We start from the raw sequence: 57,671 nt of genomic DNA on the forward strand, positions 1-57,671 counted from the left end.
GTCGGCAGCCAGTGGCGGTAGATGGCTATTCCCTCGATCATCTCGAATGAGGCCGTCGCGTTTGGTCCCTTGGGACAGATGATCGTCACCTCATAGCCATGACGCGATAGTGTGGTGGCTTCCGACCACACTCGGCGATCGAACGGCACTGGAAGATTTTCGACGATCATGAGTACTCGGCGTGGAGCCGAACCCTTGATCCCGGGTTGGGTCGCCCGCTCCAAACCAGCCAATCCCACCGAAACCGAATCCGAACGGGTCAATTGAAAATGTTCGCTGTTCACGCCGGCCGACTTGGTTGACATGGTTGCATCTACTCGGTCGGAATGGCCGGCGCCGCGATCGTCACGAAAGAGTGTTAACATCGATGATCCATTTGGTGCGTAGCGCCATGTTCTTCGCCCATCCCCTTGTGTCGACGACAAGGTCGAACAGTTCCGACTCGGCGACCGACCTTGCAATTAGTAGTTTGCGCAGTGCCGGCAGATTCGAAAACGCATAGCCGAGATTCTGACCCAGCAGTTTGGATGGCTCGACGTGGGGATCGTAGATCGACAGATGAATGTTCGATTGAAGGAATTTTCGGGCCAAGTCGATATTGGGACTTTCGCGAAGGTCGTCGCTGTTCTCTTTGAACGCGAGGCCCAGCATGAGCACCTGTCCACCTGCCGGGACTGCTTTCAAGCAATTCTCAAACAGAAAATTTTTATGCGCGTCATTCGACCTCAGCAGCGAATCCACGAGATGGGTATGTGCCCCGACGTCGCTCGCGATGTATTGGAGCGCGCGAACGTCTTTGGGCAGGCATGAACCGCCGAATGCGCCACCTGGCCTCAGATAATAGGGTGAGATGTTGAGCTTCGTGTCAGAGGTGAATATCTTGTGAACAGTTACGGCGCTGATACCGAGCCTGTCGCAAACGCGGCCAACCTCGTTGGCAAAAGCAATCTTGACGGCGTGAAATGTATTGTCGACGAACTTTGTCATCTCTGCCGCACGGTAGGTCGTGTAAAAGACCGGCGCGTCGATGCTGGCGTTCAACTCATCAAGCGCCGCGCACCTTTGCCCATCCTTGGTCCCAATCACGATCTTCGGTGGATTGAAGAAGTCCTGGATCGCCACCGATTCGCGCAGGAATTCTGGGTTGTAGACAAGCTCGACCAAACCGATCCTGTCTCTCAATGTGTCCTCGAAGATCGGAAGTACCAGTTCCTCGATGGTACCGGGCCGCATGGTGGAGCGAAATACGATGGTCAACGGCGTCGCTCGATGCGGACCGACCAACTCTGCGATATGATGGGAAACCTCGACGACAAAGCTCATATTGTGAGATCCGTCCGGCGCGCTCGGCGTTCCCACGCAGACTATGGCCATCGCGCAATCGTCGAGATTCCCGCCCGGATCCTTGGTCGCACTCAGCAAACCCTTCCTTGCTGCGCGCGCTATAAGCTCGTCGAGGCCGGGCTCCGTGATCGGCGATTTACCGGCATTGACGATCGCCACTTTTTCATCGCTGACATCGACGCCGATGACCTCGTGGCCCAGCTTGCTAAGGCACGCGGCTGCCGTCATGCCGACGTAACCAAGTCCGAAGACTGCAATTTTCATCGTGCTGAATCATCATCGCTTCCGATCCCGGTACGATAGCCTCGAGCCGTGACGGGCATGCACAAGCAAAAGGGTTGCCGGCGGGGCTGAGTGGCTACCTAATCGGGAGTACTCCCGGTCATGAACTTACTCATGAGCGCCGTTGACCATTCAACTGGGAGCCAGCCAAATGAGCGAGCTAGCCACAACCGCATTCGATTGCGGAAGTCGAGCGATCGGCATCGTTTTTGGTCAGGCGTGACTGCGGCCCCAACTTGGCATCCTACGCGCGGAGCCGAGTAGCTCATGGGCTGCCAAGGCGCTTACGTTGGCAGCCAGTACAAGTGGTGGAAAACTCTCTCATTGAAGCGCGCTCGGATTCGTGCGGTACGGCGAATTGGCCGCCGGAGGCTGGGCTTCTTCACTCGCCTCGCTCCACCGTTCTCGCGTTCTCGTTGTAACGCTCATGGATATCTGGCTGCTTTATCGGGACCGGCATCAACACCACGCGAGGTCAAGCAATCCCGCAGGCGTGGCCAGTATATCTCCTGATCATGTGCGACTGGCGGGAGGCAGCGCCAAGTCGCAAGTTCTTCCCCGTGCTGTACGATACCGCGAGCGATCAACGGCATCTTCCGGATCGGGCCCGGTCATGCTTCGTATGGCGGCACATTCGTCGCTCGCGCTCTGTGCCCCAGATGGTTCTATCTGATGTGGGGATGGATCACGTGGAAATAGCTTCGATACCGCACCGCCTAGCGTTCACCTGACTCGAAGCTCAAAGCCACTGCTGACGACCTGCTCTTCTGGTTCTGGAATAGAAGCGCGTGCGTGCTCTACGCACTGGGTGCGGAGGCGATCAGGTCAGGAACGTGTATCCGAGCATCGACAATCTCCGCGGCGAAGCTTCGCGAAAGTCTCCGTGAGACAACAAGGAATTCAACCAAAGGGTCCGAGACGTGGGCTTTTGGAACCAAAGCTGGCAAGTCGCTCCCCCGGGGTGATCGACCGCGGCGTCTGTTTCCATACTGCATTGCACGTAGCGCAAGCCCATGGTGGAATCGCATTCTCCTCTGGAGACGGCCTTCCGGAGCTCGGGCACGATCGCCTCATCGTGCTGCATCGGCGCGCATCACGCCGATCCTGAACGAACGAAGATTGAAGTTGCTCTCCTCGAGCGTCACTACCTAAGAACGATCTGTGAGGCGGTATTGCTCCGGTGTATGCCGTGCGCAGAAATCACATTTTGAAATTTTTTTCGCCACACTTCCTAATTAACCATCCGACCCAGCAGTCGGGGGGGCATCTTCCAAATCCCACTGCTTGAAATGTGGCTCGCGGTTCGAGACTGCGATGCTTTGACCTCAGCTCGCGGCGCAAAGTGTTGCGAGCGTGGTATGTCGCGCGCCTTCGCGACAGTGGAATTCCCTAACTATTGTAACTCGATGGAGACCTCTGAATGGCAATCTATGGAAGCACGATCACGAACTTCGCCACCCAGCCACAATCCGAAATCAATATCGGTGGGGTGGGCTACAATGTCCAAGATGCCGGAAAGAGCTACAGCCTCCAGCAGCTCGACAGCACGACCGCGCGCTTCGAGATTCAGGCCGGCGATCAGGCTTGGTACGATGGCGGCAGTGGTGTCGATCGTTCAATGCTCTCGGGCAGTTTGTTCATCCCGCCCGGCACCCCCACTAATATCCACTACCAGTGGATGATGGAGCCGGGCCCGACCAATGCGGCATCGTGGATGGTGACCGGCGAGGTACACAGCCTTGACACTGACCTTGCGAATTCGAGCTGGCATAGTTCGCCGCCGATTGCCATTCAGCTCACCAATAAGGACCAGCTGCAGATCGTTGCGCGCTATGCTCCGAGCGGCGTCAATCCCAGTGACAGCGCCGGCAATGACAAGGTGATGGTGTTGTGGACCAGCCCGACGCCGATCGTGCGGGGCCAGTACTACGACATCAACATGACGTACAACGCAAGCAACGATTCCAGCGGCTATCTCAAGGTTGCAATCGACGGCCAGCAGGTCGTGAACTATTCCGGTCCTTTGGGCTACGGAACCCGGACCTATTTCGAAGAGGGCATCTATCGCTCGACGACCAATCAGGATCAGGCCGACGTTTTCCGAAATTTGACCATCTCGACGGGGGCGGACGCCCTCGCAGCGGCGTCCGGCAGCATCCCCTCTTCCGGTACGAGCTCGGGCAGCACCACCACGCCGACCTCTCCGACCGCGCCGGTCTCCGGCGGCGGCACCAACACGCCCTCAGCGACCGAGCCGGCCCTGACCATCGCAGATAACTCGCTCTGGGTAGCGGGGAGAGGCGGTACCGTCGATCTCGGGACCACGGTGACGCCGACTGACTCCAACGATCGTGTGGCCTTGCACATCACGGGGTTGCCGAGATACGAGACCATCACCGACAACCTCGATGGTCAAACGTTCCGGGGAAGTGACATCAACTTGACGGCTTCGCAGGTCAACAGCGGACTGGTCCTGCAGTCGTTTTATCGCGGCGGCGGCCTTCCGGTCGCAACGCTCACGCTGAATGCCAGTGCGACGGATCCGACCACCGGCGCGGTTTCTACGGCCTCGCCACAAACCATCACCGTGACGGATCCTCGACCGGCCAGGAGCACGACCGCGGCCACGACCACGACGTTGCCGCAGACGATCGACCTCACGGATCATCTGCCTGCGGCCACTGCGAACACGGGGTTCTTGGCAAGCCGGGCCTTCGCGCTGCTCCAGCAGCATGTGGACCCGGCCGCCACTACCCTGGCAACGACCGGACGGGCGCCGATCTTCGCGGCGGATCATCCGGTTGCCCCCGGCGCGTCGGCGGCTTCTCAGGCGAGCCACAGCTTTGCGCTGCTGAACCAGTATCTGGCCGGTAACACCGGCCGGGTGGATCCCGGGCAGATCGTCGCGGCCGTGTCGCAAGCGACCGGTTGGGGTCAGGAATCGTTGCTGGCTAGACCACAGCATTAAGTGCCCGGCCGCACCCGGGCTCAACGCCTGGGTGCGGCACCGTCAACGCCTGCATGAGAAGGAACATCGAACGCGGTCGGTAGCCGCGAAGGGATGAGTAAAAATGGCGATCCAGAATGGAAATGCCCATGCCGCAGACCTCGGGCTTCGAGCCCTTGCTCTGTTCCTGCGCCTTCATGGCGTGAACGCCGAGCCCGACCAGCTCCGCGACCGTTGCGGAAGCAACGATATCGGCATCAGCGCGATGCTTCGCTGTGCCCACGAATTCGGTGTGAAAGTCCGTTCGCGCACCACGCGCTGGAAGCGACTTGCAGGCACCACACTGCCCGGAATCGCGTCGCTGCGGGATGGTGGATTCCTGCTTCTCGGCAAGGTCGAGGACGAGACGGCACTCGTGCTGCATCCGACCGCATCGCGTCCGAACACGATGACGCGCGCCGAGTTCGAAGAAATCTGGGACGGCCGCTTGATCCTGACAGGATCTCAAAGCCTCGCCGGTCGGGCGCATCATGCCTTTGCCGATCTGGTTGCGCGCGGGCAAGATTTGGTTGGCCGCGCCGGCGACATGCTGATGTCTGCGTTTTCCGCTGACCGCAGTTCAATACCGGCCAGGGCTCAAGTCCTCGCCAGTCGGGCGCTCCATGCGTTTGCCGCACTGGTTGCGCGCGGGCGTGCTCTGGCGGGGTACGCCGACGAGGCCCCTGCCCATTCCGCCGTTCGTCGCCATATGCCCGTCGAGGAGGCGGCTCTCGAGCCTGCGAGTGGCGACGAGTCAGGGCTCATTGCGGTGGCGATATTGCTGCGTTGCCATGGCATTGCGGCCGACCCGGAGCAAATTCGCCATCGCATGGGCACGTTACGAATCGGTGTGACCGAAATCCTGCGCTGCGCCAAGGAGTTCGGGCTCAAGGCCCGGGTACAGCGGTCGGGCTGGAGCAGGCTTGCGGTCACGCCGCTGCCGGCAATTGCCGTGCTGCGCGACGGCGGCTTCCTGATCCTGGGCAAGGTCGTCGACGACAAGCTTCTTGTTCAGCGCCCGTTGTCTCCCCGCCCCGAAGCCATGTCTCAGGCCGAGCTCGAGGCCGTCTGGGACGGTGACATCATCCTGATGACCCGGCGCGCGGCCCTGACGGATCTGTCCAGGCGATTTGATATCGGCTGGTTTCTCGGTGCGGTCCACAAGTATCGCCGCCTGCTCGGCGAAGTGCTGGCCGCGTCGTTCTTTCTCCAGGTCTTTGCCCTCATCTCTCCGCTGTTCTTTCAGGTCGTCATCGACAAGGTGCTCGTGCATCGAAGCCTCAGCACGCTCGACGTCCTGGTTGCGGGCCTCGTTGCGCTGACCGTGTTCGAGACCGTTCTCGGCACGCTGCGCGTCTATCTGTTCGCGCACACGACGAATCGCATTGACGTCGAGCTCGGCGCGCGGCTGTTTCGTCATCTGATGGCATTGCCGATCGCCTATTTCCAGGCGCGTCGCGTCGGCGATTCGGTCGCACGCGTTCGCGAGCTGGAGAACATCCGTCAGTTCCTGACGAGCTCGGCGCTCACGCTTGTCGTCGATCTCCTCTTCACGGTCGTCTTCCTTGCGGTGATGTTCTACTATTCGACGGCGTTGACGCTGATCGTTCTGGCATCGTTCCCGTTCTACATCGGCATTTCGGCCGGCGCCGCGCCGCTGTTCCGCCGGCGCCTGGACGAGAAGTTCAATCGCGGGTCGGAGAACCAGGCCTTCCTGGTCGAGAGCGTCACCGGCGTCGAGACGCTGAAAGCGATGGCGGTCGAGCCGCAGATGCAGCGTCGCTGGGAGGAACAGCTCGCCGGCTATGTGGGCGCGAGCTTCCGCGTGCTCAGCCTGAACAATACGGCGAGCCAGGCGGTCCAGATGATCAACAAGCTGGTCACAGCCGCAACGCTCTACTTCGGCGCCAAGTTCGTGATCGGCGGCGACCTGTCCGTCGGCGAGCTCGTCGCGTTCAACATGCTGGCGGGACGGGTGAGCACGCCGGTGCTTCGGCTCGCACAGATGTGGCAGGACTTCCATCAGGCCCGTCTGTCGATCGATCGTCTCGGCGACATCCTCAACACCATTCCCGAGCCAAGCTTCAGTCCGGCCCGCGCCGCGCTGCCGCCGATCCGGGGCAAGGTCACGTTCGAGCACGCGACCTTCCGCTACCGCGCCGACGGTCCCGAAGTGCTGCACAACGTGTCCTTCAACGTCGAACCCGGTCAGGTGATCGGCATCGTGGGCTCTTCGGGCTCGGGTAAGAGCACCATTACCAAGCTGATCCAGCGTCTCTATGTACCGGAGAGCGGTCGCGTGCTGGTCGACGGCGTTGACCTCGCGATGGTCGACCTGACCTGGCTTCGACGCCAGATCGGCGTGGTCTTGCAGGAGAACGTGCTGTTCAACCGCTCGATCCGCGAGAACATCGCGCTCGCCGACCCGACCATGCCCATGGAGCGCGTCATCGAGGCAGCATCGCTGGCCGGCGCTCACGACTTCATCCTGGAGCTGCCCGAGGGCTATGACACCGTCGTCGGCGAACGTGGCAGCAGTCTCTCCGGCGGGCAACGCCAGCGTGTCGCGATCGCCCGCGCGCTCATCACCGATCCGCGCATCCTTATCCTGGACGAGGCGACCAGCGCGCTGGACTACGAAAGCGAACGCGCGATCCAGCAGAACATGAAGCGCATTTCCGCTGGACGGACCGTGTTCGTGATCGCGCACCGACTTTCGACCGTGCGCAACGCGAACCGGATCATCACACTCGAGCATGGCCGCATCGTCGAGGACGGCAGCCATGACGAGCTGATCCGCTCGAACGGGCGTTACGCAAACCTCCACTATCTGCAGGCCGGCATCCATGACGTCCGTTAGTCGAAATATCGTTCCGTTTCCAAGGCGCGAGCCTCGCCGCCGCGAGCACGAAATCGCGTTCCTGCCGGCGGCGCTCGAGATCACCGAATCGCCGCCGTCGCCGGTCGGTCGCGCGATCGGAGCGAGCATCATCGCGGTGTTCTGCATCGCGCTGTTGTGGGCAACATTCGGCAGCGTCGACATCGTCGCTACCGCGACAGGCAAGATCGTGCCGGGCGGCCGCAAGAAGCTGATCCAGCCGTTCGAGACCGGCGTTGTCCGCGCCATCAACGTCCGTGACGGACAGAGCGTCAAGGCCGGCGACGTTCTGATCGAGCTCGACCCAACGATGACGGAAGCCGATCAGGAGCGCCAGAGAAGTGATCTCCTTGCGGCCGAACTCGACGTCGCGAGGCTGCGCGCGGCGCTCGCCGAGGATCCGCTTGCCGCTTTCCGGCCACCGCAGAGCGCAAGTGCCGCGGAGGTCGAGATGCATCGCCAGTTTCTGATCAGCCAGCGCACCGAGCAGAACGCCAAGCTCGCCGAGATTGAGCGCCAGCAGGGTCAGAAGGACGCTGAGCGGGCGACCACGTCGGCGAGCGTGGCGAAGCTGCAGGCGACCATCCCGGTGCTTCAGGAACGGGTCGACATCCGCAAGGGCCTCGTCGACAAGGCACTCGCATCCAAGGTCGTTTATCTCTCCGAGTATCAGGAGCTAGTCGGCCTTCAGCAGGATCTCGTTCTCCAGCAGAGCCGGCTCCGCGAGGCCGACGCAGCCATCGCTTTGCTGAAGGAGACGAAAGAGAGGACCGCCGCGGAGTATCGCCGCACCACCTATGACGCACTTGCGAAAGCCGAGCAGAAGGCGGCGAGCGCTGCGCAGGAAGTGGTCAAGGCGGAGCGTCGCACGAAGCTCCAGCATTTGACTGCGCCGGTCGACGGTGTCGTACAACAACTCGCCGTTCACACGGTCGGCGGCGTGGTGACGCCGGCGCAGGCGCTCGCCATCGTGGTTCCAAGCGAGAGTCAGCTCGAGATCGAGGCCATGCTCTCCAACCGCGACATCGGGTTCGTTCATCCGGGGCAGAAGGCGGAGATCAAGGTCGATACGTTCAACTTCACGCGCTACGGGCTCCTCCATGGGGACGTGCTCAGCGTGTCGACGGACGCCATCACGCGCGACAGGCCGCAGGATGGGTCGAGCGACCGCGCATTGGGCACGGCGCAAGGCACCAGCGAGCCGAAAGGCCAGCAGCTCGAATATGCGGCGCGCGTTTCACTCGACCGCACCCACATGCAAGTGGAGGACAAGCTCGTCAAGCTCGGCCCCGGCATGGCAGTGACGGTCGAGATCAAGACCGGCGCGCGCACGATCATCAGCTACCTTCTCTCGCCGCTGGCGAGGTATGAGCATGACGTGCTGCGCGAACGGTAGGAATTGCTTTGTTCGCTCTGCGCGCGAATCGTTGAGCGGAGCTACGAGGATAGCTCGGCGTCGTCGGCCTCAGAACTCGGGCGGCCACGAGTTCACAAAGGCTGCTCGAGTAACTCACCTGGATACTTGAGCGCGGCCCAAGGTTTCGATGATCGAGCACAAGCGCCTCCAAAGCCACACTGCTTAGGCGAATCGACCAGCTGCAAGCACGTTCCACCTGCAGTGGCCTCCTAATGGAGACGACAATCCCCCTTCCCTTCGGGCGCGATGCAGCTCGCGGCCGGGAGAGCCTGCCTTTCTTGAGCGATCATGTCAGGGATGGCACGGGTAGCGGATTTGATGCCCTCAACGCAAATGGCTGCGCGCCAGAGGCATCGAATTCGAAGTTCGCGATCCAGACCGCCGCTGGATTGTTCATCGGCCCTCGATAAAGCGCGAGCTGCTGGTAGAACGGCGCGATGGATGGCGACGCCCATTGTCCTGAGTAGTTCACGATCTGCGTGCCATCGAACCATGATTTAACGAATCCGTTTGGACTACTGTCCATGCGCCAAGTCGTTCTGACATAGTGCCACTGGCCCTGTTTGCACGCATGAGGACGGGTGAGAGTGACGATCGATCCGTTGAGGAAACCCCAGACATAATAGCGTCCGCTTCCCGTGAGGCCGTGCGTCGGCCCGCAGTTCACGCCAGAGCCCGCGTCATGGAAGTTGGGCAAGTCGTTGAAGTCCCTGCTGAAGACCGAACCGTTTTCGATCCAGAAGGCAAACGAGACGTCGCAGGTCGTTTGCCATGGGATATCATGCTGCATGCGCAACTGGACGCGATCGCTTTTGCCATCGAACGTCGTAACGTCGCCGCTATGGATTTCGAGCCGCCACAGGTTGAGATAGTTGGGATCGTTGACTTTGATCAAGCAATAGGGATAGGCGCCCGCGCGACATTGAACGAGCCCGGAGAGGCCAGAAGATGACGTTTCGGGCACGACGAGATCATTGCCGGTCGGGCCGGTCGAGACGTGCTTGTAAGGCGCAATATTGGTCGGGCCGGTAGTCAATCCGAGATATCCCGCCTTCGGCCTTACGTCGAGTGCGGTCAAAAACTTATAGAGCGCCTTGGAAAGTGCGAGCTGCTGCGCGGAGGTAAGCTTCGAGCCGTAGTGCACGAATGCAGTTTGCCGCGTTGTGAACGAGCCATCAGCCGTCTTGAAAATCTGCACAGTGCCGCTACCGGCACTGTGCGTCTGGGTACTCGTTCCAAGCGAGCTGCCGTCGAGAAAGGCTTCGAGCTGCGCTGAGATGTCGTTTTGTTGCAAGACCCAATGGCCGACTGTCGATCCCCACTGGCTTGAGAAGGAGGCCGAGGTCGAAGTGTTGAGGCTCGCCGTCAGGTCATTGATCGCGCTCAAGCTCGCCTGCAATCCCAAAGAGTGCTTGCTGCTTGAGCACTGGAACGGGCTGATGCTGTCCGATGTATCCTCGCTTAGACAGAAATAACCGAACTCCGCATTGCCATCCGTCGCGCTCCCCGAATTGACATTGAACGTCGTCGAGAAATACCCGGTTGAGCCATCACTCGCGGCATAGGCGTTGGAGTGGTAACTTAATTTTCCATGGGCCGTAAGCCGCCCCTCGCTCGTATCAACCCAGTTGAATGCACAGGCATTCGCGCTTGGGGCTGCGAAGCAATAGAACAGATCAAAGGTGCTCCAGATGCCTGCCATCTTGAGCGTCGAGATCAAGGTGTCGACGGCACTCAGCCAAGACGCCTCCGGGGTCGGCGAGATGGTCGAAGCGAGCGCATTGGTTTCATTGTTGATGGAAGGCATCGATAGCCCGGCAGCCGGCAGGGCGCCCGCCGTTGTCGTGACCAACAGTCCCGTAAGAAGATCGCGCCGTCGCATGTACCCCCTCAAAGACCACGCCTGTACGATGAGGAGGAAGCCTAGCACTTTCTCGCGCCGCCACAAAACGATCCACTGGCAAGTGGGCGCTGCGAGGCGGCCCCTTCAATCGCGGAGGAAAACAAGAACACCGAGGAGGTAAGCCACTTTCTCAATTGCGAGCCCGTTGGATGAGTCGTCCGATTACACGGCGAGGAAGCTGCTGTTTCTTCAGCCAGCGGTCCAGCCGTGATTATCTTATCCCTGTCAATCTTGCGCATTGTCCGAGCCAATTGGGAATTATGGTCGGAAGAGAATTGAACTACCGAAGGAGCCGCCACCTTCGAACTGGACTCCGAAGAACTCCAGTTCGTTCGAGACATCGAACGGCCATTGGCCCGTTGGCCATTCAATGCCTGCTTGGGCCGGGCGTCGTTAGATGCGACTTTTCTGACAGAGGATTTCGGCCGCCTGAAATGGATAAGGAGACGCCTTGAGCCGCCTGGACACTCAGATGGGAACAAATCGGCGGGATATACGCCTCGGTTCTCGCAGCGGTTTATACTATTTGGCTTGGTACGTGGCCGGCTGGCGCGCTCAGAAAGTCGGCAGCGCGGAAGCACAGCAGGCTTCGACTATTTTGCAGACGAAGTCTCGTCAATAAGCATTCCAATACGCCTTTCTGGAAAAGAAGGTCATGACAATGATCTTAAGATCGAGAATAAGTGACCAGTTGTCGATATAATACAAATCATGCTCCACCCGACGCTGCATCTTCTCGAGCGTATCGACATCACCACGATACCCGTTGACCTGAGCCCAACCGGTAATACCGGGCTTGACGTTGTGGCGGCGGGAAAATGACGAAATCAGCTCATTGAACAGCTCGTTTTGCGAGGTTGCGTGCGGACGGGGCCCGACGATCGACATGTTGCCGGCTAGGACATTGAATAATTGCGGAAGCTCGTCGACATTGGTCTGGCGCAGAAGACGTCCAAGACGGGTCACGCGTGGATCGTGTCTGGTGACTGGTTTGAAGTTGTCGCCATCCTCCATGACGGTCATGGATCGGAATTTCAGCACGCGAATGGGCTCGTTGTTGTAGCCGTGCCGCGTCTGCCGAAAAAAAACGGGCCCGCGAGAGTCGAGCTTAATTGCGATAGGAACTATGACGAAAAGGGGGCTAGTAAGCACAAGGCCAGCGCTTGCAACGACGATATCGATTCCCCGCTTGATTGCTCGGTTGAAAGGAGTGAGCGGGGACTGGAATATCCGCATCGTTACCATGTTGCCGAACTGAGTGATCCGTGACACGGCCATCAGGTCGATGGATCCAACAGGAACGACGTGAACGTCTATTGGCAGGTCTGACAGGGCGCTGGCAAGCGCGAGAGCAGAACCAACATCTGATTCCGAAATCAAGATGACAACGTCATCCGCTCGGAGGGGACGACACTCCGAGACCAGTTGGCGGACATCAGGCGGCGCTTGGACGGCGTCCGGAGGCGCCGGAGCTAACGAGTCGGTGCGAATCCGCGGAAAGTCGAACGAGCGGATGGTCCGAATTCCGGTATCCTTAGCTCGTGCAGAAAACTGCAAGCAGTGACCCGGGTCTCCTATAAGGATGACACGCCTGGCATCGATCAGACCAGACGCAATAGCAGGCTGGAGCACTGAAAACCATATTGCCCGTGTGCAGAGCACGGTGAGGAGGACAAACCCAGCCTGGACGATGACGGTCGCGCGCGAGTAATCGCCGGAGATTTTCAGAACGAATATCGTTGAGACGAAAAAGGAGAATACAAGGAGGACGCCGGTGGCGCCGCTCCATAAGAAGACATGGCGGGGCTGCGTTAGGATTCGGGAATATTGCCGAAGTCCTACGGAAACCAGCAAGCCCAATGTGGAAATCAGAAAGGATTCCAGAATGTACCTGGCGGAATCCGGCGACTGCAGCAAGACCACTTGATGATAAAGGACAGCTGCGAAATAGGCCGCACCGGCTACGAGCAGGAACTCGGTGCCTGCTGCCACTACCAATAGAGGAGTCAATCTGCTCCTTCCAACGACTCCCGAGACTGCCCTGGCGTCATCGAACGAATGTGCCGGAAGCTTGCTAGAGGCCGGCGAATTGGTGAAGGACGCATAAGTCATAGCAGTCGGCTACCCAATCACTCGTGACCTAGAATCAGTACTGTCAGGGTCCTTGGATGAGAATTGGCAATTACTGGATGGGACAGGCAAAAAGTGGGTAACTACGATGGTCGATTGAGCCGCGACAGCGCCGGACTAGATTCGGGCAGCAATCGAAGCGCCCCGTCTCAGTGGGTTCGATGGAATGAACGATGCAAAATCGATCGAACGGAGCGGAAGATCGCACCGAGCAGTTTGGCGTCAATCAGAGAACCCAACGTGGTTGGTGGATCGGCTGTCTGGATAGTATGCACTGACGTCTGCGATACTGACGTGCTTCTTTCCTCGAAAAAATTTGAAAGACTTTTAGTTCGATGACCACGTTCGCACAGGGAATTGTCGCCATGCCGAACTCAGGATTGCGCAATAGCTTCCAGGTCGACGTCTCTGGCAGCGACCTGGGTCGTTGCATCAAATGGGCCTTGATGGCTGTTGGCCTGACAATCTCAGTCAACCAAGCACGGGCCGAATACCTGGTGAATGTTGGAGATGTCCTCGAGGTTGCGGTGGCCGGCGTGCCGGAGCTGCGGCATCGTGCTGCCGTCCAAATGGACGGCAACGTTTCGTTGCCACTGGTCGGCACGCTCCCAGTTGCCGGCCTGCCCCTACCACAGGTCCGAGCCAAAATCGGGGCGGCACTAGCGAGCAAGGTATTTCGACCGAGGACGCCGGATGGCCGCGAGACGGTTGTCGTGATCGACGCAGACGAGGTCACGACGGTCATCGCGGAATACAGGCCGATATACGTAAATGGGGACGTATCGAAGCCGGGTGAGTATCCTTATCGTCCGTCTATCACCGCGCGCCAGCTCATCGCCGTGGCAGGCGGCTACGACATCATGCACATCAGAATGAACAACCCGTATCTCGAGTCGGCAGACCTGAGAAGCGAGTATGGTTCGCTTTGGACAGAGCTGGCCAAAGAACAAGCGCGTATGTGGCGCATCAAGACTGAACTTGGAGAGGGAGCCCAGATCAGTCCGGGCGTGCGGGCGGAGGCGCCATTGGCTCGATCGGCGATTTCGGAAATCGTGAATGCAGAAACGGAATATCTGAAGACCCGGCAGAGCGATTACCAGCAGGAAAAGACGTACCTTCAGCGCGGCATTCGACAGGGAGACGACGAAGTTCGCGTACTGTCGGAACAGCAGAAGAAGGATGAAGAGGGACTTCAGGCTGATCTCGACGACCTGCAGAAAACAACCGAACTCTTCGGCAAGGGTTCCTTGATCAGCCCTCGCGTTACGGACGCGCGTCGCGCGGTGCTACTGTCATCGACCCGGAAGCTGCAAACCTCTGCGCAGCTGCTGCAGGTAAAGAAGCAGCAGGACGAGTTCGTCAGGAGGCTGGCAAAGCTGGATGACCAGCGGAGGCTCGACCTGCTCCGCGAGCTCCAAGATACCAGCGTGAAGCTCAATCAGATTCGCGAGAAGCTGCAGAGCGTCGGCGAGAAGCTTCAGTACACTGCGATGGTTCGATCACAACTCGTGCGAGGAGCCGGCGACCACGCGGAGATTGCCATCATAAGGAAGGGTGATAAGGGGCGGGAAACGATCGTGGCAAGCGAAGATACTGAACTGCAGCCGGGCGACGCCATCGAGGTCAGCCTCCGATACCAGGATGGTCCTGCCGTGTCTCTCCGAAGGCCAAGCAGTTCAGATATTCGATCAGGGACTGGCACGGTCGATGCACCCGCAGGCGATTTGGCGCGCGTCGGACAGAGATAACAAGCGCCCCAAATCCCCCAACGGGAGATAGCACTTGAGTATCTCGTCGGAGGGCCGCGAATTGATTTGCGGCACTCGTCAACCTGAACGAAACACCGAGATGCCCATCGGAGGTAGTTCTCAAAGCCCAAAATCGCCACGCTTTGCCGCGCGACTTGCAAGTAGAATGGTGTCGACGGTGAGGGTCTTGAGAGGTAGCCGGCGCCGACGCAAGCGGCGCACGGAGGCTGGCGAAAGCGGAAGGTGTCCGAGATGATCTTGGTGACCGGAGGGGCCGGGTACATCGGGTCCCATGTCTGTATCGCATTGCTGGAAGCCGGGCTCGACGTCGTCGCGCTCGACAACCTTTCCAATAGCAACAGGGCCTCGCTCGAGCGCGTGCAATCGATTTGCGGCCGTTCGCTCGTCTTTCGGCACGCAGATATCCGGAATGAAGAGATTATCTACGACGTACTTCGTACCTGTGGAGTGACTGCGGTCATTCACCTTGCAGGGCTGAAGTCCGTCGGCGATTCCAACGTGCGGCCCATGAGCTATTACGAGAATAACGTTCTGGGAACGATGCGGCTCGTGTCGGCCATGAAGAGGGCAAATGTAAAGACACTCGTCTTCAGTTCCTCCGCGACCGTCTACGGGATACCCAAGTACTTGCCGCTCGACGAGAAGCATCCCGTGGGGCCGACCAATCCGTACGGCCGCACAAAGCTCGTTATCGAAGAGATGCTAAAGGATCTCTGCCGGTCCGACGACGATTGGCGGATTGGCAATCTACGATACTTCAATCCGGTTGGCGCGCACGAAAGCGGGCTCGTCGGAGAAGATCCGTTGGGCATTCCCAACAACCTGCTACCGTTTGTGGCGCAGGTGGCGATTGGACGGCGGGAGAAGCTGCAGATCTGGGGAAACGACTACGACACGCCTGATGGCACCGGAGTCCGCGACTTCATTCACGTGGTCGATCTCGCATCCGGGCATTTGAGTGCCATGCGGCACCTCAGACAGCCTGGTTTGCTCACGGTCAATCTTGGCACGGGGAACGGCAGCAGTGTTCTGGACGTCGTTCGTACATTCGAAGCAGCGAGCGGGCGACCGGTCCCCTATGAAATCAGGGAGCGCCGGGCCGGTGATGTCGCCGTCTGCTATGCCGACCCGACCTTTGCGATGAAGGCGTTGGGCTGGAAATCGACCCGATCGTTGCAGCAAATGTGCTCGGACCACTGGCGTTGGCAATTGCAGAACCCCGATGGCTACTTTGGCAGCGAGCTTCCGAAAACCAGGGAGCCGGTCCAGGCAATTTAGCCGTCACCGCTGAATGTGTGCCTGATTATCAGAACATACGTCGGTCAGGCTGAGTGTATATCAGCGGGGTCGGGTCGAGCCACAGCGGCAAGCATACCGCCCATCAGGGGTAGCTCGTAATGACCCCAAATCTCCACTCCCCAGAGCGAGGCTGCAGGTAAGATGCTCTCGCGCGTGGGGATTTCCGATGCCACACTATCGTGCATTCGTTCTGGACGAACACGGCCAATTGGGGGGCGTGGTCAACCTTCACTGCCCAGATGACGCGTCCGCAACCGAGCGGGCCGGGCGGTTGGCGGACGGCCACGAGGTTCAGCTCTGGCGACTCGTCGCCGAGCTCAAATTTACCGATCCGCGGCACCGCCCCAAGCGGCGGCGGGGCGCCCGCGCGCCAGTGCACTGAGCCCTGCTGATTGTCGCGCGCTCGCCTCGCGGTCAGTTCCGCCGGCGATGTACATTCGGTTCGACTGCGAAGCGCTCGCCGGCTCACTTCGAGGCCTTGGCTTCGAGAGCGACCAGATCCAGCCGCTCCGCAGGAGGGACCAGAACGCCCTGCCCTCTAAGCCGCGGATAATTCGCCTGGTCCACGAAGTCGGTCGAGTTGGCGTCATAAATAAGGCGGGGGCATGTGCTTCGCAAGAAGGCTTGGGAGAGGCAGATCAGCCTGCCCGTCAGGGACGTTCGCGTGTCAACGGGTCGGGATCTCTGCCAAACTGCGCCATCATCCGGTCGACCGCGACGGACAGCGCGAAGCCGATGCAGGCCGAGAACGCATCGACCACAAAATCCCCAAACCTCGCGTGCCGTCCCGGCACCCATAGTTGCATGATCTCAAGTAGGCCGATCAGGGCGACGGCGACCGCTGAAGTAGTCCAGCGCCGCTGCGGATAGGCCAGGCCGAAGGCAATCCCGACCAGAAGAAAGGCGAGCGCGTGATCGCCGTGATGTCCGAGAAGAGGGTGAGGCCGAACGTTCTGAGGTCCGAGCGTTACAAAAGTGACAGCGGCCGCGAACATCCACGCGACGAGCCGAAGAAGAGCGCTAGTAATCACCAGCGCGCCTCGATTGATTGTCCCAGCCGGGGCACTTCATTTCTGAGGCTTGATTTTTCATGAACATGCTCCCTCCACTCAGCGCAAACGGCAACGTCGATGTCGCATCCTTCAGCAATATTCTTCCCACGCCGCGCCGAGGCCGCCAACCTCGAATGATCCAGTCGGCTGCAGTGCTCCCAGCTCAAGCCAGATCCTGCCAGTTTCCAGGCTGAGCATACGGGACTGCAGCAGGTGTTCGTTTGCAGGTAGCGACGCTAGCTGCTCCGGAGCAATCCCGATGTCCGGCCGCGGAAATCCGTTTCGACCAAGTTCATGCCCCAGCTTTGCGGTGGAACACCAGGTCAAGGTTAGCACCTGCTCCTGACATAGGAGTGCAGGATTCCTGATGTGCGTGAACCAAAGGAGAGTACTCCTAAAGGATCGGACACCGAGCCAAATCCGGAAGTGGCATTCCTGCAACGATACGGGCTTGCGCGCTTGCTCTGGATCGGCGCATGGCCGACTAGATCCGAAACATCATTGAACGCTCGACATACAATTTCAAATAGAGATAGGTAAAGGCTGAAACGCACAGGGAGTAGCCATCCATGGCAGTTGTCATGCGCTGTTTCTTGGAGACACTAGCATCTGCCTTCCTCATCAGGATTGAGGGAACGCAATGGCGATCCAGGAGGCGCTACTCGCAGGCCCGGGCATGGACGGCCCCGGGCTCCAGCCCGACTAGGCCATCCTTCACGGCTTCAATGATCGGGCACAATCCATAGCCTAACTCCAAAGTGGTGGGGAGGGTCCTCCATGCGAGCTATATGATTCGCCTAAAGATGGAGGGCATAATGAGCCATCTGAAGACATCTGAAGGATGTCATATCGCCGCGCGACAGGTGATGGCAGATGGCTCGCACGGTCATGCTCAACGGGGAAGTTAAGATCTCCCTCCCCCCGGGACGATTTGCACCCCTGTGGATGGCAGCGGTCATGCTCGCTATGACATGGCCGTCGGAAATGGAGGCGTCGCCGGCTCAGCCGCGGCACCTCGCAGATCCGCAACAGGCGATGACTGCCCGCATTCTCGGCTCTGACCAGTTCGAGACGTTGCTGCTGCGCACAGACGGCAGTAACAAGTCGATAAAGATTGCGCAAGCGACGATAGCCGACGCAGGAGCTCTGCAACGGGCTCCAGAGCTTCAACGCGACTGGGCGGAGTCACTGACCTGCGAACTTGCCCTTGCAAGACGCGACATCGAGTTGCTGCAACGTCTCGAGCAGGAGCACGATCGGGCCGAGTGGCTGGTGCAGGATCTAGACGCCGCACGGCGCGAGATCGAAACCCAAAAGGCCCTGGCGTCGAAGGCCGTCGAGGAAGCCTCCCGACTGAAGGACGCTTCCCGGCTGAATGAAGCGGGCGAGAGTGGCGCGGCTGCGCTGCAGGAGGAGCGCAAGCGGTCGGCGCGGCTGGAGCAGGATCTCGCAGCCGCGCGGCGCGACGTCGAAACCCAGACTGCGCTGGCGGCGAAAGCAGGAGAGGAAACGTCCCGGCTGAAACAGGCGGGCGAAAACGGCCCCGCGGAGCTGCAGACATCGCTCCAGCAGGAGCGCGAGCGGTCGGCGCGGCTGGAGCAGGATCTCGCAGTCGCGCGACGCGACGTCGAAACCCAGACTGCGCTGGCGGCGAAAGCACGCGAGGAAACGTCCCGGCTGAAACAGGCGGGCGAAAGCGGCTCCGTCGAGCTGCAGAGATCGCTCCAGGAGGAGCGCGAGCGGTCGGCGCGGCTGGAGCAGGATCTCGCAGCCGCGCGGCGCGATCTCGAAACCCAGACTGCGCTGGCCACGAAAGCAGGCGAGGAAACGTCCCGGCTGAAACAGGCGGGCGAAAGCGGCGCCGCGGAGTTCCAGAAGACGGTGCAGCAGGAGCGCGAGCGGTCGGCGCGGCTGGAGCAGGATCTCGCAGCCGCGCGGCGCGATCTCGAAACCCAGACTGCTCTGGCCACGAAAGCAGGTGAGGAAACGTTGCGGCTGAAACAGGCGGGCGAAAGCGGCGCCGCGGAGTTCCAGAAGACGGTGCAGCAGGAGCGCGGACGGTCGGCGCGGCTGGAGCAGGATCTGGCAGCTGCGCGGCACGATGCCGAAACCCAGTCTGCGCTGGCGGCAAGGGCAAACGAGGAACTTTCGCAGCGAAGTCGGGCGGCGGAGGTCAGCGCCTTGAGGCAATCGATGCAGAAAGAGCGCCCCGGGGCTGAGACGCTTGACCAGGATCTCTCTCTGACAAGAACCGCAATTTATGCATACCAGGTACAAACGGCAGCGGTGGCGAAAGCCGACGAAAACGCCTCCCTACCGAAAGTGGCAGGAGAAAGCAGCGCAGCAGAATTGCAGACCCTCGTAAAACAGGAGCGGGATCGGATCAGCCAGCTCGAGCAGGCGCTTGCAGCTGCGCGACGAGACATTGATGCGCAGACGACGCTGGCGGCAAATGCCAGCGACGAAGTCGCCAAGCTGACGCAAGCAGCCAAGGCCGGCGCCGCGGAGCAGAGACGTTCGATGCAGAAGGAGCGCGAGAGAGCCGATGCGCTGGCGCAGGATCTCTCGATCGCTCGCAGCAAGGTCTACGCATACGAAGCTCAAGCGGCCAAAGCCAGCGAGGAAGCGGCACAGCTCAGACAGACGGCGGCGAGCAATACGGCCTCGCTGGAGCAATCGCAGCGGCAGGAGCGCGAGCGGGCTGAACAGCTGGCCCGGGACTTTGCGAAAGCAAACCGCGAGCTCGACGCGCAGACCGAACGGGCGTCCAAGGCGAGCGAGGACGTGGCACGGATCAAGCAGGCAGGAGAACGCGAATCGGCCGAGCTGCGGAGCCTGTTGCAGCGTGAGCGCGAGCGCGCCGCGGGGTTGGAAAGGGATCTGGCATTGGCGCGTCGAGATAACGGCGCGCTTGCGGCGAAAACTCTCTCCGCTGCGCCTCCGCCGGCTACCACCGGCAAGGCCGCGCGCGAGGAGCCGTCGTCGGCACCGGCCCGGCCAATTCAAAACCGGCCTCCGCAAGATGGACTCGTCCGCGACAAGCCCCTCCAACAGAAATCGGTCGGAGACAGACAAGTCCAAGAGAAGGCCATACCGGTGCGCAGCCAGGGCGACGCTGAGGTCCAGTCTAACAGCAGCGCGCAGGCGGAGAAATTGGTCGCGCGCGCGAGCGCACTACTTGAACAGGGAGACATCGGCTCTGCCCGGATCGTGCTGGAGCGCGCCGCTGAGATGGGGAGCGCGAAAGCAAGCTTCGCGCTCGCGGAAACCTACGATCCGCTGATCCTTCCGAATTTCGGAACGTACGGAACGCAAGGGGATTCCACTAAAGCGCGAGATCTTTATGCTCGAGCCGAAGCTGGGGGAATCAAGGAAGCAAAAGCGCGATACGAAGCGTTGCGCCGATAGAAAGACCAAAACACGGATGCAGCGTGCGTAAAGGGAGTTCGTCGATGAAAGCGTTCATAGGATTCCGTCGGTTGGCCTTGCTTGCGGCGTTCGCATCATCGCTCATAGCCGTTCAGCCCTGGGCCGACGCGCGGCCGTTGAATTCGCAGTCCCACAATGCTCGGCCGGTTCGGCCCGCGCCTTCGCAGCCAAGACCCGAGGTGCTCTCCATGAACGCCTGGACCGTCGGCCTGGCCGGCGGCCTGCTCGAGGGGGCACCGATCCGCCTGGCGGCAGAGATCGCGCGAGTGGTCGACGACGGGGATAACCTGCACGTTCTGCCGGTCGTCACGCGCGGTGCCACCGAGAACCTGAACTCCCTGCTCTATTTGCGGGGCATCGATGCCGCAATCATCAATTCCGACGCGCTCGAGGAATACAAGAGCCAGGTGCCGGACATCCAGCGACGAGTTGCGTATGTCTTGAACCTGTTCCCGTCCGAGCTGCATATCTTCGTTCGACCGGAGATCCAGAGCTTGAGCGATCTTTCCGGCAAGAAGGTCAACTTCAATACACAGGGCACCGCTGCGGCCTATTCGGGCCCACTGATCTTCAGCCGCCTCAAGCTCGAGGTGGAAAAGACGTTCATTCCGCACCAGATCGCGCTCGAGCAAATGCGCAAGGGTGAGATTGCAGCGGTTGTCTTCATTACCTCCAAGCCGGTGGATGCCTTCGTACGAGGCCGCTGGGAGCAGGGCTTCAAGTTCCTGTCCCTCCCCTATGACGGCCGGTTTGAGGACTACTATCTTCCCGCCTCCCTCGGTGAGGCCGACTACCCCAATCTGATCAAGCCGGGCGAACGGGTTTCGACGATCGCCGTGCCGACCGCTCTGGTCGCCTTCAATTGGCCGGCCAAGTCAAATCGCTCCGAGCGCGTCTCGCGCTTCATCGAACACCTGTTCTCCCGGATCGACAGGCTGCAAGCCCCCGGTTTCGACCCCAAGTGGAAATCCATCAATCTTGCTGCGACGGTTCCGGGTCTCGTGCGCGTCCCTGCGGCGCAGGCGTGGCTGGATCGTCAGCACCGCGCAACACAAGCATCGCAATGAACCGCGCCGCGATCCTGCTTCCAATCGTGCTCGGGGCTGCAGGCGGCATCGCGTCGGCCCAGGATTCGATGACCCAGCTTCGCTCGTGCCTTCAGAAGCAGCACACGGAGCGCCTCGAGTGCCTGGACAAATTGACCCGCACCGCGGAGCCTCCGCATCGTCAGTCCCTCGACAACGGCTGGGTCGTCAGCCTGACGACCTCACCGATAGACTACTCTCCGATCGCGACCGCCACGACCTCGTCACGCGGCGGAGCCGCCGAGTCCGCGATGCAACTGTCGATTCGCTGCCGCAGCGGCCGGACCGAGTTGGTGCTCACCGGGGCTGGCATCTCGCGTGGAGGCGGTGACGATGCAATTTTTTACCGCATCAATGATAACCCGGCGATGCAAATCGGGGCAGCCGTCCCGGCCTCCGGGCCCGGCGTTGCGTTCACGGGGGAAGTTGTTCGCTTGGTGCAGTCGCTTCCAGACAGCGGGGACCTCCTTGTCCTGTTCTCGCGACGGGGTGGCGCCGCCCATGACGGATCGTTCTCCCTCGCTGGGTTGGACGAAGCGCGTGCGAAGATAGCAGCGGCATGCAAATGGCCGCGCGCGCTTGCGACACCGAGTCATTGATCACATGCGAAAACGACTTTCTCGATGGAGGCAGATGATGATGACGTTCCAACATAATATCAAGGTGTTCTCGATGGCGGCAATTACAATTCTGGCTTCTGCATCGTTTGCGGCCGCGGAGCAAGGCGGAAGATATTGGACGCCGGCGGACGGGCAACAAGTCCAGTATAGGGCTGCGCACGCGAAACGACACGTGGCGAAGCCGGCAAGGCGAACGCAGGACGCCTTTGCCCATATGAAGGATTCGGCTGCACCGAAGGCAAAAGAGCATCATTTGATCCTGCAGGTAAACACCAATGACGCCCCGGCGATGAATCTTGCGCTCAACAACGCGACCAACGTGGCGCAATACTACAAGGACGCGGGCGAGAAGGTGAAGATCGAGGTCGTCACGTTTGGACCCGGGCTGCACATGCTGCGTGACGACACCTCGCCGGTAAGAGCGCGCATCGAGGAAATGGCTCTGAGCACGCCTGAGGTTTCGTTCAAGGCCTGCGGCAACACCCAGGAGAAGATGAAGAAGGCCGAGAACAAGGACATACCGATTGTTCGTCAGGCGGAGATCGTGAAATCGGGCGTCGTGCGCGTGATGGAACTGCAGGAGATGGGCTGGACCTACGTCAAGCCGTGACAGGTAAGTAGCGGCATGACGTCGGCGACCATCGCCGCGTCTAGGAGCATTTCCAATTCGCAGCGTCGAGCGCTGTGTCATTCACTGCTGAGAAAGTCATGCCGGAATCAGCCTGCACCAGTCTCGGGTTTCCTCCGGGCTCGCGGGTCCGGGTAAAGGCTGAAGCCGGCGCTCGCCTGGCTGGAAAGACCGGACGCGTCATCGGCAGCGGATTTTATCCGAAAAGCCTGCGCGTGGTTCTGGACGGATCGAAGGTTCCAATCACGCTGCACGTGAACTATGTGGCACCCATCGATGACGACATCGACCCGGTGAAACCGGATTGATGGATGAGTCAAGATCGGCCCCTGATCAAATCCCGTTCCAAGATCATTCCAATTCGATCGAGAGAAGTGGGGCCGCCATTGAACGACATCACCTTTCCTGTCCGGTAATTACCTCGCGTCCGTCAACTGAGTCGCGACGCCACAGGTTGGCCGGGCATCAGTGACTTGAGCTTCTTGGCAGCACGGATGACGAGGCCCAGGGGAGCTGGATTGTTCAGCCGGCAGAAGGCGACCTTCTTCACACGATCCTCGACGTGCCACTTGGCATGTGCACCAGTGCGGAACAAGATCACGTCGCCGGCACCATAACGCGCCGGGGGTGCACCATCGACCTCGAGCATGATTGATCCTTCCAGGATCACGACGGTCTCGTCGAAATCGTAATGCCAGTTGAACTTGCCTTCGGTGCAGGACCAGATCATGGTCCACGCGGTCTTGCACGCGCTCTTCGACACCAGGTGCGAACGAGCTTCCGGGTGGCCTTCAATGATCCACGACGGCTCGATGGGTGACGGCTTGAGTTCAACCGTCTCGCAATGTGCCGCTTCAACAAGTTCGCGCATCTCCGCCTCAACTGCATCATTCGCTTTGTTTGATGGGCATTTGATCCCTCTCTTGCCCGCCTCGGCATATTCAGGCCTCCGTCGAAGCCCGTGAAGATGCCGACTTGTCGCACTCCCCGCGTCTATGAGCACCATTACGAGGTACCTCGGCCCGGCAGGTTCGCGGACGGTGTTTTGCGCTGCTTTTGACAGCTCCGCTCTCCCGGATGTTGCTGGCAATGCGTTTTTTCCACGCCGCGCATCGCGTGGCTACCACCGCTATCTCAAAGACGGTGCTTGCCAGCGGATATGCTCGTTACGGCAGATTGTCGCGCAGAAAAATGTCGATGCGGATCCGCTCCTGGTCGGGGCTGATAGGCTCGCCCGAGCAATGCGCGAGCAGGACGCGCGCCGCGGAACGTGCTTCGTGGCCGGGATCCTGGTTGATGATGGCATCCAGCGTGCCGCGGACCAGGAAGCGCCGCGTGTGCTGGGTCAGTTCATGGGTGATCCAGACCACCTCGCGCGCGCGTCCCGAGGCCTCGAGCGCAGCGGCAATGCCGCGGTTCCCGGCCCCGCAGCAATAGATGCCGCGGAGATCGGCATGGCGCACGAGCAGCGCGGCCGTGAGCTCCCGCGTGCGGTCGCTGTCGTCGCGCCCCTCGAGGACCGGGAGCGCGCGCAGGTTTGGATATTCACTGGAGAGAATCTGGTGGAAGCCGAACTGCCGCTCGGTGTGATCGCGCAGCGACAACGATCCGGCGATCACCGCAACCGTCCCCTCGCCGCCGGCAAGGAAACGTCCCATCAGCGTAGCCGCGGTGCGGCCCGCGGCCGGATTGTCTATTCCGACGTAATGGAGGCGGCGCGCGCTCGGCGCGTCCGACACAAGGGTCACCACGGCGACCCCGCGCGATGCGAGCTCGTCGATCGCGGCGCGTACCCTGGGATGGTCGAGCGCGATGACGGCCACGCCCTGATAGGCCGGCGAGAGCGTCTCCAGCGCGCCGGCGAGCACGTCCGGATCGAACACGTCGACATGGAGGATATCGATGAAGCCGCGCTGGCCGGCGAGCCACTCCGCGGTGCGCCGGACCTGCTCGGTCAGGTTGGTCATGAAGCTGTTGCTGCCGCTCGGCAGCACGAAGGCGAAGCGGAAACTCTGACCACGCGCTAGCCGCGCCGCCGCGACGTCGGCACGATAGCCGAGTTTCGCCACCGCAGCCTCGACACGGGCGACCGTCTTGGCGCGCACGCCCTCGCGCCGGTTGACGACGCGGTCGACGGTGGCGAGCGAAACGCCGGCCGCGCGCGCGACATCCTCGAGCGTGGCGCGAACGACCGGCTGGGCCGCGCCGGCTGTCATTCGCGCGCCGCCCACAACATGCCGCGGATCATCAGCGTTCGGATCTCCGGCACGTCGAGCTCGTAGGCGCGGTGGCCGAGCGAGGAATAGAACACCCTGCCCTCGCCGTAGCGCTTCTTCCACACCACGGGCATCACCACCCCCTCGATCCAGGGTGCGTGCTCTCCGGTGAAGGTCGTCGTCGCCAACACCTCGTTGGCGGGGTCGACATGCATGTAGTACTGCTCTGAACGATGCTCGAAACTGTTGAGACCCTTCATGATGGGGTCCTCCGGCTTCGTCAAGTCGACCTTGTAGTCGATGATGTTGCCGGGATGGGCAACCCACTGCCCGCCGCACAGGAACTGATAATCGACCGAATCGCGAAACGCATCGCACATCCCGCCATGGTGGCCGGCGAGCCCGACGCCGCTGCGCACCGCCGCGCAGAGATTGAGCGCCTCCGCCTTCTCGATCTTCGACATGGTGTAGATCGGGATGATCAGCGACAGATCGTGGATCGCGTCATCGGCGAACGCCGCCGTCGTGGTCTCGATCCGCACCTCGAAGCCCTCGGCCTTCAGCCAGCCCCGGATCATCGACGCACAGAGATCGGGATCGTGACCCGGCCAACCGCCCCAAACAATCATTGCCTTGCGCATGTCTCTGTCCTCAGTCGATCTGTCCGGTTTCGCGTCCGGCCGGCAACATCGCCGGCCGTTCGACGCGGCTTTCGATTTTGACCCGCCGCCCTTCGTCGGCGGAGGTCAGGAACGCCTCCATCACCTCCAGCACGTGGAAGGCAAGCGCGCCGCTGGCACGGTGCGGCCGGTTGGCCAGGATCGCGGAGGCCATGTCGGCGACGCCGATGGAGCGGAATTCGCCCTCGACGTGACCGTGCGTGAGCGGCACCGTCTCCCACTCACCGCCGGTCCTGGCGACCTGCACTTCGCCGCCGAAGCGGTTCGGATCCGGCACCATCATGCTGCCCTTGTCGCCATAGATCTCGATCGGCGCATGCCGGTGCTTCGGGACATCGAAGCTCATCGCGATCGACACGACCGCCCCGCTTTCGAATTCGAGCGTGCCCGCGACATGGGTCGGCACCTCGACGGGGATCAGCGTCCCGTTCATGGGCTGACTGGTGACCAGCCGCTCCGATCGTGGACGCGCCGTCGAGCCCATCACGCTCGCGACCGGTCCGAGCAACTGCACGAGATCGGTGATGTAGTACGGCCCCATGTCGAGCATCGGCCCGCCGCCGCGCAGATAATAGAAGCCCGGCGCCGGATGCCAGCGCTCGTGACCGGGGCAGCCGAAGAAGGCACTGCCCGCCACGGGCGTGCCGATCGCGCCGTCGTCAATCAGCTTGCGCGCGGTCTGATGCCCGCCGCCGAGGAACGTGTCGGGCGCGCAGCCGACGCGAAGGTTCTTCTGCGCCGCAAGGTCCATCACCTTGCGCGCTTCGGTGACGTTGATGCCGAGCGGCTTCTCCGAATGCACGTGCTTGCCGGCGTTCAGCACCGCAAGGCTGACGTCGGTGTGGGCCAGCGGCACCGTGAGGTTGACGACGATCTCGACGTCGTCGCGCCTCAGCAATTGATCGACCCGCATCGCCGACAGCCCGAAGGCGGCGCCCTGACGCTCCGCGGCGTCGCTGCGCATGTCGGCGAGTGCCTTGATCTCGAGGACGGGGAAGCGCTGGGCCGCCTTCAGATAGGCGGTACTGATATTGCCGCATCCGACGATTCCGATGCCTATTTTTCTCATTATGATCTCCGTGAGATGCCGTTCAGCCCTTGACCGCGCCCGCGGTCAGGCCGGCGACGATGTGCTTCTGCGCCAGAAGGAAGAGAATGACCGTCGGCAGGATCGTCAGCGTGATGAAAGCGAGGATCAGGTGCCACTCGGAGGAATACTCCCCCTGATAAACCATGATGCCGAGCGGCCAGGGATAGAGCGCATCGGTGTTCAGCATCACCAGCGGCAACAGATAGGCGTTCCAGCTGTTGACGAAGGTGATCGTGCCGACGGTCGCCAGGATCGGCCTCGACAAAGGCAATGTCACGTAGCGGAAGAACTTGATGTAGCTGCAGCCGTCGACCAGCGCAGCCTCCAGCAGCTCGTAGGGGATGTCCTTGAAGAAACGGCGCAGCAGCAGCACGCTCATCGCCAGGCTGAAAGCCACCTGCGGCAGCGCCACGCCGAAATAGGTATCGAGCAGCCCGAGATCGCGCACCTTGATGAAGAGCGGCAACACCGCGGTCGCGGCGGGGAACAGCAGGCCAAGCGTCAAATAGCTCAGCAACATCGAGCTGCCGTAGAACCTGACATGGGCGAAGGCGAAGGCCGCCATCGAGGCCACCACCAGGGTCAATGTCACCGCGAGCGCCGAGATGATCAGCGAGTTACGCAACAGCTGCCAGTAGCGCGCGGAGAACAGGATGTCCGCATAATTCTGCCACTCCCAGTGCTGCGGCAGGCCGAACGGATTGACGCGCAGTTCGCCGAGCGATTTGAACCCGCCGAGCACGGTCGCGAGCAGCGGCACCAGCACGAACACTGCGATGGTGGCGAGGAACAATGCCTTGAACAACGCCGCAGGATCGAACGGCGCGCGGTTAGTGCCGGTCCTACTCATCGCGCATGAACCATCGCTTGTAGGTGAAGGCAAAGGTCACGCAGATCACGAACAGAATGACGCCGATGGCGCTGCCATAGCCGACCCGCATCCGGGAGATGCCGTTGTTGTAGAGGAAGCTCACCATCGTGTTGGAGGAATCCGCAGGCCCGCCGCGCGTCAGCGGCATGACGAGATCGAACAGCTGCAGCGAGCCGATGATGGCGAAGAATACGGAGAGCCGGATGGTCGGATAGAGCAAGGGGATGACGACGTGGCGCAGGGTCTGCGTCCGGGTCGCGCCGTCGATGCGCGCAGCTTCGACCAGGCTCTTGTCGAGGCTCTGAAGCGCCGCGATGAACAGCATCATGTGGAAGCCGAAATATTTCCAGACGATCACGATCAGCACCGCCAGCATCGCGGTGTCGGTCGAGGCCAGCAGGTGGGGCGGCTCGGCCCCGAAGGTGCGCCAGATCGAGGCGACAAGACCGTAATCGCCGTCGTAGACGAAGCTGAAGATCAACCCGGTCGCGATCTCGGCCAGGATGTAGGGCATGAAGAACAGCATGCGCAACGCCACCGCGCCACGAAAGCGTTCCGCGAGCATCAGGGCGAGAGCGAGCGCAAGGGGCAGCTGGATCGCAAGCGAGACTGCGATGATCAGCCCGTTGTTGCGCAAGGCGAGCCAGAACGCACGCGTTTCCAGCACGAACCGGTAATTGTCGAGGCCGATCCAGTTGGTCGGCCTGCCGAACCCGTTCCAGTTGAAGGCCGAGTACCACGCCGCTTCGCCGATCGGCAGCACCACGAACAGCGTGAACAAGAGCAGTGCCGGCGGCAGGAACAGGATCAGGACCGTGAAGCGGCCGTCCCAGCGCGGGCCGCGGACCGCGATCGGCGCGAACGATGCCTCTACAGCGCCGATGGCCGGCGAGCCCGCGATCCGCCGGGCCACTTTCAATTGCCCTGCTTCCAGGCCGCCTCGATCGCTTTCGCAGCATCCTGCGGGCTCATGCTGCCGCCGGCAATCTCGGCGGTGACGTCGTTGACGACGCGGCCGACCGAGGGGCCGAGGCTCTGGTCATAGAAGTTCTGGTGATAGTTCGACTTCGCCAGATTGGCCGCGATCAGCTTCATGAAGGAATTGTTGAGGCCGGCATCGGCGCCCTGTACCACCGGGATGATGAAGTTGCCCGCGGCCAGCCGCGTCTGCACGTCCCTGGAGACGAAGTATTTCAGGAAGTCGACCGCCTCCTTCGGCGACCCTTTGGTGATCAGCCAGCCGGTGATGCCGCCGAGCGTGTCAGTCGGGGCACCCTTGCCGCCTGACACGACCGGGAAGTCGAACCAGCAGATCTTGTCCTCGGAGAGGCCCGTCTTGTCGGCGGCGAGCGCGCGCTGCAGATGATACACGGTGCTGATGGCGAGCGTCATCGCCGCCTTGCCGTCCCCGAAATAGCCGACCGCCTGCGGATTTTTGAAACCGAGGAAGCCGTTCTGGAACGGCTGGAGATCGACGAGCTGCTTGAACAGCTCGCCGGATTTCTGGAAGGTCTCGCCGGCGAAGCCGCCATTCTCGCCGCGCAGCGCCGCGTCGAAGGCCGGCTTGCCGCCGATGCGCACCGCGAGATGCGTCCAGTAGAAGTGCAGCGGCCATTTGTCGGCGCCGCCGACCACGATCGGCGTGACGCCGGCGGCTTTGAGTGTCTTCACCGCTGCGAGCAGATCATCCCAGCTCTTGATAGCGCCGGGATCGACCTTCGCTTTCGCCATCAGTTCCTTGTTGCAGAGGAAGCCGACCTGCGACAGCGCGGTCGGCACACCATAGACACGGCCGCCGCTCGTGAAGGCAGCGAGCGCGGCCGGTGTGAGGCTGTCGCTGTAACCCTTGACCTGATCGGTGATGTCGTCGAGGACGCCGGCCTCGATCTGCGTCTTCAACACCCCGCCGGCCCAGCTGTAGATGATGTTGGGCCGATCCTTGGATTGCAGGATCGTCGGCAGCTTGGCCTTGTAGGCCTCGTTCTCGAGGAATTGCATCTCGACCTTGACGCCCGGATGCGTCGCCTCATAGCTCCGCGCGACTTCCTCCCAGATTTTCACCTGGGCCGGGTTGGCCTCGATGTGGAGCCATTTCACTGTTGTGTCGGCTGCGGCCAGATGGGCCCCGAGCAGGCATGCGGCGGCGGCGAGTCCCAGCTTCCCGAGCAGCCTCATCACATTCCTCCCAAGCTTGTTCTATTTCTTTGAGTGCAATCCTGCCTTCAATTTTTGAGGTACGCAACTAAAATTCTGATCTATGAACCTCACAGCGGAAATGACTATGATTTCCGGAGGCAAACGGCGGCGGCGCTTCGCGCGGTCCGCAAGCAAGTCGAGAGGTATCCATGGCCGCCATCTATTCTGACCTTGCCGGCCAAGGTCGTTCTCGTCACCGGCAGCGCATCGGGAATTGGCGCTGCGATCGTGCATCGCTTCGCGCAGCAAAAGAGCAAGGTCGTGTTCTTCGACATCAAGGCCGACGAAGGCCTTCGCCTCGCACGCGAATTGTACCGCCAGCAAATCGGGCGTGGTCGGTCTCACGCGCTCTCTGGCGCGCGATTACGGCCCGTTCCATATCCGCGTCAACGCGATAGCACCGGGCTGGATCATGACCGAACGCCAGCTCGAGAGATCGATGACGCCACAGGGCGAGGTCGAGCCGATGCAGCCGGCAGTGCCTGATGCGCAGGCTCGTCCCCGACGAGGTCGCGAAATTCACCGTGGTTCCTCGCCTCCGATGAAGCCTCTGCCTGCACCGTTCAACACTACGTCGTCGATGGCCGCTGGGTGTGACATGCTTGAGACCGGTCGCAGCCCCGTGACGCGAACCGGGAGCCGCGGATCCCTCCCACTGCATTGATCTCCCCTGCTGCGGCGCGAAATCATCTGCGCCGCAACATTCAAAAATGAGACTGCCCGTCAAACCGAGCGAGGCGTCCGCACGTGAACCGCATTCGACTTCGGCTAGCTTCCTTCCAAAGCCGCGGGCCGCTCGACAGCCACGGGCGACGCGCCGATTTGGCGCGGCAACAAATCGACGACACAGGGAGGAGCACAATGTCGAAATGCAGTATCGGACTGCTCGCGCTGAGCAGCCTGTTTCTTTCAGGCGCGGCGATTGCCCAGGAAAAAATCAAGGTGGGCGTCACCGCGACGCTCGAAGGGACCTACACGGTGCTCGGCGAGGACGGCATGCGCGGCCACCAGACGGCGATCAGCGTGCTGGGCAAGAAGATCGGCGACAAGGAGCTTGAATTCATCGTCGCCTCCACCGACGCGACCCCGGACTCCGCCGTGCGCGCGGTCCGCAAGCTGATCGAGCAGGACAAGGTGCAGATCCTCCTGTCGCCGCTCTCCGGCGACGAAGGCATCGCGGTGAAGAACTTCGCCAAGACCCATCCCGAGCTGACCTTCATCAACGCGGCATCGGGCGCGCAGGAGACCACCTATGTCGACCCTGCCCCGAACTTCTTCCGCTACAACATGGACGGCGCGCAGTGGCAGGTCGGCCTCGGCAAATACGCCTATGACGAGAAGAAATATCGCAAGATCGCGACCGTCGGCGAGGACTATTCCTTCATCTACACTCAGGTGTTCGGGCTGGTGCTCGAGTTCTGCGGCATGGGCGGACAGGTCACCAACCGGCAATGGGTGCCTCTCGGCACCAAGGACTTCGCCTCGGTCATCGCCGCCCTGCCCGACGACGTCGATGCGATCTATCTCGGGCTCGGCGGCGCGGATGCCGTCAACTTCCTGAACCAGTATCAGCAGGCCGGCGGCAAGGCGCATCTGATGGGCGGTTCCATCATGATCGACCAGACGATCTTGTCGTCGAAGGGAAACGCCAAGAATGCCCTCATCGGCACCATCGCGGCGAGCGGCCAGGCCGACACCTGGGAGGACCCGGGTTGGCAGAAATTCGTGAAGGCCTATCAGGACGCCTTCCCTCCGAACAAGCGCTTCCCGAGCCCGTCGTTGCTGGCCACCAACTATTATGGCTCGACCATGGCGCTGATCCTGGCGCTGCGTGAGGTCAACGGCGATCTCAGCGACAACCAATCGAAGTTCAAGGCTGCGCTGGCGAAGATCGAGATCGATGCGCCGAACGGCAAGATCAAGCTCGACTCCAACCGCCAGGCGATTGGAACCAACTTCGTGACTGAAGTCGTCGACGACGGCAAGGGCGCGTTGTTCAGCAAGGTGGTGAAGGTGATCCCGAACGTGAATCAGACACTCGGCTATGAACCGGCGGTGTTCTCCAAGATCGGATTGCCGAGCCGCACCGTGCCGGAATGTAAGAAGTATTGACGTATCACATCGGCAGTGCGCAACTGGGGAGCGACTTGCTGACGCGGCCGCTCTCCGCACTTGCATTCTCGGCAGCGTTGTTGAACGCTGGCTGAAAAGACAAGAACGTTCGGGAGGGGAAGGCATGAGCCGTGCGCTCGCCGTCTTCCACGGCCGCTTCGGCCGGGCGACGGTTTATCAGTTGAACCGCCCTTTCAATATTCACGCCCATCGCGAAGGTCATCTGATCTTCCATGTCGGCGGCATGCCGGCATGCATCGATGTTTGCGACGGACATTACCATCTCAACGAATCTTCCGTCGTCGCGGTCAATCCGTGGGAGCCGCACAACTTCCTGCCGACCGATCTCGATGGCGGTGCCATCTTCTTCGTGCTCTACGTCAATGCTGAATGGTTCGCGCCCGACGCCTCGGGCACCAACCGCATGCGTTTCGGCCGGACCCAGTTCAAGCGCACGCCCGCACTCGACAAGCACATCAAGAGGACCGCCGCGCTCGTGTGCGGCGCACCATCACTCTCCAGTCTCGATTCCGAGCTGAGGCGACTGATCGACATCTGCTACGACGAAAGCTGGCAGCAGGCCGAGATCGCGCGCGATCCGCGCGCAGCCGGCTCCGTTACCGATTTTCGCGTGCGCAAATGCATCAAGATGATGTCGGAGAGTCCCGGCGCCGAGATCGAGCTCGATACGATCGCCCGGGAGTCCGGCCTGTCGCGGCCACACTTCTACCGGCTGTTCCGCGTCCAGACCGGCGTCACACCGAACCTCTATCTCAACACGCTGATCATGGAACAGGCGCTCGAGGCGCTGGTGGCCAGCGAGACGCCGATCGCCGACATCGGCTTCGATCTCGGCTTCTCCTCGCAGAGCGGCTTCACCCGCTTCTTCGCCGCCAATGTCGGGATGGCCCCGACCGATTATCGTCGCGCGGCCAAGGTTTTGCGCGCCTGACCGCTGCACGAAAAGATACTCACGATCAAACGTCGCCCTCGCCGCGCGGCTAGGATGTCGGCAACGCGATCCCGAGATGATCGCGACCGACGGGAGCGCACGTCCATGGCAAGGCCTGCAGCCGCTATAGGGCTGTCCGACCTGCATTCAATGAATCATCGGCGTGCCGCCCGAACAAGCGGACGGCGCACATGAGCCGTTTCATCGAACGCCATCCAGCCTGGGCACTGATCACGATCATCGCCGGCGCCGTGCTACTCTGGCTGATCTTCGCGGTCTGGCCGCCGGGTCTCGAAGAGGCGATCGGCCGCAAGCGGGTCTTCCTCAACGCCGTCTTCAACGGGATCACGCTCGGAGGCCTCTACTTCCTCGTCGCCAGCGGTTTCACGCTGATCTTCGGCCTGATGCGCAACGTCAATCTCGCACACGGTTCGCTCTATCTGTTCGGTGGTTATGTCGGCTACGCCATCAGCACGGCGACCGGCTCCTGGATCCTCAGCTTCATCGTCGCCTTCATCCTGACGGCCCTCGTCGGCGTGCTGCTCCAGGTGATCGTGTTCCGGCGCATGGAAGGCCAGGACCTCAGGCAGACCATGGTGACGATCGGGCTGTCGATCGTGTTTGCCGATCTGATGCTGTGGGCCTGCGGCGGTGATTTCTACCAGATCCAGACCCCGAGCTGGCTGATCGGACCCGTGGATCTGCCGCTGGTCACGGCGGTGAAGTCCTCGGGCGAGCCGGTCTATCTCAGATATCCGATGGTGCGGCTCGTGATCTTCGTCGCGTCCGTGGTCATCGGCGTCGCGATGTGGCTCGCGCTCAACCGCACGCGGATCGGCATGATCATCCGCGCAGGTGTGGACGACCGTGATATCCTTGCCGCAACCGGTGTGCGCATCCAGCTCGTCTTCGTGCTGGTGTTCGCATTCGGCGCGGGGCTTGCCGGCATCGCCGGTGTGGTCGGCGGTACCTTCCAGTCCTTGTCGCCCGGGGAGGACATCCGCTTCCTGCTGGCCTCCCTCGTGGTCGTGATCGTCGGCGGCATGGGCTCGATCCCCGGTGCGGCGCTCGGAGCGCTGATCATCGGCCTCGCCGAGCAGCTCGGCTCGGTCTACATCCCGACCTACGCCATCGTCGTGACCTTCCTGATCATGGTGCTTGTGCTGGCGATCCGGCCACAAGGCCTGTTGGCGAGGCGCTGAGATGTCGCTCGCGCACGATGCCCGCGTCCCCGTTCGTCCCGCCCTGGCGCAGCAGGGTGCGCGGACATGGCCGGAGATCAACAATCCCGCCGCCTGGGCCGTTGCGGCCATTCTCCTGATCATGCCGCTGATCGCCAACGGCTTCTTCCTGATCGAGATCTTCGCGACCACGCTGATCCTCGGCACCATGGCGCTGAGCCTGATGTTCCTCGCCGGCTATGGCGGCATGGTCAGTCTGATGCAGCTCACCATCGCGGGCTTCTCGGCTTACATGGTCGCCGTGTTCGGCGTCAGCGCCAACGCCAACATCAGCCTGGGCTGGCCGTGGTGGCTCGCCGTTCCGATGGCGCTGGCATTGGCGACCGCCTTCGGCACGCTCGGCGGTGCGCTCGCGGTGCGCACCGAAGGCATCTACACCATCATGATCACGCTCGCGATTGGAGCTGCCTTCTATTATTTCACCAACCAGAACTGGGCGATCTTCAACGGCCATACCGGCATCAACACCGTGGCCACGCCGCACTTCTGGGGCGTGAACTGGCGCGCGGACATTCCCTTCTACTACGTCGTGCTCGCGGTCGCCGCGCTCTGCTATTTCGCGGTTGAATATGTCTCGCGCGCCCCCTTCGGGCTCGCGCTCCAGGGCGTGCGCGACAATCCGCGACGCATGGCAGCGCTCGGCTTCAACGTCAACGCCCATCGCGTCGCCGCCTACGCCTTCGCGTCTTTCGTGGCGGCGCTCGCCGGCGTTCTCCAGGTCTGGAATTATCGCCAGATCTCGCCGGGGTCGGTCAGCGTCGGCGCCTGCATCGACGTGCTGATCATCGCCGTGGTCGGCGGCATCACCCGCCCGATCGGCCCGTTCATCGGTGCGCTGATCTTCGTGCTGCTGCGCACCTTCGCGCTCGACGTTCTGATCAGGCTAGGTCTTGACGGCAACCGCTTCCGCCTGCTGATCGGACTCGGCTTCCTCGCCATCGTGTTCTGGTCCTCGGACGGCGTCATCGGCCTGTGGCAGCGCTGGCGCCAGCATCAGCGCCGCGACGTCAACCGCTCCGGTGGAGGGCGCGGCCATGGATAGCGTCGCCCAGCGCCTCTCCGCCGTCGGTGCCGGTGCCGCGCTCGAGCTGCGCGGCGTGACGCGGTTGTTCGGCGCGCTCGCAGCGCTGACCGACGTCACCATCACGGTTCGTCCGGGCGAGCGGCGCGCCGTGCTCGGCTCGAACGGCGCCGGTAAGACCACGCTGTTCAACTGCATCACCGGCGACTTCCCGCCCTCCTCCGGCACCATCCGTTTCTTCGGCGAGGACGTCACGCACTTCCCGCCCTATGAACGCATCCGCCGCGGGCTGCGCCGGACCTACCAGATCTCGGCGCTGTTCCCCGGCCTCACCGTGCAGGACAACATCTATCTCGCCTGCCGTGGCGTCTCGCGCGGGCGCTTCTCGTTCCTGCGCCCGGGACAGAACGACGCCCTGATGCATGCCGCGGACAACCTCGTCCAGGCCGTGCATCTGTCCGCCGTGAAGGACCAGCGCGTCGCCGAGCTGGCGCACGGCCAGCAGCGCCAGCTCGAGATCGCGCTCGCACTCGCCGGCGCGCCGCGCTTCGTCCTGTTCGACGAGCCGGCCGCGGGCCTGTCCCCGACCGAGCGAGCCGAGCTGATCGAGATCCTGACCTCCCTGCCGGCCCATATCGGCTACATCATCATCGAGCACGACATGGATGTCGCCCTGCGCGTCGTCGAGAGCGTCACCATGATGCACAACGGGCGCGTCTTCAAGGAAGGCCTGCCGCAGGAGATCCAGTCCGATCCCGAAGTGCAGGAGCTCTATCTGGGAGGCGGCCATGAGTGAGGTCCGCCGCTCACCCGCTGCGCTCGAAGTCCGCGGTCTCGACGTCTATTACGGTCACTCCCACGCGCTGCAAGGCGTCGATATCACGCTGGAGAGCGGCGTTTTCTCCGTCGTCGGCCGCAACGGCATGGGCAAGACCACGCTGTGCAAGGCGATCATGGGGCTGGTCGGCGTGAGCGGCGGATCGATCCGCGTGCGCGGCGAGGACGTCACGCGGCGGCCGCCGGCCCAGATCGCGCGGCTCGGCGTCGGCTATGTGCCGCAAGGACGGCGTCTCTGGCGCTCGCTCAGCGTCGACGAGCATCTGCGGCTTGCCGGCGGGCTGCGCTCCGGCGCCTGGACCGTCGAGCGCATCTACGACACCTTCCCGCGGCTCGCCGAACGCAAGGATCATGGCGGCGGCCAGCTTTCCGGCGGTGAGCAGCAGATGCTGGCGATCTCGCGCGCGCTGCTCACCAATCCGCATCTCCTGATCATGGACGAGCCGACCGAAGGCCTCGCGCCCGTCATCGTCGCACAGGTCGAGGAGATGCTGCTGCAGCTGGGCGAGGACGGTGACATGTCCGTGCTCGTGATCGAACAGAACATCGGCGTTGCCACCGCGGTCTCGCGCAATGTCGCGATCATGGTCAACGGCCGCGTCAACCGCATCATCGACTCCGGCCGTCTGGCCGCCGACCGCGAGTTGCAGCGGCGCCTGCTCGGGGTCGGCCTTCACGCCGAGCTCGCGCCCGATGTCGACATCTCCGCCTCCCCGGCTGAGGCGAAACCGGCGCCGACGCCACGGCGCGATGGACCGGTCCGCATCTACATCTCCAATCCCACGCCACCGACGCGATGGTCGCAGCCGGCGCCGATCGCACGCATCGAGGCGGCGGCCCGCACGGTCTCGACGCAGGCCGCGCGGCTGGAGGAGACGACGCGGCGCAAGCGCGAGCCGATGGCGGCGCAGACCGCCGGCCCGCCCGTCGTGCTGGTCGTCGGCACCCTCGACACCAAAGGCACCGAGTTGCGCTTCATCCGCGACATCATCGCGGCAACCGGCCTTCGCACGCGGCTGGTCGACGTTTCGACCAGTGGCAAGCATTCCAGCTGCGATGTCTCCGCGCAGGAGATTGCCCTGAACCACGGCCGCGGCGGATCCGCCGTGTTCGGCCCCGACCGCGGCGCCGCCGTGACCGCGATGGCCGATGCGTTCGCCAACTGGCTGCGGCGTCAGGGCAACGTTGCCGGCGTGATCTCGGCCGGCGGCTCGGGCGCGGCGTCGCTGGTTGCGCCAGGCATGCGCACCCTTCCCGTCGGCGTGCCCAAGCTGATCATCTCCTCCGTCGCCTCGGGCGATGTCGCACCCTATGTCGGCCCCGCCGACATCACGATGATGTACTCGGTCACGGACGTGCAGGGGCTGAACTCGATCTCGCGCGCGGTGCTGGCCAACGGCGCCAACGCGCTCGCCGGCATGGCCAAGGCGCGCCTCGACGAACGCGCCACGACGGCACGCCAGGCTGGCGGCCTGCCCTCGGTCGGCATCACCATGTTCGGCGTCACCACACCCGCGGTGCAGAAGATCACGGCCGAGCTGCGCGACGATTTCGAATGCCTGGTCTTCCACGCCACCGGCGTCGGCGGCCGGTCGATGGAAAACCTGGTCGAATCCGGCCAGCTCGCCAGCGTCATCGACCTCACCACGACCGAGATCTGCGACCTGCTGATGGGCGGCGTGTTCCCGGCGACGGAAGATCGCTTTGGCGCGATCATCCGCAGCCGGATTCCCTACATCGGCTCGGTCGGCGCGCTCGACATGGTCAATTTCGGCGCGCCCGACACCATTCCCGAGCGCTATCGCGGCCGCAAATTTCACGTCCACAATCCGCAGGTCACCTTGATGCGGACCACGGCCGAGGAGAACGAGCGCATGGGCCGCTGGATCGCCGAGCGGCTCAACCAGATGGACGGCCCTGTCCGCTTCTTCCTGCCCGAGGGCGGCGTCTCCGCGCTCGATGCGCGGGGCCAGCCGTTCTGGGATCCGGAGGCCGACGCCGCGCTGTTCCGCGCGCTGGAGCGCAGCGTGCGACAGACCGGCAATCGTCAGCTCATTCGCACGCCCAAAAACATCAACGATCCCGAGTTCGCCGCCGCCATCGTCAGTGCGTTCCGAACGCTGTTCGGCCGCATGGCTGCGCGACGGAGACTAGCGAGGTGACCGATGGCCAGGTTTGAACGCGCAGCCCTCCTGAAGAAGTTCCGCGACATGGCGAGGCGCGGCGAGCCGATCGTCGGCGGCGGCGCCGGCACCGGCCTGTCGGCAAAATGCGAGGAGGCCGGCGGCGTCGATCTCATCGTCATCTACAATTCGGGCCGCTATCGCATGGCCGGCCGCGGCTCGCTCGCGGGCCTGATGGCCTATGGCGATGCCAATGCCATCGTGCTCGAAATGGCCAGTGAAGTCCTCCCGGTGGTCGGCCAGACGCCGGTCCTTGCCGGCGTCAACGGCACTGACCCGTTCCGCGACATGGACGTCTTCCTCGATCAGCTCAAGGCACTTGGTTTCGCAGGCGTCCAGAATTTTCCGACGGTCGGTCTGATCGATGGCACCTTCCGCGCCAATCTCGAAGAGACCGGGATGTCCTATGCGCTCGAGATCGACATGATCGCGAAGGCCCATGACAAGGACATGCTGACCACGCCCTACGTATTCAGCGAGAAGGAGGCCGCCGCGATGGCGATCGCCGGTGCCGACATCATCGTCTGCCACATGGGGCTGACGACAGGCGGCACGATCGGCGCACAGACCGCGCCAAAGCTGAAGGACTGCCCCGCGCGGATCGACATCTGGGCCACGGCGGCGCTCAGCGTCAATCCGGACATCCTGGTGCTGGCCCATGGCGGCCCGATCGCAAATCCCGCCGACGCCGATTTCATCATGAAGAACACCCGTCATTGCCACGGCTTCTATGGTGCCTCCTCGATGGAGCGGCTGCCCGTGGAGCGGGCGCTGACGGAACAGGTACGTCAATTCAAGGCCATCGGCGCGCGATAAGCCGAAGGTTCGAGGGAGGAAAAAATGTCAGGGATGCTGGTCGGTGAATTGATCCTCTGGCTGATCGTCGCGATCGTCGTGATCGTGGTTGGCGTCTATATCGTGAACTGGCTCTACCACCGCTCCTCCAAGGAGACCTCGTTTGTCCGGACCGGTTTCCTCGGCGAACGCGTGGTCATCAATGGCGGCGCCTTCGTGCTGCCGTTCATCCACGACTACACGCCGGTCAACATGAACGTGCTGCCGATGGGCATCGTGCGCTCGCGGCAGGACGCCGTGATCACCCGCGACCGCATGCGGGTCGACATCGAGGCCGACTTCTATGTGCGCGTGCAGCCGACCCGCGAAGCCGTCTCGATTGCGGCCGCCACGCTCGGCCGCCGCACCATGGAACCGGAGCAGCTGCATGCCCTGCTCGCCGGCAAGTTCATCTCCGCGATCCGCTCGGTCGCCTCCGAAATGACCATGGAGGAGATGCACGAGCGGCGCGGCGACTATGTCGCACGGGTCAAGACCAACGCGGCCGAGGCGCTCGCGCTGAACGGTCTCGAGCTGGAATCGGTCGCGATCACCGATCTCGACCAGACCGACCTCGAATTCTTCAACCCCTCGAACCGCTTCGACGCCGAAGGTCTGACCCGGCTGATGGAGGACATCGAGGCCAAGCGGAAGCTGCGCAACGACATCGAGCAGGACTCGATGATCAAGATCCGCTCCCGCAACCTGGAGGCCGAGCGGCAGGCGCTCGAGATCGAGCGCGAGAGCGAGACCGCGCGCCTGGAGCAGGAGCGCGACATCGAGATGCGCCGCGCCCTCCAGCGCACCGAAGTGGCCCGCGAGCGGGCGCTGCGCGAGACCGAGGCCGAACAGGCGCAGATCTCGGCGCGCGAGGCCATCGAGCGCGCCCGCATCGCCAACGATCAGGCGATCGCGGAAGCGCGCATCGCCTCGGAGCGCGAGACCCGTCAGAAGGAGATCGAGCGGAGCCGCACCATCGAGGAGAAGGAGCTGCTGGCGCGCGAGGAGATCGAAAAGACGAGGATCGCCAACCAGCGCTCGATCGACACCACCCGCATCGCCTCCGAGCGCGAGGTGCGCCAGCGCGAGATCGAGCGGATGCGCACGGTCGAGGAAGCCGAGATTTCCGCGCGCGAAGCCATCGAGAAGGCCCGGATCCAGCAGGATCGCGTCGTCACCGATGCCCGCATCGCCAACGAAGAGGAGACGCGGCGCCGCGAGATCGAGCGCACCCGCGCCGTGGACGAGGCCGAGATCGCCGCGCGCGAGGCCACCGAAAAGGCCCGCATCGCCCAGACCATGACCGTCAACGTCGAGCGCATCTCCTCCGACGAGCGCACCCGCGCGCTGGAGATCAAGCAGGTGCGCACCATCCAGGAGGCCGAGATCGAGGCCCAGCGCGCGGTCGAGGCCGCGCGCATCGCCCGCGAGCGGACGCTGGCCGCAGAACGCATCGCGGCCGAGCAGAACACCCGGCAGCTGGAGATCGAGCGCAACCAGACGCTCGACGTCGCCGGCATCGCGGCCCGCGAAGCGACGGAAGCCTCCCGCATCGCCCAGGAGGAGCGCGTGCGTTCGCTGGAGATCGCCCGCAACCGCGCCGTCGAGGAAGCCGACATCGCCTCGCGCGAGGCGATCGAAGCAGCCCGCATTGCGCAGGAGAAGGCGGTCGCGGCCGAGCGCATCCAGGCCGAGCGCGACACCCGTTCGCTCGAGATCGAGCGGACCGGCATCCTGGAAGCGGCCGAGCTGAAACGGCGCGACGCCATCGAGCGCCAGCGGATCACGGTCGATCTCGCGCTCGAGGCCGAACGCATCAACTCCTCGAAGAAGCGCGAGGTGCTCAACATCGAGCAGAAGAAGGCGATCGAGATCGCCGACGAGGATCGCGTCATCGCACTTTCCACCAAGCGCTCCGAACGCATCGACGCCGATCGCCAGGTCAAGCAGGCCGAGATCGTCGCACGCAAGGAGGTCGAGACCACCGACGTCTCGCGCGAGCAGGCGCTGGAAGCCGCCCGCATCGAGCGTCGGCGCGCCATCGAGCAGCTCGAGGTCGCCCGCGTGCAATCCCTGCAAGAGGCCGAGATTGCCTCCCGCGAGGAGGTCGAGCGCGCCCGCATCGCGTCGGATCGCGGCTTGGACGAGGCCCGCATCGGCCGCGAGCGCGAGCTGCGCAAGCTCGAAGTCAACCGCGAAAAGGACGTCGAGACCGTCCTGATGGAGAAGGCGATCGCCATTCATCAGAAATCGCTGGAGGAGTCCGCCGCGCGCGCCGCCGCCGAGGAAGCCCGGATGCGCGCCACCGAAGCGGCCGAGCGTGTCGTCACCGCTCGCGAGAGTGAGATCGCCAAGCGGCGCAAGACGGTCGAAGTTCTGCTCGCCGAGAAGCAGGCGGAGGAGACGCGCATCGCGGCCGAAGCCGAGCGCATCCGCGCCACCGTTGAAGCCGAGGCGCAGCGAATGCTCAACGAGGCCGAGAACGTGCTGACGGATCAGGCGCGCTACTCGCTGTTCCGCCGCAAGCTGCTCGACCGCATCGAGGGGATCGTGCGCGAGAGCGTCAAGCCGATGGAGAAGATCGAGGGCATCCGCATCCTTCAGGTCGACGGCCTCAACGGCAACGGGCACGGCGGCGGCAATGGCGGCCGCAGCGCCACCGACGAGGTGATCGACTCCGCGCTACGCTACCGCGTCCAGGCGCCCCTGATCGACTCCATCCTGTCCGATATCGGCGTCGAGGGCGGCAGCCTCGCAAAGATGCCCGGCCTGATCCGCGAGGCCCGCGACATGCAGGGCATCAAGGATGCCGCGCGTAAGGGCGGCGGTGGCGGCGACAAACCGGCGGCCTCTCCGCAAGCGGCCGAAGGCGGCGAGCCGCCGGCCGAGCGCGGTCCGCGAAAGAAAAGCTGAGGTCGCGCCATGGCCCGCGTCTACGTCTCCACCGTCGTCAACGCCCGCAACGATCGCGTCTGGGCGCGGGTGCGCGATTTCAACGGCCTGCCGAATTGGCACCCAGCGATCGCCGAAAGCCGGATCGAGGGCGGCGAGCCCTCCGACAAGATCGGTTGTGTGCGAGATTTTCGCCTGCGCAACGGCGACCGGATCCGCGAGAAGCTGCTCGGCCTCTCCGACTACGACATGTTCTGCACCTACTCTATCCTGGAATCGCCCATGGGCGTCGAGAACTACGTCGCGACCCTACGGCTCACGCCCGTCACCGACGGCGACCAGACCTTCATGGAATGGACCGCCGAATTCGACTGCGCGCCGGAACGCGAGACCGAGCTCGTCAGCAATATCGGCGGCGGCGTATTCCAGGGCGGCTTCGATGCCTTGAAGCGCGTGTTCGGAGGCTGACGTGACCCGACCCGTTTCGATCAAGGCACACTGCGCCCCCTCGCCCCGCTTGCGGGGAGAGGCTTGGGGTGAGGGGGAGCCTCTCCGGGGACGGAAGCAGTTGGACTCGCGGAGCCTTCCCCTCACCTGGCGCTTCGCGCCGACCTGTCCCCGCAAGCGGGGCGAGATGAAGAAAACGAGAGAGGGCTAGCCGTGCCGCACGTCGTCAAGAGCACGATCCTGAACGCGCCGACCGACACGGTGTGGAACCTGCTGCGCGATTTCAACGGGCACGATCGCTGGCATCCGGCGGTCGCGACCTCCTCGATCGAACGCGCGCAGTCCGCCGACAAGATCGGCTGCGTCAGGCGGTTCAAGCTCAAGGACGGCTCCGAGCTGCGCGAGCAATTGCTGGCCCTGTCCGACCTGGAACAGACCTGCAGCTATTGCCTGCTCGATACGCCGATCCCGATGTTCAACTACGTCGCCCATGTCCGCCTGCTGCCGGTCACCGATGGCGACCGCACCTTCTGGCACTGGGAGTCGCGGTTCACGACAAGATCCGAAGACCGGGAGCGCATCACCCACATGGTCGCCGAAGACATTTACCAGGCCGGGTTCGAAGCGATCCGGCGACACCTGAAGGAGGCCGCTTAAGCCATGGCCGTGACGGTAAAGACTTTTGCAAATGCGAGCGAGGCAGCCGGAGCGCTGTCCTCGGATCGCAGCGCGCGCTACCTCGGCGGCGGCACACTGGTGATGCGGGCGCTAAACGAAGGCGATGTCTCGATCTCGACCGTCGTCCGCGCGCAGGATCAGGCGCTGACCAGGATCGATGCGTCCGGCCCGCGCGTGACGCTCGGGGCTGGCGTCACCTTCGCGCGCGTGCTCGCCGAGCGCGACCTCGCCTTCCTGCACGCCCCAGCCCGCTCGATCGGCGGCCCTGCCGTGCGCAATATGGGAACCGTGGGCGGCAACCTCTTTGCGCCAAGTCCCTACGGCGATTTTACCGTGGCGCTGCTGGCGCTCGACGCCACCGTCGCTGTCGCAGGCGGCTTCGGCGCGCGGGACATCCCGATCGAAGAGTTCCTGCAGGGGCGCGACCGGCAGGCCGGCACGCTGGTGCTGTCGGTCTCCTGCACGAGGCCGGCGAGTGCGGACGCCTTCCGCTATCGCAAGATCGCGCGGATCAAGCCGAAGGGCGGCGCGGTGATCACGCTGGCCGCGCATCTGCCCATCAGCGGGGGCCGGATTGCGGGTGCGCGGATCGCCCTGGGCTCGATGGCGCCGACGCAGATCCGCGCCCGAGCCGCCGAGCGCGCACTGGAGGGCCGATCACTGGATGCCGCGACCATCGCGGCTGCCGCATCGGCGGCAAGCGAAGGAACATCGCCGTCGGACAACGCGCTCGGCAGCGCCTGGTACCGCCGCGAGATCGTCGGCGTGCATCTGCGGCGTCTGCTGTCGGGACAGGAATAGATCGAAATGGCAAAAATCCCCCTGCAATTTCGTCACAATGGCCGCGACGTCGCGATCTTCGTCGATGGCGGCACTAATCTGCTGGTGGCACTGCGCGAGCTGATCGGCGACATGACACCGAAATTCGGCTGCGGCCAGGGCGGCTGCGGCACCTGCAGCGTGCTGATCGACGGCGAGCTGCACCTGTCCTGCCTGACACTGGCCGAGACCGTCGCGGGCCGCTCGGTCGAGACGCTCGACGGCATGAAGCAGGGCCCGAACCTGCATCCGCTGCAGCGCGCCTTCGCCGACCATTTTGCCGCCCAGTGCGGCTATTGCACGCCGGGCATGCTGATGGCCGCCAAGGCGCTGCTCGACCGCAATCCCTCGCCCAGCCGCGAGGAGGTCGTCGAAGCCATCTCGGGCAACATCTGCCGCTGCACCGGCTACGGGCCGATCATCAATGCCATCCTCGCCGCCGCCGGCGGCCGGGTCAGCGCGTAAGGGAGCGCGACCATGCTGGAACTGCGCAAGGACATCTTCGCCGACGAGCGCGACGATAACTTAAAGGAAATCGGCAAGGGCACCCAGCGCCAGGACATGCTCGGCCATGTCACGGGCACATCCACCTATTTCAATGACCACAAGCTCCAGGGCATGCTGCACCTGAAGGTCGTGCGCTCGACGCAGGCGCATGCAAGGCTCCGCCGCATCGACACCACCGAGGCCGAGCGCTCGGCCGGCGTCCGCCGCATCATCCGCGGGGCGGACGTGCCGCGCAACCTCAACACGCTGCTGAGCCTCATCAACTTCGGCAAGGACGACGAGCCCTCGCTGGCGGTCGAAAAGGTGCGTTACAAGGGCGAGCCGATCCTGGCCATCGTTGCGGACAGCGAGCGCGAGGCCTTCGAGGCGATCGCAAAAGTCCGGATCGACTATGAGCCGCTGCCGACCGTGTTCGACGTCGAGGACGCGCTGAAGCCCGGCGCGCCCGTGGTCAACGAGACCTATCCGAAGAACACGTTCACCTATCACGACGTCTACGATCACCAGCGCCTGCGCTTCGGCGACGCCGATGCGGCACTTGCAACCGCCGACCACGTGCTCGAGCAGCGCTACCAGATGTCGCCGATCGAACACGCGCCGACCGAGACGAACGGGGCGATCGCAGCCCCTGACACCAACGGCCGCTATGTCGTCTACACCTCGACCCAGGCGCTGTTCTTCTCGGTCGACACCTGCGCCAAGATCCTAAACGTGCCCTCCAACACCTTCCACTTCATCGGCGGCACCGTGGGCGGCGGTTTCGGCGGCAAGGTCGACACCCTGACCGAGCCGCTCGCGATCCTCGGCGCGATGCTGACCGGGCGGCCCGTCCGCTACGTGTTCGGACGCGAGGAGGAGATGCAGTACGGCCCGCCGCGTGGCGCCGAACGCATCTACATCAAGGACGGCGTGATGCGCGACGGCCGTATCGTCGCACGCAAGATCCGCGCCTATTTCGACAGCGGCGCCTATACGCGGCTGTCGAGCTACGCCGCCGTGAAATGTGCCGCGCATCTGCCGGGGCCCTATACGATCCCAAACGTCTATGGCGACGTCTATTGCGTCTTCACCAACCGCACGCCCGCGACCGCCATGCGCGGCTTCGGCATCACCGCGATGGACTTCGCTATCGAATGCCAGATGGACAAGCTGGCCAACCTCGTCGGCATGGACCCGATGGAGTTCCGCATCCTCAATGCCTATCGCGACGGCGACATGAAGGCGCACCGGCGCGAGGCCAAGAACACCGCGTTGATCGAATGCGTCCAGGTCGCCGCCGAAAAAGCAAAGTGGCCGATCCGCGACGAGTTCAAGCGCGCCTCCTCACGCAAGGACGGCGGCGGCAGCCGCGCTGTGATCCCGCCAACGCCCACGGATTCGCGCAGCCGACCAACGGCCCCGGCGCAGCAACGCACCAGCTATGACCGGCTTCCGCCCACTGTCACCCGGGAACCACCGCGCGAGCCGACACCACCAGCGCCGCCGCCCCCGCCGCCACGGCCAGCGGCGCCCTCGCATGGCGCGACTCGTTTCTCCTCTGTCTTCGGCACCAGGAGGCGTTGAGATGACCACGTATCGCGGACGCGGCATGGCGTCGATCAACTATCCCATCGGCATGAATCTCGGCGGCGATCCGAGCCAGGCGCTGGTGCATTCCAACCCGAGCGGTAAGTTCACCGTGGCACTGTCGTCGATCGATCTCGGCCAGGGCATGAAGTCGGTAACACGGCAGATCTGCGCGGAGACCTTGGGCGTACCGGTCGAGGACGTCTATGTCGACACCGCCGATTCCGACACCGGCCCGCATTGCATGGGCTCGTTCGCCTCGCGCGGCACCCATCGCGTCGGCAACGCCGTGATGGCCGCCGCCCGCGAGGCGCGCGGCGTGATGATGGAGGCGGCAGCCGAGGAGCTCGAGGTCAACGCCGCAGATCTCGAAACCGACGGCCGCGGCAACATCCATGTCAAGGGCGCGCCTCATCGCTCGATATCGACCAAGGATGTCGCGATCGCGGCGCAGTTCAAGCAGGGCAAGTCCATCTCCGGCCGCGGCATCTTCCTCGTGCCCCTCTCCGACGTCGACCCCGAAACCGGCGAGATGTCGCCGGCGACCTGCTACGCGCATGCCTGTCTGGTCGCCGAGGTCGAGGTCGACGACGAGACGGGCGAGGTAGCGATGGTCCGGATGGACTCCGCCTATGAGCTCGGCCGCGCCCTCAACCCGCGCCTGGTCGAGCAGCAGCTGGTCGGCGGCGCCTGGATGGGCGTCAGCCACGCGCTCTACGAGACGCCCGAACCTTACTATCCCGATCCCGTTCATGGCCCCCGCGACTTCGTCGAATATCTGATGCCCGGTCCCGGCGACATCTGCCCGCATGATGTCGCGGTGCTGGAACGCCCCGCGCCCGACGGACCGTTCGGCGCCAAGGGTCCCGGCGAGATGTGCGCCAACCCGGTGCTGCCGGCCGTCGCCAACGCGATCTTCAACGCCGTCGGCGTGCGGATCGACGATTTGCCAATCACGCCGGAAAAGGTGCTGCGGGCAATCAAGACGCAGGGCGGGGCGCGGCCGCAGGCGCGGCGCTGAGGGAAACGCCGTGGCGGTTCGCAGCAACATCGTCGGCATCGACAGCCCGGAGGCGCTGGAGAAGGCGCTGCGGGCGGCCTATTACCTCGCCGACGAAGGACTCGCGACCGCCGCCTATCTCGGCCTCGCCCTCGGCAAGCCGCTTCTGCTGGAAGGCGCGCCCGGCGTCGGCAAGACGGAAGCGGCGAAGGCCATCGCCGCCGTGCTCGGCCGCCGATTGATGCGCCTGCAGTGCTACGAGGGCATCGACGCCTCGGCCGCGCTCTACGAATGGAACTACCCGCGCCAGATGCTTGCGATCCGTCAGGCCGGCGACGACAGCATCGACATCTACGGCGAGACCTTCCTGATCGAGCGGCCGATGCTGGCAGCGCTCCGCGCGCCCGATTCCACCGTGCTGCTGATCGACGAGATCGACCGGGCCGACCAGGAGTTCGAGGCATTTCTGCTCGAATTCCTCTCCGACTTCCAGATATCCATTCCCGAGCGCGGTACGATCCGCGCGGCCGAGCGCCCGGTCGTCGTGCTCACCTCGAACCGGACGCGCGATCTGCACGAAGCCTTGCGCCGCCGCTGCGTCTATCACTGGATCGACTATCCCACCGCTGAGCGGGAGGCGCGGATCATCATGATGCGCGCCTCCAGCGTCGCCGAAGCCACGGCCCGCGCCGTCGTCGTGGCCGTCGAGAAATTGCGCCGCGAGCCGCTGAGCAAGGCGCCCGGCATCGCCGAGGCCGTCGATTGGGCCGAGGCCGCAACATTGCTCAACAAGGGCGGCGCGCGCTGGCCCGACGCCTTCAGGCGGTCGATCGGCGTGGCGCTGAAGGACGAGGAAGACCTGCACTTCATCGCCCCCCGGCTCGATGCCATGCTCGCGGAGGCGACCGCATGAGCACCGAGCTGCAGCTCCCGCACCCCGCCCGCGTCTTCATTTCCTTCGTCGCGCTGCTGCGCGCCAACGATTTCGCCGTTGCGCCGGAGCAGACCATCGCCTTTCTCGCCGCGATCGCATTGCTCGGTCCGCGCGACCTCGACGACATCAGGCAATCCGCCCTCGCCACCCTCGCCCCGCCGCCCGAGCGCCGCGCCACCTTCGACCGGCTGTTCGACCTTCATTTCCGCGGCAGCGAGGCCATCGCGCACACTGACGACGGCGAGGATGACGAGACCGTCCGTCTCCAGGAGGAAGGCCGCGGCGACGAGGAGCCCCTCTTCTCCGATGACGCCAATGAATCAGGCCAGACCGCAACACGCACCGAGGCGCTGGTCGAGCGCCGGTTCGCCCAGCTCTCCACGACCGATCCGCTCCGCCGCCTGGCGCGCGAAGCCCCGCGGCGCCTGCCCCGGCGGCGCGGGCACCGCCGCATGCGGGCACGGCGCGGCCCCTTCGCCGATCTCCGCCGCACCTTGCGCGACAGCGTCCGCAGCGACGGCGAGATCCTGCGGCTCGGCCACATGAAGCGGCGCCAGCGCCCACGCAAGATGCTGCTGCTGATCGACGTCTCCGGCTCGATGAAGAGCCGCACCGAGGAAAACATGAAGCTCGCGCATGCGCTGGTGCAGGCCGCGCCCAATGTCGAGGTCTTCACCTTCGGCACCCGGCTTACCCGCGTTACCCGCGCTCTGCGGCTGAAGCGGCGGGAGCAGGCAATGAATGCCGCGGCGCATCTGGTCAGCGACTGGGACGGCGGCACCCGCATCGGCGATGCGCTGCAGGCGTTCCTGGCTGTGCCACGGTTCGGAGGATACGCCCGCGGTGCCGCCGTGGTCATCGTGTCCGACGGGCTCGAGCGCGGTGAGCCCGACGCGCTTCGCGACGCGGCCGCGAAATTGTCGCGCCGGGCCTGGCGCCTGAGCTGGCTGACGCCGCTCGCGACAGGCCCCGCGTTCCGCCCGCAGACCGAAGCGCTCGTCGCGATCGAACGCTTCGTCGACGATCTCGTGGACGGCGGATCGAGTGCCTCGATCGTCGCCCATGTCCTTGCACTGGGACGAAGGAGAGTTGCGTGAACGGTATTGTCGATGGCCATCATCACATCTGGCGGCAGGCCGACCTGCCCTGGCTGACCGGCCCCATGCAGCCGCGCATCTTCGGACCCTACGAGCCGATCCGCCGCGATTATCCGATCGAGGAGTATCTCGCCGATCTCGAGGGCGTCGGCGTCACGCGCTCCGTCTACGTGCAGACCAATTGGGCACAAGAGCACTTCGAGGAAGAAGCAGCCTGGGTGCAGCGCACGGCCGACGAGCACGGCTGGCCGCATGCCATCGTCGCCTACGCCAATTTCGCGGCCGACGACGTGCGCCCGCAGCTCGACAGCCTGAAGCGCTATCCGCTGCTGCGCGGCGTGCGCATGCAGCTGCACTGGCACGAGAACCCGCTGTACCGCTTCGCGGCTCGTCCGGACCTGTGCGCCGATCCCGTAACCCGTCGCAACGTCGCGCATCTCGCCGATTACGGCTGGAGCTTCGAGCTGCAGGTGTTCACGCCGCAGATGCCGGATGCCGCGCTGCTGGCGGAGTCCTGCCCCAAGGTGACGTTCATCCTCCAGCATGCCGGCATGCTGGAGGATCTCTCGCCGGCGGGCCGCGCGGCCTGGCGTGCGGGCATGGCTCGCCTCGCCACATGCCCGAACGTGGTCTCGAAACTGTCCGGGCTCGGGACCTTCATCCATCGTAACGATCCCGCCCATATCGCGGCCGTGCTCACCGATACGGTTGCGATTTTCCGAGCGCTGCCTGTTCGGCTCCAACTTCCCGATCGAGAAATTATGGACCAGCTATCGCGAGCTCGTCAGTGCCTTTCGCGCAGCCGCCGCCCCGTTCAGTGCGGAGCAGCAGGACGCAATCTTCAGGACGACGGCGACGCGCGTCTACCGGCTTTGACAGACAAGAAACGAGACAGGAGGGCAACGTATGGCGCTGGAGATCAAGATCCTGGACTACGGCGATATCGAGCTGGAATCGAGCTTCCTGGTGCTCGGACGCGACTGCGGCCGCACCCGCCGCGTCCTTACCCTGGGCTTCCTGATCCTCGGCGGCCCCTACCCGGTCGTGGTCGACACCGGCTATCGCTCCAACCAGATCATGGAGACGCTGGGCATGCGGGGGCTGCAGTACCATGAGCACATGATCGAGAACCAGCTCGCGCGCCACGGCGTACGCATGGGCGACGTGCGCTTTGTCTGCCACACCCATCTGCACATCGACCATGCCGGCAAGGACGATCTGTTCCCGATGAACACGACCGTCGTCGTCAACCGCAAGGAGCTCGAATATTCCGTCTCCGGCCTGATGCATCCGCAATATCCGGCGCCCGACATCAAGCACCTGATCGACCGCCTGCACACCAAGAGCGCGCTGCGCTTCCTCGACCTCGAGATCACCGGTCCGATCGAGCTGATGCCCGGCGTCTATTGCGATGCGGCCAACGCCCACACCGAGGGCTCGATGAACATCATCGTCCACACCGCCGATGGCATCGCCACCATTTGTGGCGACGTCATCTACGACTTCAACGACCAGATCGTCACGCCCTTCCACGAGATTCACGATTGGGAGCCGCGCACCACCGGCAACCATGGCACCAGCAAGCGTGCGGAGAAGGCCGCGATCAAGAGGCTGCTCAGCAATTCGCGCTACCTCCTCCCCGTGCACGACCGGCCCGCCAAGATCGAAGGCGGCAATGTCGTGGGTCGGCTGCATGACCAGGTTCCCGGTCCGATCGTGCAGTCGCTGCCCCAGCGCAACTGGTTCCCGGCGTGAGGCTTTTTTTGCGCATGATCCTTTCGGAAAACCGCTCAACACTTTTCCGGATCATGCGTCCGAGGATCGACCGATGACGCATGTCACCCTGCGAAGCGAGTTCGAGAATCTGATCGATCCCTATGCGCCGGTCGCGCAGGTCGGCACCGGCTTCGACTTCACGGAAGGGCCGATCTGGCATCCGGTCGATCATTACCTGCTGTTCTCGGACATGCCGGCCGACGTGCGCCGGCGCTGGGATGCGCGGCGCGGTATCGTCGAGGTCAAGCGTCCCTCGAACAAATGCAACGGCATGACCTATGACGCCGAGCTCAATCTGATCGTCTGCGAGCACGCGACCTCATCGCTTGTCCGCGAGCGCCCGGACGGACGGCGCGAGGTGCTCGCGTCGCATTTCGGCGGCCAGGAGCTCAACAGCCCGAACGATGTCTGCGTGCACTCATCGGGCGCGATCTATTTCTCGGACCCCTGGTATGGACGGATGCCCGTCTATGGCGTCGAGCGGCCGCGCCAGCTCGGCTTTCAGGGCGTCTTTCGCGTCATGCCCGGCGGCGAGCCGAAGCTCGTGGTGGACCGCAACCTGTTCGATCAGCCGAACGGGCTGTGCTTCTCGCCGGACGAGAAGCTGCTCTATGTCAACGACACCGTGCAGGCGCTGATCCGCCTGTTCGAGGTCAACAGCGACGGTACGCTTTCGAACGCACACGTGTTCGCAAGCGGCATCCGCTCCGAGCTGGAGCCGGGCCTGCCCGACGGCATGAAGTGCGACCAGCACGGCAATGTCTGGGTCACCGCCCCCGGCGGCGTCTGGATCTATTCGCCGCGGGGCGAGCTGCTCGGCAAGGTCCGCGTGCCGGAGCTGGTCGCGAACCTCGCTTGGGGCGGGCCGGATTTCCGCACGCTCTATCTCACCTCGACCCATTCGGTGTATGCGATCCCGACCCGGGTCGGCCCGCGTCACGAGCCCTATATGAGCGGCCGTCGCGGCGGCAGCGCAGCGGTCCAGAGTTCATCGCCGGCGTCACCTGTTCTCACCGAGGGCGAGATGCGGCTCGATCCGCAGCGCTGCGCAATGATCATCCAGGATCTCCAGAACGACGTTATCATGGACGGCGGCGCCTTCGCCGATTCGGGCGCACCGGGTCACGCGAAGCAACAGCATGTCGTCGAGAACGTCCGGCGCCTTGCGGAAGCCGCACGCGCGCGCGGGGTCGCCATCATCCATGTCTGGTTCGTCGTCGAGCCTGGCGCGCCCGGCGTCACGCTCAACGCCCCGCTGTTCGAAGGGCTCGTCGACAGCAAAGCGATGGTGCGCGGAAGCTGGGGCGCCGCGCCCGTTTCCGGCCTCGAGCCGCGGCCCGGCGATTTCGTCGTCGAGAAGATGCGAATGAGCGCCTGGGAGGGCACGCGGCTGGAGACGATCCTGAAAGCCACGGGGCGCGACATGATCATCAATACCGGCGCATGGACCAACATGTCGGTCGAGCACACGGCGCGGACCGGCGCCGACAAGGGCTATTTCATGATCGTGCCCGAAGACTGCTGCTCGACCATGAATGCCGACTGGCACAACGCCTCGATCAATTTTGCCATGCAGAACGTCGCCGTCGTGACCAGGGCCGATGCCGTCATCAGAGCGCTGGGATGAGCCGTGGCGAAGCTCCTGCATCTGTCCTGCTCGCCCCGCGCCGAGTCCGAGTCGAATGCCGGCGCGCGCGTCTTTCTTGACGGCTTCCGCAAGGCTCGGCCGGATTGGGACATCGATGTCGTGGACATCTGGCGCGAACGGATGCCGGAATTCGCAGGCGCCATTGTCGAGGCCAGATATGCGCGCATGAAGGCTCAGGCCTTCACCGACCCGCAACGGGAGAGCTTTGCCGAAGCCGAGCGCATGGCGCTGCGCTTTTCGCTCGCCGATCGGGTGCTGATCTCGACGCCGATGTGGAACTTCGGCATCCCCTACAAGCTCAAGCAGTGGTTCGACATCATCGTCCAGCCCGGGCTCACCTTCCGGTTCGATCCGTCGCAGGGCTATCTGCCGCTGCTGCAGGATCGGCCGACGCTGGTGATCATCGCCAGCGGCAGCGACTTTGCCACCGGCATGAACCGCGGCCGCATCGACATGGCGACGCCTTACCTGCGGGAAATCCTGCGCTTCATCGGAATCAACGATGTCCGTTTCGTTCTGATCGGTCCGACCACGGGACCGCAGCAGCCGATCGAAGCCGCGCGTGACCGGGCGCATCAACGTCTCGCATCAATGGGCGCCACCTTCTAGATGCTGGCCGCGGCGGCGGCTGACCGCGGTCTTCGGGCGAACGAATTCGGACAGCGCAACATCCGCTGGCGCACCATTGCCGTCCGCGCACTTGGTGGCTGGATCGCTGCGATCGGCCTGATGATGGGAAGTCTTGTACTGGCGTTGAGCCAGCGCCAGGACCGCCCGTGTTGTGAGATCGGTCAGGACCTGGAGCTGGAAGGCAAGCCTCCGAACCAGGCGCCGAAATAACCCGCATAGAGCGCCGGTCGTTCGAGATTCATCGAATGCCCGATGCCCGGCACGATCACGAGACGGCAATCCGGCATCGCCTTGGCCATCGCGCGAAGATCGTCCGGGGCAATCCAGCCGTCCCTTTCCCCCCACAGCACCATATGCGGATGCCGCAGTTCCGGCATGCGGCGCTCGAGCTCACGGCTTTGCTTTTCGCGCGTGAGGTTGACGGGGGTGCCGATCCAGATTCCTTCCGAGACGCCAAACGTCTGGTCGATGATACGGTCGAACAACGCCTCGATCTCGCTGACCCCTTCGCGGAAGCGCGGGACTGCGTTCGGCGCCATGCTTTCCGGCGTGAACAGCGAGGACGCTGCCGTCGCCATGATCGTGCGAGTCAATGCCTTGCTCGTCATCATCGACCGGAACAGGCCGAGCTGGTCGGCGTCAAAGGCCATGCCGAGCGGCGTCACCGGATCGAGCGCGAGCACCCGCCCGAAGCGCAGCGGCTGCATCAGCAGCATGCGCGCGGCGATGATGCCGCCGGTCGAATGCGTCGCGAGATGGCAATAACCGATCTCCAGCGCATCCAGCGCCGCCAGCATATCCTCGGCATGCTGCTGCATGGAATAGTTGGAATAGTCCGCGTTCGGCTTCGGCCGATCGCTGTCACCGCATCCGCGCCAGTCCAGCCCGATGACGCGCAGCCCTTTTGGAAACAGCGGGGCAGCAAGCTCGATCCAGTCCTTGCTGGCGAGATTGCCGTGGATGAAGACGACGGTGGTGTCGCCCTCTCCCCACTCTCGCCAGCCAAGCTGGACCTCGCCCGCCTGCACCCGTGGCATCGCTGCGTCCTATTTGTTGAGGCCCGCCGTCGGCGCCGCGCCGGGAGGCGTTGGCGCCACCGGCAGCGCCGACGCCACCGCGCCCCTGATCATGCGGTCGGTGCCGAGCGGTGACGACGTGTCAACCGTTCCCTTGGTGACGAAATCGACCACGTCGACGGAGAACTCGACCGGGTTATCCGTATGGATGAAATGTCCGGTCTCCGGATAGATCTTGAGGATCGGCCGGTTGCCGGCATTGGTCATCCGCGACATGAATGGCGTGATGACGTCGCGCCCGAGGTCCGTGAGCCCGTTGAAAGCGGGCGTCGGAATGAACGGCTCCTTATCGCCGAATGACAGGAAGATCGGCGCCTTGATCTGGGTGATACGCTCGTAGAGATTCTTCGGATCATCCTGCTGGAGCTCCGCTCCGATCGTGTAGATGTCGAAGATGAAGACGTTGCACCATTGCTCGAGCTCCTTCGGGTTGCCCTTGGTGAGCCCGACGCGCTGCTCGGTGTGCAAGCGGGCATATTCGCTGTCGCTGAAGAAGTACCCGCTCTTGGCCGCCGATACCGCACCGGTGTTCGGATCACGCTTCTTGAAGTAGAAGAAGTCACGGATGTTCTGCTCGTCGCGCGCCTTCTCCGCCGCGAGGATGCCGGTCTGGTCCCAGACCTGCTTCCACTTGTCGAAATCGCGGCCGAGGCCGTCCGCGAAGAGTGGCGCCTTCTTGTCCTTGGCGATGGTGATCTCGCGCGGATATTCCTCGAGACCGGAGGGTGCCTCCAGGGCGAGGCCCTGCACCGCGTCCGGCCAGGTCAGCGCGTAGCCCGCCACGAATTGGCCGCCCAGCGAGTGGCCGAGATAATAGGCCTTCTTGACGCCGAGCTGGTTGACGACGAGATCGTAGATGACCTCGCGCATGTCCTGCATGGTGCGCGCCGGGCTCTTGTCGAGATTGCCGGGACCAGACATGCCGTAATGCGGCAGGTCGGGCACGATCACGCGCAGGCCGCTGCGCAAGGCATACTGCATGATGTTGCCGTAGTGCCCGCCGAAGGCGCCCTTGCCGTGGATGATGACGAGCACCTTCGGATCCTTGTCGGTGCCGGCGTACTCGTCCATGTACCCGATTTCCCAGGAATTGCCGCTCTTGTCCTTGGCGTTGCCGAACTTGACCGGATAGGGATAGGTCACATACGCCTTCCAGAACGACTTCTTCGGGTCGATGTTCTGGGCAACGTCGGCCACGCGATAATTCTTGTCGACGAATTTCTGTGCGCGATCGAGGCTCGCGACGTCGTCCATGAAGGCGACGAACTTCGGATCGTTCTTCCGATTGTTGATCAGCGGGAACACGCCGTAATGGGCGACCGGGCTTTCCTCGGCGATCAGATCCGCGCCGGGCACGCGGTCGACCGCCTTCTGGGCGAGCTTGAAGTTCAGCCAGAGATCGTTGGTGATGTGCATCACCAGCGTGCGCGCCTGGATGCGGCCGAGATACGGGTTGACGTTGTGCGTCTCGCCGACCCGGTTGCGCCAGACCAGATCGACAGCGTCATAGAGCTTGGCGCGGTTCGTGACGTTCAATCCGGCTTTCTCGTTCGGCGGGTCCCAGTAGAAGATCTCGGGCTGGACCGCCGCCCAGTTCTGGGTCGTTCGGAAGGCGAAGTCATAGCCCGTCATGCCGAGGATCGACCAGCCAAAGGCCACGCCCGGCACCGGGTGCTTCTCCTTGGGCAGCTTGTAATAGTCACCCTTGGTCGCCTGCCAGACCGGATCGCCCTGGATCGCGGCCGTCATCATCTGAAAGGTCCAGTTGCCGACGGGATCTTCGCCGTCGGACTGCGTGGTGCCGCCGATCGGCATGATCGCGCTGACATATTCAGGATGCATCACGCCCCAGACATAGGTCTGGGTGCCGCCCATGGAGACGCCGGTGACCAGCGCGACGCGCGCGACCTTCAGCTCGTCGCGCAACAAACGGTAGTTCGCCTGCACCATGTCGTAGTAGCTGTACTGCGGAAACTTGATGCCGAGACCGTCGGATGGCTTGCTCGCACCCCAGGTGCCGAGCGGATCGACCATGATGACGTAATAGCGGTTGGTGTCGATCGGCCGGCCAGGGCCGATGACCGGGACGCCGCCTGACAGGGCGGCGCCTTTGACCCACTGCTCGTACATGTCGGTGGAGTCGCCGGAATAATAGGAGTTGATCACGACGGCATTGGTGATCTCGCCGGCGGCATTGCGCCGCGCGTTGCCGATCGCGATGTAGCTGGTGCGCAGCTTGCCGCCGCCGAGCGACTCCAGCGTCACGCCGCCCTCGCCGCCATTCTCCCATTTCGAGGGATCGGCCAGGTCGTACTTTCCGCCGAGGCGAAAATTGCCGATCTCATAGGTCTTCTTGAGGCCGTCATGCTGCATCTGCGACGAGCGGCGCGTGAACGGCTGCGCTACCGCAAGCGCGGTGCCGACCAGCAACAAGATCAGGCAGACGATGCAACGCTCGAGCGCGCTTCTCCCGGTCATGGCGACCTCCCTCATGGCGGTGTTTTCCGCGCACGCTAGGTTGCATGCACCCGGGAGGTTTGATTTAGCTCAATGGAATCCGCGCGCCGGCGCCGAGGATCGCGGCCATCATCACGCCGGCCGGTGCCCGCAATGCCCTTCCTCAGTCATGGCTCATATCGGATCCGCTATGAGCTCGACGGGCCGGCGGGTGCGCCGGCCTATGTGCTGGTTAACGGTCTCACGCAATACTCCGAGCTCTGGGGCGCCTATCGCGACGCGCTGATCGCACGGCAGTTTCGCGTCGCAACATTCGATCTGCTCGGCCAGGGCGCCTCCGACAAGCCGGCGCTGTTCATCAACCAGGACGACCACGTCGCGGTGCTGCATCGTCTGATCGGCGAACTCGGCGATGGTCCGGTCTTCCTCGGCGGCATCAGCTTTGGCGGGCTGATCGCGCTGCGCTATGCCATCGAGCACGGCGCGCGGCTGTCCGGCCTCGTGCCGATGAGCTGCTTTGCAGAGCTTTCGCCGCAACTGCTGCTGATCGGCAATGCCTTGCGCACCGGGCTCATCCTCGGCGGCACCAGTTATCTCCAGGATCTGCTGCTGCCGATGAACCTCTCTGATCAATGGCTGCAGCCGCTGCTGGACAAGCTGGATAGCGTGAAACGGCAGGGCTGGCTGGTGAACGACGTCTACGCGCTTCAGAACCTGATGGAGTCCTTTCTCGACTTCAAGCCGCTGACACCTCAGCTCTCCGCCATCGCCGTCCCGACCATGATCCTGAATGGCGAGTTCGACTTCCTCACGCCACGCTCCTTGCACGAGACCCTGCGGGTCGAGATTCCCGACAGCGCCCTCGTCATCATCCCGAAGGCCTATCACGCCTTCACGCTGGAAAAGGCGGCCCTTACGGCAGACCTGCTGGCGCGCTTTGCCGAGGACGTCATGGCCGGGCGTTGGCAAGGCAACAAGCGGGTCCTGATCGCGCCTGAACAGGCCGGCGGAGATTTTTCGCCGTTTCCGGACGGCTACGACCATCTGCGCGCGATCCCGGTGCAGAGGGCGGCAACATGAGCGCTTTCC

At 63.4% G+C, this 57,671-nt stretch carries 47 protein-coding genes and 1 pseudogene (2 of these 48 cut by a window edge); 34 read left to right on the forward strand and 14 right to left on the reverse strand.

Features of this window, described 5'->3' with window-relative positions; translation table 11 throughout:
• A protein-coding gene (locus ACRQ5Q_RS27045) for a glycosyltransferase family 4 protein (RefSeq protein ID WP_439399879.1) crosses the window boundary here: on the reverse strand, positions 1-170 show its beginning. Its footprint begins 1,054 nt before the window's first position; the window shows 170 of its 1,224 coding nt (coding positions 1-170); its start codon is at positions 168-170; its stop codon lies beyond the left edge, outside the window.
• A gap of 175 nt (positions 171-345) precedes the next feature.
• Positions 346-1,608, reverse strand: a complete 1,263-nt coding sequence (locus ACRQ5Q_RS27050) for a nucleotide sugar dehydrogenase (protein WP_439392922.1) — start codon at positions 1,606-1,608, stop codon at positions 346-348.
• 1,438 nt (positions 1,609-3,046) lie between these two features.
• Between ACRQ5Q_RS27050 and ACRQ5Q_RS27055 the strand changes: the two genes are divergently transcribed.
• The 3 genes from ACRQ5Q_RS27055 (at position 3,047) to ACRQ5Q_RS27065 (ending at position 8,886) form a co-directional block, all read left to right on the forward strand.
• On the forward strand, positions 3,047-4,594 hold the full coding sequence (locus ACRQ5Q_RS27055; protein WP_439392924.1) for a heparin lyase I family protein: 1,548 nt from the start codon (positions 3,047-3,049) through the stop codon (positions 4,592-4,594).
• A 103-nt stretch (positions 4,595-4,697) separates the two neighbouring features.
• The gene (locus ACRQ5Q_RS27060) at positions 4,698-7,472 is read left to right on the forward strand and encodes a type I secretion system permease/ATPase (protein ID WP_439392926.1); all 2,775 of its coding nucleotides are present in this window, start codon (positions 4,698-4,700) and stop codon (positions 7,470-7,472) included.
• Positions 7,459-8,886, forward strand: coding sequence for an HlyD family type I secretion periplasmic adaptor subunit (locus ACRQ5Q_RS27065; protein WP_439392928.1), 1,428 nt, complete (start codon positions 7,459-7,461; stop codon positions 8,884-8,886). Before ACRQ5Q_RS27060 ends, ACRQ5Q_RS27065 begins: the two co-directional genes overlap by 14 nt.
• Before the next feature lie 307 nt (positions 8,887-9,193).
• On the opposite strand, the gene ACRQ5Q_RS27070 is transcribed toward ACRQ5Q_RS27065, so the two are convergent.
• Complete coding sequence (locus tag ACRQ5Q_RS27070) at positions 9,194-10,789, reverse strand: hypothetical protein (RefSeq protein ID WP_439392930.1); 1,596 nt, start codon at positions 10,787-10,789, stop codon at positions 9,194-9,196.
• Between the two features lie 636 nt (positions 10,790-11,425).
• Positions 11,426-12,820: an undecaprenyl-phosphate glucose phosphotransferase gene (locus ACRQ5Q_RS27075; RefSeq protein WP_439392932.1), complete on the reverse strand. Its 1,395-nt coding sequence runs from the start codon at positions 12,818-12,820 to the stop codon at positions 11,426-11,428.
• Positions 12,821-13,275: 455 nt separating this feature from the next.
• Here ACRQ5Q_RS27075 and ACRQ5Q_RS27080 point away from each other — a divergent pair, with 455 nt between their 5' ends.
• Complete coding sequence (locus ACRQ5Q_RS27080; RefSeq protein WP_439392934.1) at positions 13,276-14,688, forward strand: polysaccharide biosynthesis/export family protein; 1,413 nt, start codon at positions 13,276-13,278, stop codon at positions 14,686-14,688.
• A 252-nt stretch (positions 14,689-14,940) separates the two neighbouring features.
• Positions 14,941-15,987, forward strand: coding sequence for a UDP-glucose 4-epimerase GalE (gene galE / locus ACRQ5Q_RS27085; protein WP_439399880.1), 1,047 nt, complete (start codon positions 14,941-14,943; stop codon positions 15,985-15,987).
• Between the two features lie 671 nt (positions 15,988-16,658).
• On the opposite strand, the gene ACRQ5Q_RS27090 is transcribed toward galE, so the two are convergent.
• A complete protein-coding gene (locus tag ACRQ5Q_RS27090) occupies positions 16,659-17,003 on the reverse strand; it encodes a VanZ family protein (protein ID WP_439399881.1) in 345 nt (114 codons plus the stop codon).
• A gap of 1,014 nt (positions 17,004-18,017) precedes the next feature.
• Here ACRQ5Q_RS27090 and ACRQ5Q_RS27095 point away from each other — a divergent pair.
• The 5 genes from ACRQ5Q_RS27095 (at position 18,018) to ACRQ5Q_RS27115 (ending at position 23,130) form a co-directional block, all read left to right on the forward strand.
• Complete coding sequence (locus ACRQ5Q_RS27095) at positions 18,018-20,468, forward strand: hypothetical protein (RefSeq protein WP_439392936.1); 2,451 nt, start codon at positions 18,018-18,020, stop codon at positions 20,466-20,468.
• Between the two features lie 44 nt (positions 20,469-20,512).
• A complete protein-coding gene (locus ACRQ5Q_RS27100) occupies positions 20,513-21,556 on the forward strand; it encodes a TAXI family TRAP transporter solute-binding subunit (RefSeq protein ID WP_439374641.1) in 1,044 nt (347 codons plus the stop codon).
• Complete coding sequence (locus ACRQ5Q_RS27105; RefSeq protein WP_439392938.1) at positions 21,553-22,173, forward strand: hypothetical protein; 621 nt, start codon at positions 21,553-21,555, stop codon at positions 22,171-22,173. The genes ACRQ5Q_RS27100 and ACRQ5Q_RS27105 overlap by 4 nt, the downstream gene beginning before the upstream one ends.
• Before the next feature lie 37 nt (positions 22,174-22,210).
• Entirely contained in the window at positions 22,211-22,804 is a 594-nt protein-coding gene (locus ACRQ5Q_RS27110; protein ID WP_439375557.1) for a DsrE family protein, read from the forward strand.
• 98 nt (positions 22,805-22,902) lie between these two features.
• On the forward strand, positions 22,903-23,130 hold the full coding sequence (locus tag ACRQ5Q_RS27115; RefSeq protein ID WP_439374639.1) for a hypothetical protein: 228 nt from the start codon (positions 22,903-22,905) through the stop codon (positions 23,128-23,130).
• Between the two features lie 122 nt (positions 23,131-23,252).
• Here ACRQ5Q_RS27115 and ACRQ5Q_RS27120 read toward each other — a convergent pair whose 3' ends face one another.
• From ACRQ5Q_RS27120 to ACRQ5Q_RS27150, 7 genes are all read right to left on the reverse strand, one after another.
• On the reverse strand, positions 23,253-23,693 hold the full coding sequence (locus tag ACRQ5Q_RS27120; RefSeq protein WP_439399882.1) for a cupin domain-containing protein: 441 nt from the start codon (positions 23,691-23,693) through the stop codon (positions 23,253-23,255).
• A 295-nt stretch (positions 23,694-23,988) separates the two neighbouring features.
• Positions 23,989-25,038, reverse strand: a complete 1,050-nt coding sequence (locus ACRQ5Q_RS27125; protein ID WP_439392940.1) for a LacI family DNA-binding transcriptional regulator — start codon at positions 25,036-25,038, stop codon at positions 23,989-23,991.
• Positions 25,035-25,679, reverse strand: a complete 645-nt coding sequence (locus ACRQ5Q_RS27130) for a ThuA domain-containing protein (RefSeq protein ID WP_439392942.1) — start codon at positions 25,677-25,679, stop codon at positions 25,035-25,037. Before ACRQ5Q_RS27130 ends, ACRQ5Q_RS27125 begins: the two co-directional genes overlap by 4 nt.
• Before the next feature lie 10 nt (positions 25,680-25,689).
• Entirely contained in the window at positions 25,690-26,787 is a 1,098-nt protein-coding gene (locus ACRQ5Q_RS27135; RefSeq protein WP_439392944.1) for a Gfo/Idh/MocA family protein, read from the reverse strand.
• Between the two features lie 22 nt (positions 26,788-26,809).
• On the reverse strand, positions 26,810-27,658 hold the full coding sequence (locus tag ACRQ5Q_RS27140; protein WP_439374634.1) for a carbohydrate ABC transporter permease: 849 nt from the start codon (positions 27,656-27,658) through the stop codon (positions 26,810-26,812).
• A complete protein-coding gene (locus ACRQ5Q_RS27145; protein ID WP_439399883.1) occupies positions 27,651-28,592 on the reverse strand; it encodes a carbohydrate ABC transporter permease in 942 nt (313 codons plus the stop codon). The genes ACRQ5Q_RS27140 and ACRQ5Q_RS27145 overlap by 8 nt, the downstream gene beginning before the upstream one ends.
• A 2-nt stretch (positions 28,593-28,594) precedes the next feature.
• Complete coding sequence (locus ACRQ5Q_RS27150; RefSeq protein ID WP_439392946.1) at positions 28,595-29,854, reverse strand: extracellular solute-binding protein; 1,260 nt, start codon at positions 29,852-29,854, stop codon at positions 28,595-28,597.
• A 352-nt stretch (positions 29,855-30,206) separates the two neighbouring features.
• Between ACRQ5Q_RS27150 and ACRQ5Q_RS27155 the strand changes: the two genes are divergently transcribed.
• The 22 genes and pseudogenes from ACRQ5Q_RS27155 to ACRQ5Q_RS27260 all read left to right on the forward strand — a co-directional run bounded on the left by ACRQ5Q_RS27155 (position 30,207) and on the right by ACRQ5Q_RS27260 (position 53,259).
• Positions 30,207-30,539: an SDR family oxidoreductase gene (locus ACRQ5Q_RS27155; protein ID WP_439392948.1), complete on the forward strand. Its 333-nt coding sequence runs from the start codon at positions 30,207-30,209 to the stop codon at positions 30,537-30,539.
• 197 nt (positions 30,540-30,736) lie between these two features.
• Complete coding sequence (locus ACRQ5Q_RS27160) at positions 30,737-31,987, forward strand: ABC transporter substrate-binding protein (RefSeq protein ID WP_439374631.1); 1,251 nt, start codon at positions 30,737-30,739, stop codon at positions 31,985-31,987.
• Between the two features lie 124 nt (positions 31,988-32,111).
• Positions 32,112-32,939 (forward strand): AraC family transcriptional regulator, encoded by an 828-nt coding sequence (locus ACRQ5Q_RS27165; protein ID WP_439392950.1) that lies wholly within the window; start codon positions 32,112-32,114, stop codon positions 32,937-32,939.
• A gap of 191 nt (positions 32,940-33,130) precedes the next feature.
• Complete coding sequence (locus ACRQ5Q_RS27170) at positions 33,131-34,141, forward strand: branched-chain amino acid ABC transporter permease (protein ID WP_439374629.1); 1,011 nt, start codon at positions 33,131-33,133, stop codon at positions 34,139-34,141.
• 1 nt (position 34,142) lies between these two features.
• Positions 34,143-35,222 carry a branched-chain amino acid ABC transporter permease gene (locus tag ACRQ5Q_RS27175; protein ID WP_439392952.1) on the forward strand — a complete coding sequence of 360 codons (1,080 nt, stop codon included), beginning with the start codon at positions 34,143-34,145 and terminating at the stop codon, positions 35,220-35,222.
• Entirely contained in the window at positions 35,215-35,997 is a 783-nt protein-coding gene (locus tag ACRQ5Q_RS27180) for an ABC transporter ATP-binding protein (RefSeq protein WP_439374627.1), read from the forward strand. The genes ACRQ5Q_RS27175 and ACRQ5Q_RS27180 overlap by 8 nt, the downstream gene beginning before the upstream one ends.
• Positions 35,990-38,200: an ABC transporter permease gene (locus tag ACRQ5Q_RS27185; RefSeq protein WP_439392954.1), complete on the forward strand. Its 2,211-nt coding sequence runs from the start codon at positions 35,990-35,992 to the stop codon at positions 38,198-38,200. The genes ACRQ5Q_RS27180 and ACRQ5Q_RS27185 overlap by 8 nt, the downstream gene beginning before the upstream one ends.
• Before the next feature lie 3 nt (positions 38,201-38,203).
• A complete protein-coding gene (locus ACRQ5Q_RS27190; protein WP_439392956.1) occupies positions 38,204-39,037 on the forward strand; it encodes a phosphoenolpyruvate hydrolase family protein in 834 nt (277 codons plus the stop codon).
• Positions 39,038-39,061: 24 nt separating this feature from the next.
• Positions 39,062-41,968 (forward strand): flotillin domain-containing protein, encoded by a 2,907-nt coding sequence (locus ACRQ5Q_RS27195; RefSeq protein WP_439392957.1) that lies wholly within the window; start codon positions 39,062-39,064, stop codon positions 41,966-41,968.
• Between the two features lie 9 nt (positions 41,969-41,977).
• Complete coding sequence (locus ACRQ5Q_RS27200) at positions 41,978-42,415, forward strand: SRPBCC family protein (RefSeq protein ID WP_018643039.1); 438 nt, start codon at positions 41,978-41,980, stop codon at positions 42,413-42,415.
• Positions 42,416-42,607: 192 nt separating this feature from the next.
• The gene (locus tag ACRQ5Q_RS27205) at positions 42,608-43,051 is read left to right on the forward strand and encodes an SRPBCC family protein (RefSeq protein WP_439374623.1); all 444 of its coding nucleotides are present in this window, start codon (positions 42,608-42,610) and stop codon (positions 43,049-43,051) included.
• 3 nt (positions 43,052-43,054) lie between these two features.
• On the forward strand, positions 43,055-43,873 hold the full coding sequence (locus ACRQ5Q_RS27210) for an FAD binding domain-containing protein (RefSeq protein ID WP_439392959.1): 819 nt from the start codon (positions 43,055-43,057) through the stop codon (positions 43,871-43,873).
• Positions 43,874-43,879: 6 nt separating this feature from the next.
• Positions 43,880-44,356 (forward strand): (2Fe-2S)-binding protein, encoded by a 477-nt coding sequence (locus ACRQ5Q_RS27215; RefSeq protein ID WP_439374621.1) that lies wholly within the window; start codon positions 43,880-43,882, stop codon positions 44,354-44,356.
• 12 nt (positions 44,357-44,368) lie between these two features.
• Positions 44,369-45,961: a xanthine dehydrogenase family protein molybdopterin-binding subunit gene (locus ACRQ5Q_RS27220; protein WP_439392961.1), complete on the forward strand. Its 1,593-nt coding sequence runs from the start codon at positions 44,369-44,371 to the stop codon at positions 45,959-45,961.
• A gap of 1 nt (position 45,962) precedes the next feature.
• Entirely contained in the window at positions 45,963-46,985 is a 1,023-nt protein-coding gene (locus ACRQ5Q_RS27225; protein ID WP_439392963.1) for a xanthine dehydrogenase family protein molybdopterin-binding subunit, read from the forward strand.
• 10 nt (positions 46,986-46,995) lie between these two features.
• Complete coding sequence (locus ACRQ5Q_RS27230; protein ID WP_439374618.1) at positions 46,996-47,877, forward strand: AAA family ATPase; 882 nt, start codon at positions 46,996-46,998, stop codon at positions 47,875-47,877.
• Positions 47,874-48,995 carry a vWA domain-containing protein gene (locus ACRQ5Q_RS27235; protein WP_439374617.1) on the forward strand — a complete coding sequence of 374 codons (1,122 nt, stop codon included), beginning with the start codon at positions 47,874-47,876 and terminating at the stop codon, positions 48,993-48,995. Before ACRQ5Q_RS27230 ends, ACRQ5Q_RS27235 begins: the two co-directional genes overlap by 4 nt.
• Positions 48,992-49,871, forward strand: a pseudogene (locus ACRQ5Q_RS27240) (amidohydrolase family protein). The gene ACRQ5Q_RS27235 and the pseudogene ACRQ5Q_RS27240 overlap by 4 nt, the downstream one beginning before the upstream one ends.
• Before the next feature lie 30 nt (positions 49,872-49,901).
• A complete protein-coding gene (locus ACRQ5Q_RS27245) occupies positions 49,902-50,750 on the forward strand; it encodes an MBL fold metallo-hydrolase (RefSeq protein ID WP_439374615.1) in 849 nt (282 codons plus the stop codon).
• A 73-nt stretch (positions 50,751-50,823) separates the two neighbouring features.
• Positions 50,824-52,398 (forward strand): isochorismatase family protein, encoded by a 1,575-nt coding sequence (locus ACRQ5Q_RS27250; protein ID WP_439374614.1) that lies wholly within the window; start codon positions 50,824-50,826, stop codon positions 52,396-52,398.
• A 3-nt stretch (positions 52,399-52,401) separates the two neighbouring features.
• Entirely contained in the window at positions 52,402-53,028 is a 627-nt protein-coding gene (locus ACRQ5Q_RS27255) for an FMN-dependent NADH-azoreductase (RefSeq protein ID WP_439392965.1), read from the forward strand.
• Positions 53,029-53,259 carry a hypothetical protein gene (locus ACRQ5Q_RS27260; protein WP_439392967.1) on the forward strand — a complete coding sequence of 77 codons (231 nt, stop codon included), beginning with the start codon at positions 53,029-53,031 and terminating at the stop codon, positions 53,257-53,259.
• Here ACRQ5Q_RS27260 and ACRQ5Q_RS27265 read toward each other — a convergent pair.
• Together ACRQ5Q_RS27265 and ACRQ5Q_RS27270 are read right to left on the reverse strand one after the other, a co-directional pair.
• A complete protein-coding gene (locus ACRQ5Q_RS27265; protein ID WP_439392969.1) occupies positions 53,211-54,086 on the reverse strand; it encodes an alpha/beta fold hydrolase in 876 nt (291 codons plus the stop codon). The genes ACRQ5Q_RS27260 and ACRQ5Q_RS27265 overlap by 49 nt on opposite strands.
• A gap of 9 nt (positions 54,087-54,095) precedes the next feature.
• Positions 54,096-56,603: an alpha/beta hydrolase gene (locus ACRQ5Q_RS27270; RefSeq protein ID WP_439392971.1), complete on the reverse strand. Its 2,508-nt coding sequence runs from the start codon at positions 56,601-56,603 to the stop codon at positions 54,096-54,098.
• A gap of 132 nt (positions 56,604-56,735) precedes the next feature.
• On the opposite strand from ACRQ5Q_RS27270, the gene ACRQ5Q_RS27275 reads away from it, so the two are divergent.
• Complete coding sequence (locus ACRQ5Q_RS27275; RefSeq protein ID WP_439374609.1) at positions 56,736-57,662, forward strand: alpha/beta fold hydrolase; 927 nt, start codon at positions 56,736-56,738, stop codon at positions 57,660-57,662.
• Positions 57,659-57,671, forward strand: partial view of a hypothetical protein gene (locus ACRQ5Q_RS27280; RefSeq protein ID WP_439392973.1) — the 5' end (the start) only. It continues 584 nt past the right edge of the window; the window shows 13 of its 597 coding nt (coding positions 1-13); its start codon is at positions 57,659-57,661; the stop codon falls past the right edge of the window. The genes ACRQ5Q_RS27275 and ACRQ5Q_RS27280 overlap by 4 nt, the downstream gene beginning before the upstream one ends.

It is taken from the genome of Bradyrhizobium sp. PMVTL-01 (assembly GCF_051861855.1).
GTDB lineage: Bacteria > Pseudomonadota > Alphaproteobacteria > Rhizobiales > Xanthobacteraceae > Bradyrhizobium.

Bases quoted from the DNA above. Each gene is read 5' to 3' on its own strand.
- ACRQ5Q_RS27050 (WP_439392922.1), bottom strand. From the start codon at position 1,608: ATGAAAATTGCAGTCTTCGGACTTGGTTACGTCGGCATGACGGCAGCC.
- ACRQ5Q_RS27055 (WP_439392924.1), top strand. From the start codon at position 3,047: ATGGCAATCTATGGAAGCACGATCACGAACTTCGCCACCCAGCCACAA.
- ACRQ5Q_RS27060 (WP_439392926.1), top strand. From the start codon at position 4,698: ATGGCGATCCAGAATGGAAATGCCCATGCCGCAGACCTCGGGCTTCGA.
- ACRQ5Q_RS27065 (WP_439392928.1), top strand. From the start codon at position 7,459: ATGACGTCCGTTAGTCGAAATATCGTTCCGTTTCCAAGGCGCGAGCCT.
- ACRQ5Q_RS27070 (WP_439392930.1), bottom strand. From the start codon at position 10,789: ATGCGACGGCGCGATCTTCTTACGGGACTGTTGGTCACGACAACGGCG.
- ACRQ5Q_RS27080 (WP_439392934.1), top strand. From the start codon at position 13,276: ATGACCACGTTCGCACAGGGAATTGTCGCCATGCCGAACTCAGGATTG.
- galE (WP_439399880.1), top strand. From the start codon at position 14,941: ATGATCTTGGTGACCGGAGGGGCCGGGTACATCGGGTCCCATGTCTGT.
- ACRQ5Q_RS27090 (WP_439399881.1), bottom strand. From the start codon at position 17,003: ATGTTCGCGGCCGCTGTCACTTTTGTAACGCTCGGACCTCAGAACGTT.
- ACRQ5Q_RS27095 (WP_439392936.1), top strand. From the start codon at position 18,018: ATGCTCGCTATGACATGGCCGTCGGAAATGGAGGCGTCGCCGGCTCAG.
- ACRQ5Q_RS27100 (WP_439374641.1), top strand. From the start codon at position 20,513: ATGAAAGCGTTCATAGGATTCCGTCGGTTGGCCTTGCTTGCGGCGTTC.
- ACRQ5Q_RS27105 (WP_439392938.1), top strand. From the start codon at position 21,553: ATGAACCGCGCCGCGATCCTGCTTCCAATCGTGCTCGGGGCTGCAGGC.
- ACRQ5Q_RS27110 (WP_439375557.1), top strand. From the start codon at position 22,211: ATGATGACGTTCCAACATAATATCAAGGTGTTCTCGATGGCGGCAATT.
- ACRQ5Q_RS27115 (WP_439374639.1), top strand. From the start codon at position 22,903: ATGCCGGAATCAGCCTGCACCAGTCTCGGGTTTCCTCCGGGCTCGCGG.
- ACRQ5Q_RS27120 (WP_439399882.1), bottom strand. From the start codon at position 23,693: ATGCGCGAACTTGTTGAAGCGGCACATTGCGAGACGGTTGAACTCAAG.
- ACRQ5Q_RS27125 (WP_439392940.1), bottom strand. From the start codon at position 25,038: ATGACAGCCGGCGCGGCCCAGCCGGTCGTTCGCGCCACGCTCGAGGAT.
- ACRQ5Q_RS27130 (WP_439392942.1), bottom strand. From the start codon at position 25,679: ATGCGCAAGGCAATGATTGTTTGGGGCGGTTGGCCGGGTCACGATCCC.
- ACRQ5Q_RS27135 (WP_439392944.1), bottom strand. From the start codon at position 26,787: ATGAGAAAAATAGGCATCGGAATCGTCGGATGCGGCAATATCAGTACC.
- ACRQ5Q_RS27140 (WP_439374634.1), bottom strand. From the start codon at position 27,658: ATGAGTAGGACCGGCACTAACCGCGCGCCGTTCGATCCTGCGGCGTTG.
- ACRQ5Q_RS27150 (WP_439392946.1), bottom strand. From the start codon at position 29,854: ATGAGGCTGCTCGGGAAGCTGGGACTCGCCGCCGCCGCATGCCTGCTC.
- ACRQ5Q_RS27160 (WP_439374631.1), top strand. From the start codon at position 30,737: ATGTCGAAATGCAGTATCGGACTGCTCGCGCTGAGCAGCCTGTTTCTT.
- ACRQ5Q_RS27165 (WP_439392950.1), top strand. From the start codon at position 32,112: ATGAGCCGTGCGCTCGCCGTCTTCCACGGCCGCTTCGGCCGGGCGACG.
- ACRQ5Q_RS27170 (WP_439374629.1), top strand. From the start codon at position 33,131: ATGAGCCGTTTCATCGAACGCCATCCAGCCTGGGCACTGATCACGATC.
- ACRQ5Q_RS27175 (WP_439392952.1), top strand. From the start codon at position 34,143: ATGTCGCTCGCGCACGATGCCCGCGTCCCCGTTCGTCCCGCCCTGGCG.
- ACRQ5Q_RS27180 (WP_439374627.1), top strand. From the start codon at position 35,215: ATGGATAGCGTCGCCCAGCGCCTCTCCGCCGTCGGTGCCGGTGCCGCG.
- ACRQ5Q_RS27185 (WP_439392954.1), top strand. From the start codon at position 35,990: ATGAGTGAGGTCCGCCGCTCACCCGCTGCGCTCGAAGTCCGCGGTCTC.
- ACRQ5Q_RS27190 (WP_439392956.1), top strand. From the start codon at position 38,204: ATGGCCAGGTTTGAACGCGCAGCCCTCCTGAAGAAGTTCCGCGACATG.
- ACRQ5Q_RS27195 (WP_439392957.1), top strand. From the start codon at position 39,062: ATGTCAGGGATGCTGGTCGGTGAATTGATCCTCTGGCTGATCGTCGCG.
- ACRQ5Q_RS27200 (WP_018643039.1), top strand. From the start codon at position 41,978: ATGGCCCGCGTCTACGTCTCCACCGTCGTCAACGCCCGCAACGATCGC.
- ACRQ5Q_RS27210 (WP_439392959.1), top strand. From the start codon at position 43,055: ATGGCCGTGACGGTAAAGACTTTTGCAAATGCGAGCGAGGCAGCCGGA.
- ACRQ5Q_RS27215 (WP_439374621.1), top strand. From the start codon at position 43,880: ATGGCAAAAATCCCCCTGCAATTTCGTCACAATGGCCGCGACGTCGCG.
- ACRQ5Q_RS27220 (WP_439392961.1), top strand. From the start codon at position 44,369: ATGCTGGAACTGCGCAAGGACATCTTCGCCGACGAGCGCGACGATAAC.
- ACRQ5Q_RS27225 (WP_439392963.1), top strand. From the start codon at position 45,963: ATGACCACGTATCGCGGACGCGGCATGGCGTCGATCAACTATCCCATC.
- ACRQ5Q_RS27235 (WP_439374617.1), top strand. From the start codon at position 47,874: ATGAGCACCGAGCTGCAGCTCCCGCACCCCGCCCGCGTCTTCATTTCC.
- ACRQ5Q_RS27245 (WP_439374615.1), top strand. From the start codon at position 49,902: ATGGCGCTGGAGATCAAGATCCTGGACTACGGCGATATCGAGCTGGAA.
- ACRQ5Q_RS27250 (WP_439374614.1), top strand. From the start codon at position 50,824: ATGACGCATGTCACCCTGCGAAGCGAGTTCGAGAATCTGATCGATCCC.
- ACRQ5Q_RS27260 (WP_439392967.1), top strand. From the start codon at position 53,029: ATGCTGGCCGCGGCGGCGGCTGACCGCGGTCTTCGGGCGAACGAATTC.
- ACRQ5Q_RS27265 (WP_439392969.1), bottom strand. From the start codon at position 54,086: ATGCCACGGGTGCAGGCGGGCGAGGTCCAGCTTGGCTGGCGAGAGTGG.
- ACRQ5Q_RS27270 (WP_439392971.1), bottom strand. From the start codon at position 56,603: ATGACCGGGAGAAGCGCGCTCGAGCGTTGCATCGTCTGCCTGATCTTG.
- ACRQ5Q_RS27275 (WP_439374609.1), top strand. From the start codon at position 56,736: ATGCCCTTCCTCAGTCATGGCTCATATCGGATCCGCTATGAGCTCGAC.